The sequence below is a fragment of the Catellatospora sp. NPDC049111 genome (genome assembly GCF_040648615.1).
Classification (GTDB): Bacteria; Actinomycetota; Actinomycetes; order Mycobacteriales; family Micromonosporaceae; genus Catellatospora; species Catellatospora aurea.
In genome coordinates, this window is record NZ_JBEZEB010000004.1 from 56,733 (window position 1) to 112,487 (window position 55,755).

Consider the following 55,755-nt stretch of genomic DNA (forward strand, 5'->3'; position numbering starts at 1 on the left):
GTCGATCGCGGAGAAGTGCGAGCCGTAGTAGCGCACACCGTCGTCGCCGAGCAGCGACACGGACTTGCCGCCGCGCAACGCGCCGTCGTCGGTCTTCGGGTCGTAGAGGTCCACCGGCGAGATCTCCAGCACCACGCCGTCGATGACCGCCACGACGGTCGCCCCGCACGGGGCCATCACGTCCGTGGCCTGGTAGTCGTGGTGGGTACGCCCGTAGGAGCTCTTGCCGAGCACGGGGAACACGTGGCGGACCGGTGCCGTCGAGGGTGAGGCGGCGGGGAAGGGTGTGGGCGAGGTCGCCGGGGCGGTGCTCGGCACGGTCGACGGCGCGGCCGCCGGCACGAAGGCAGGCCCGGACACGGGGCCGGAGCAGGCGGCGAGGGTGAGCGCGGTCGCCAGGCCGGCCGCGACGAGGTGGAGACGCACCCGCCGACCCTACTCCGGCGGGCGGCCAGGCCGTGGACGTAGCCCGGACGCGATGGTGCCTCCGTCGCGGTGCAAGACGTGTCCATATATTCAGCATAAGTCAGCTTTGTCCAAAGAAGACAGTAAGATAAATCCGCATGTGTTAATTTCCGAACCAGGTTGGCCTTCAACACGGGGAGGAAGGGTGCAATCGCACAGTTCCGCACGCCGGTGGAAGCCGGTGTGGCTGCTCGCCGGGGCCCTGGCAAAGGGCTGGGCGGCTGCGACGGTCACCTGGGGCAGCTACGCGCTCACGGGCGCCGGCTGGCTCTGCTTCTCGTACTCGCCCACCACGTCGACGACCATCACCTAGGCCACCACCGGCTGAGGGATGCCGGGCCGACGGCAGGCATCCCTCAGTCGCCCGCCCGCGTCACACTGGAGAGCGGCGACACGTCAGGCAGGAGGCGACTGTGAGAATCGTTCCGTCAGGCGAAGAACCCGATCACGTCGCGCGTCATCAGGAGCGTGTTCTCGTCAAGCTCGCTGACAGCGGACTCCCGCTCCTGGTGCTGGACGATCCGGGACTGCTCACCGAGGGACGGCTCGCGGGGTTCGAACGCTCGGGTGACCGGATCACCTGCGTCCGCGTCGTCTACGGGGATCGGCTGGCGGACGAACCCTGGGTGAGCGTGGAGACCGCCCGCTGGGCGGGCACCCGGGTCGAGGCCGGGCCCCTACGGTCGGTGGTCGAGCACGGCTTGCGGGCGTACGGGGAACGGTTCTCCGCTGTCGACTGGAGCGAGGCGGACACCACCGTTCTCGTCGACGGCCGGCCGCTGCCCGGGCGGATCGTGCGCGCCGGCAGCCGATGGTGGGCGGCGCGCTGCGCGGATGACGATGTCGAGATCACCGTGCTGGCGCTCGACTGGCACCCGGAGGTGCCGCGCGTGCGGACCGTCACCGACATCGCGCTGTTGATGACGCCGTCGCGCACCCGGCCGTCCGCGATGCGGGAGTCAGCGCCGGAGCAGCCCGATGAGGTTCCCGCGAGCCTTAGCGGAGAGCCGCATCGCGCCCTGGTGGAGATCGCGCTGCGGATGGGGCGAGACCGCGCGCGGTGGATGGACGACGGGGGCCCGGGCCCGCAGTTGCCGACCTACTGGCGCGTGCTGTGGCGGAGGGCTGTGCGGCGGCAGATGGCGCTGGCCGACCAGCCCGAGCCGACGGCAGACAGGGCGGTCAGCGCCATCCTGGCCCAGCTGACGAGCCTGCAGGACCGGGCCGGGTGGTTCCGTGACGACGCGGAACTGCGGGAGCGGGCGATCGCCGAATCGCTGCTGTTCGGTACGGGACTCGGCGAGAGCGTGTCCAGTGCCGCCGCCCAGCGTGCTTGGCTGCACCGGGAGGAGACCATCCGTCGGACGGAGCTGCCGGTCGAGGTCCGCGCCTCCGCCGAAGATTCCTGGTTCGCGGCCTGGTCGGCGTGGGCCGCAGGCCACACGCCGGCCCCGCCAGCCGTCTGAGTCGGCGCCCGAAAACCGCAGGCCACAGCCTTGCGATGTTAAGAAGGTGCCCTTCCTCTACGAATAGCGATAAGAAGGTGCCCTTGCTTAGGGGGCGCGGTCGACGTAGAGGACTACGGTGCCGAAGAGGTGGTCGTGCCAGGCTCGGCGTCTGGAGTCGGTGAGGATGCCGACCATGCCGATGAGCCAGAGGACGGGGATCGCGAGGCCGACCAGGGCGCGGAGGAAGGCGCGGCAGAGGCCTACGTGGCGGCCGTCGGTGCGGCGGACGACGGTGCCGAACAGCAGGGAGCCCAGGGTCTGGCCGGTCATCCACCAGCAGGCGGTGAAGTAGACGACCGGCAGTATGGCGGCGACCACCGCCGAAGCCGCCTTCAGCCAGCCGGGGGCCTGGCCGGCCAGCGCCGACCAGACCGCGGGGACGCCGGACACGGCCAGCGACGAGGCGATCGCGAGCATCCCGGCGTCGATGGCCAGCCCGGAGACCCGGGAGACCATGCCTGCGTACGGTGGATGGTGGCCAGCCGCGGTCACCGCTCACCGTTCGCGTGGTGGCGGTGGAAGACCCGCCGGAACGAGGACTCGATCCGGTCGTCGGCGGTCGCGGAGGTCTCGCGCAGCTCGTCGGTGGCGCTGGCGAGCACGCCGCGGCTCTGCTCGGTGATCAGTTCCTGGAGCCGGGGGTCGCGGGTCATGTCGTCGATGACGACGGGGATGACCTTGCGCCTGATCTCGGGGATGGCGCCCTCGACCAGCCGCGGCACCACGCTGTTGATCAGGTATGGCATCAGGTTGTCCACCATGCGCGGCACGATCGACTTCTCGACCCAGGTCAGGCTCTCGTCGACGGTGTCGCGCAGCGCGACGGCCGCGGCGGCGCGGCTGGAGACCAGGGTGTCCCGGCCGCGCAGCCCGGCGGCGGTGACGACGTCGCGGGCGGTGTCGATCGGGGAGTTCGCCGGCAGCGCGGCGCGGGTGGCCCCGGCGAGCTTGCGGGCCTGGCTGCGGGTGGCCTCGCCGACCCGGGCTCCGGTGCGTCTGGCGAGGTCGTAACTCTGCTGGGTGAGGCCGACGGCGATGGCGACCGGTGAGCGGGCGTCGGCGGGCGAGGGCTCGACGCCGCTGGTGAGCAGGTCTTCGATGCGGGCCTGTTCGGCCGGGTCGACCGGGCCGGTGAGCCTGCGGAGTCGTTCGGCGACGAGCATCGCGGCGCCGAGAGCGAGGCCCGGCACGCCATGCCGCGCCCTCGCGGGTTCGGTCATAACATGAATTTACTCCAGACCACCACATAGCGGGGCTAATGCGGAGCTAATACCGACCGGTAACCGCCGTACCGCTCAAGATCGTTCGACTTGCCCGGCACATGGGCGAAACCGCGCTCAAGATACGCACAGGTGCCCGGCAAGTCGAACGATCAGGCGCGACGGCGCGGACGGATGAGAAACGCCCGGACGGGGCGGCCCGTTTCCGGGCGTACGCCGGTTTACAGCGGTGGAGCGGGCCGCGGCGGCCCGCCGGATCGCTGGAGGCGGCCCTTGTCCCGGTTCTTCGACGGCGTCTGGTCGTGGCTGGTCGCCGCGGCCGCCGAGACCTCGTGGCGCGAGCTGATGCCGCTGGGCCTGGCCGGCGCGTTCGTGTGGGGGCTGTGGTTCTACCGGGTGCTGCTGTCCCGGCTGGACCGGCCGATCCTCAACGACTACCGCACGTCGGTGTCGGTGGTGGTGCCGTCCTACCGCGAGGACCCGGACATCCTGCTGGAGTGCCTGCACAGCTGGCTCGCCCAGAACCCCGACGAGGTCGTGCTCGTGCCCGACGTCGGCGACACCGAGGTGCTGCGGCGGCTGGCCGCCGTCGACGACCCGCGGCTACGGGTGCTGCCGTTCACGCACCGGGGCAAACGCTCGGCGCTGGGCGTCGGCATCCGCGCCGCCCGCGGCGAGCTCGTCGTGCTGGTCGACTCCGACACACGCTGGCAGCGCGGGCTGCTGGCGGCCGTGCAGATGCCGTTCGCCGACCCGACCGTCGGCGGCGTCGGCACCCAGCAGAACGTGCACCAGCGCACCACCAGCGTCTGGCGGCGGGTCGCGGACTGGCTGGTGAACCTGCGCTACTACGACTACGTGCCGGCGATGGGCCGGGCCGGGGCGGTGGCCTGCCTGTCGGGGCGCACGGCGGCGTACCGGCGCTCGGTGGTCCTGCCGGTGCTCGACCACTTGGAGAACGAGTTCTTCCTCGGCAGGCGCTGCGTGGCCGGGGACGACGGCCGGCTGACCTGGCTGGTGCTGGCCTCGGGCTACCGCACCGTGCACCAGTCCTCGGCGCGGGCGATGTCGATGTTCCCGTCGACGCTGCGAGCGTTCGTCAAGCAGCGGGTGCGCTGGAGCCGCAACTCCTACCGCTGCTACCTGACCGCGCTGTGGAAGGGCTGGCTGTGGCGGACCCCGCTGGTCACGAAGATCACCGTGCTGCAGATCCTGCTGACGCCGGTCACCATGGGCATGGCTCTGGGCTACCTGCTGCTGTCCCGGCTGGAACTGAGCCCGCGCGGGGCGGTGGTGGTGCTGTTCTGGCTGCTGGCCGGGCGCGGCATCCGCGGCTGGTCGCATCTGCGCCGCCATCCCCGGGAACTGCTGATGCTGCCGCTGATCGCGGCGGTGGTCATCGGGATCTCGCTGCCGATCAAGCTGTACGCGTTCGCGACCATGAACCGGCAGGGCTGGCTGACCCGCGGCGCGGACCGCATCGGCGGCGACGGCCAGGGCGCGAGCACGCTGTCGGCGTCCCCGCCCACCCCCGCCCGGCGTCGGGCCGTGGCCGTCTCGTCGGAGACCGCATGAACCGGCCCTGGGCAGCCGCGCCCTTTCGGCGGGTCGCGTCCGTGCTCGTCCGTGCCGCCACCACCGCCGTCCTGCTCACCGCCGCGGCAGGCGCGTCCGCCACGCCCGCGGCCGCGGCCCGACCCGCGGCCCATCGCGCCTCCGCCGCCGAAGCCGCGCCGGCCGATGCCGAGCGGCAGGCCGCGCTGGTGGCCGCCGAGGACCGCTGGCTCAACCAGGTCCGGGCGGTGACCGCGGTGGCCCCGCTGCGCGATCTGCTCAGCCGGGCCCCGGGCAGCACCACGCAGAAGTGGGACCGGCCCTACCGGCTCGACACCGCCGGCGGCTACACGCTGGTGCTGACCGCGCGCACGGCCGCGTACACGGTCGACGACCTGCTGCGGCTCGCGCCGCAGACGTTCGTCCGCCAGCAGCAGGGCGCGTACCTGCTGACCGAGAACATCTACATCAACTCGGGGGCGCGGCTGAAGCTGGCCCATCCGGGCGGCCTGGAACTGCGCCTGGCCAGCCGCAGCAGCGGGTTCGTGGCGATCGTGTCGTTCGGCGGCGGCCTGACCCTGGAGGGCACCAAGCAGGCGCCGGTACGCGTCACGAGCTGGGATCCGCGTACCGGCAAACCCGACACCGACGTCCGCGACGGCCGGGCCTACCTGCGGGCGATCGGCGGCAACTTCGCGATGAGCCATACCCGCGCCGCCCACCTCGGGTTCTGGAGCGGCCGCACCGGCGGGGTCAGCCTGACCGGCACCGACCGGCCCGACACCGGCGCGGTCGAGGGCCCGTCGGCGGCGACGCCCGGCCGGATCCTGCCCGGCGAGGTGCGGGTGCTGTCCGGGGGACGGGTGGCCAGCCCGGACAGCAGGTTCACCGTGCCGAGCCTGTCCTACGTGTCCGGGACCATCGGCGACAGCGAGTTCGTCGGCAACGCGTACGGGCTGTTCGTGTCCAGCGCCGACGGCATCAAGATCACCGATACTAAGGTGCGCGACAGCATGCAGCACGGCGTCGTGCTGCACCGCTTCGCCACCAACGCGGTCATCGAACGGACCGTGTCCCAGCACAACGGCGGCGACGGCTTCCTGCTCTCGCGAGCCACCCAGCAGGTCCGGATCACCAATACGACCGCCGAACGCAACGGCGGCAACGGGTTCACCCTCAGCGGCCGGCCGCTGGCCGACGGCCCTTCGGCGTCGGGGCAGTCGACCGCCAGCTACGGCGCGAACACCGTCTCGCACAGCACCGCCCGCGGCAACGGCCACTACGGCTTCGAGATCCTGGGCGGCCTGTCCGTCAGCATCCAGGAGAACCAGATCGAGGGAGGCGACATGGGCATCGTGGCCCGGCTCGGCGTACGCGACCTGACGCTGACCGCCAACCGGCTGACGGACCAGCGCCGCCAGGCCATCGCGATCCGCGACGGCGTCGCCGGGGCCCGGATCAACGGCAACCTCATCGAGAGCACCCAGACCGGGGTGTACGTGCGCGACTCCGTCGCCGAGGTGCGCGGCAACACCATCCACGACGCGAACAGCCACGGCGTCACCTTCGTCGGCGCGGTCGGCGGCTCGGTGGCCGCGGGCAACGCGATCACCGGCATCGGTCCCAGCGCCGTGGACACGGGCCGGGCCGAGGGCAAGCTCACGGTGCGCGACAACCAGACCGACGCGTGGCTGGACACCAGCACGCTCTGGGCCCGGGTGCGCCACTACGCCAGCCCGATGACGCTGCTGTGGACCACGATCCTGCTGCTCATCGTCGTGCTGGCGTTCCGCCGCCGACGCGAGGACCACGGCCATCCGTACGCGGCGACGAAACCGCTGTTCCCCGGCGAGCCGCCCCCGGCACGGACCGGCCCCGGCAGGCCCAGCCCGCGCGATACGGCCCGCGGCCGGGCCAGGGTGGTGATGGCCGAATGACCGCACCTGCTCCGCGCCGACCGAGTCCCCGGCCCGCGCCGCGCCGCCCAGCCCCGCCGCCACCCGGCGCGGTCCGCCCCCGGGCACGCCACCACGGCTGGGGCCCGATACTGCCGTTCGCGGCGACGTCCCTGCTGGCGGGGATCGTCGTGCTGGTGCTCATGGCAATGGCCGGATGCCTGGGACCGGACGTCGGTGCGGCATCCGGTGCCGGCCCGACCCCGGACGCCTCCCGTTCCGGCGTCGCCTCGGCCCCGACACCGAGCCGGGCCCCATCGGCCTGCCCGCCCGCCACGGTGACGGTCGCGGACGCGTCGGCCCTGGCCGCCGCCCTGGCGCGGGCCCGGCCCGGGGACAGCATCAAGCTCAAGGACGGGGTGTACGCGGGCCGCTTCGCCGCCACCACCCCCGGCACCGCCTCCAAGCCCGTGCACCTGTGCGGCGGCCGCGGCGCGGTGCTCGACGGCGGCGGCACCGGCCACGGGTACGGGCTACACCTCGACGGCGCGGACCACTGGCGGCTGACCGGGTTCACGGTCCGCAACGCGCAGAAGGGCGTCATGCTCGACCGCACCAGCCACGCCGTGCTCACCGGCCTGACCGTGGAGCACATCGGCGACGAGGCGATCCACCTGCGCGCCTTCAGCTCCGACAACCTGGTGCGCGACAGCGTCGTGCGCGACACCGGCCTGCGCCGGGCGAAGTTCGGCGAGGGCGTCTACGTCGGCAGCGCCGAGAGCAACTGGTGCGACGTCACCGCCTGCGAGCCCGACCGCAGCGACCGCAACGTGATCCGCGGCAACCGGATCAGCGCCACCACCGCCGAACCCGTCGACGTCAAGGAGGGCACCACCGGCGGGACCGTCGAGGCCAACACGTTCGACGGCGCGGCGATGACCGGCTCGTACGCCGACTCGTGGGTCGACGTGAAAGGCAACGGCTGGCTGATCAAAGCCAACAACGGCCGGCACTCACGCGGCGACGGCTTCCAGACCCACCGCGTCGCCGACGGCTGGGGCGATCGCAACGTGTTCACCGCCAACACCGCCGCCGTCGACGGCCCCGGCTGGGGCTTCCACCTCGCGCCGGTCGCCGGCAACGTCGTCGCCTGCGACAACACGGTCACCGGCGCGGCCAAGGGCCTGGCCAACACCGACTGCCGCCGGACATGGTGAAGCCCGGGAGACTGTCCTTCTCCCGGGCCTCGAAGTGCCACCGAATTGCACACACCAGCACGTTTAAGCGAACGGGTCAGTATCAAGACCCCGTGTCTCTACCGTTTGGACTACCGCCCCAGGAAGAGGAGCGGGCCGGGCTCGAACCGGCACCTCGGGGATTTCGCCCGTACGCGGTCGACCTGGTGTTCGGTGGCGAATGCTGAGTCTGGAGCGAGAATCTGAGATTGATCGCGGCTGCCTCTGCCAGTTGGGCTACCCCCGCAGGTGGTGCAGGGGGTGGGACTCGAACCCACACTGTCACCGCGTTGTTCAGCTTCGGCTTCAGCTTCAGCTTGCGCTCATGCGCACCCCCGCCCTCCGGCGGGGGAGTCTGGTGGTCAGGCGAACAGGTAACCGAAGACGCGGTCGCCGACGTGCTTGTCGACCGCCTCGGCGTTGTTGGCCTCCTCGCGGGCGAACTTGACCGCCTGCTGCAGCTTCTCCACCCGCTCCAGCAGCGTCGACACCCGCTTGGCCGGCAGCGCGCCGGAGAACTTCACCGTGGTCCAGTAACCCACCGCGATGTCCTCGTAGTACACCTCGACCTGCGCCGGGTGCTTCTCGGTCGCCTCGGCCTTGACGTGGTTGCGGGGCACCTTCTTGGTGCGGATGGTGCGCACCGGCTCGGTGGACCAGCAGTCGGCGGAGTCGCTGAACACCCACGACTCGGCCGCGTCCAGCACCGGCAGCTTCTTGACGAAGGTGTGCAGGTCGGTGAGCTGCTTCTCCAGGAACAGCAGGTAGGTCACCGGCACGTCGGACAGCAGCACCCGGTCGTCGACGACCACGTCGGCGCGGGCCATGCAGTTGGTCGCGTCCTTGGTCGCGGTCACGTCGAACAGCCGCGACAGGGTGGTGCCGATCTGGCGCAGCACGTCCTCGGCGCGGGTCTGCACCTTCGTGGACTCCGGCGGCAGCTGCTCGCCCTCCTCGTCCTTGGCCTGGTATGTCCGCGAGATGCCCGACAGCAGCGCCGGCTTCTGCACGGCGTGGTGGGCCTCGGTCAGGTCCTGGAACGAGCGGCTCTTGATGCCCTTCTCGACCGCGATGATCTGGTTCAGCTTCGCCATCAGTGTTCCTCCCGGCGAGTGACGCTAGACGATCACCCGGTCGAGCGGCAATCGGGATTCCGACCGTGCGAACTCAGTTGATCAAGTACGGTGAACTCCTGGTGGAGTCGGGGGTGGTCGGCCGTGGTGATCGGCTTTGCGATGCTGGCCACCGGGTTCGTCTTCGTCTGCGGCGCCAACGACGGCGCGGCCCTGCTCGCCCTCGCCCTGCGCCAGCGCGAACTGCCCCTCTACGGCGTGCTGGCCGTGCTGCTCGCCGCGATCATCGCCGGTCCCGCGCTGTTCGGCCTCGCCGTCGCGCACACCTTCACCGACCGCCTCGTGAACGCCAGCGGCGTCCGGGGACCCCTGGTCGTGCTGGCCGGGGTCGGCGTCGCACTCGCCCTCGTCCTGACGCTGGCCTGGCGCGGCGTGCCGACCAGCGTGACCCTGGCGGTGCTCGGCGGCCTCGCCGGAGTCGGCGCGGGGCTGGGCGTGCCGCCCGCCTGGTCCACACTGGCCGTCGTGCTCGCGGTCGCCGCGCTCGCGCCGCTGCTCGGCGGCGGCCTCGGCTACCTGCTCGGACTGGCCGCCCGCCGACTGCCCACGACGTCACGCCTGCCCCGCGCGATGCGGTACGCGCACGTCACCGCCTTCGCCGGGCAGAGCCTCGCCTACGCCGCCAACGACGGGCAGAAGATGTTCGCGGTGGTCGGGGTGGCGCTCGGCGTCGCCCACCGGGCCCCCGGCATGCAAGCCCCGCCGCTGCTGCTGCTGTGCGCGACGGCCCTGGTGTTCGCGGCCGGGGCGGTGCTGAGCCTGCGGCGCATGGCCCGGGGCGCGGCCGGCGGGCTCACCCCGCAGCGCCCGTGGACCCTGGTCACGGCCGGGGTAGCGTCGGCGACCGCCGTGTTCGGCAGCGCGGGCATGGGCGTGCCCGTCAGCATGACCCAGTCCGCCACGGCGGGCCTGGTCGGCGCGGGAGCCAGCACCGGCGTACGCCGCATCCGCTGGCAGTTCGCCACCCCCGTGCTGACCGCCTGGCTGGTCACCGTCCCGGCGAGCCTCACCCTCGGGTACGCCGCGGGCCTGGCGCTGCGGAGCACGCTGTGATCAGGCTGCGACGGGTGCTCGACGACCTCGCGGGGCGGGCCCCGAAACGGGTGCTGGCGATCGTGCTGGCGCAGATCGACGCCGCCCTGGAAGGGGTGGAGCTGGCGGTGATGGTGACCATCGGCGAGATCGAGCCGCCGCTGGCCCGGCTGCGCATCGCCGAGATCGAGCACGACGGCGACGCCCACCGCGGTCGGCTGGTCGCCGAACTGGCCGCGACACTGGCCACCCCGATCGACCGGGAGGACCTGTTCCGGCTGTCCCGCTCCGTCGACGACGTGCTCGACCACCTACGCGACTACGTCCGCGAGACGGACCTCTACGGCGTACGCCTGGACCATCATGCGGTCGCGATGCTGGAGCAGGTCGCCATCGGCCTGCGCGACCTGCGCCGGGCACTCGACCGGCTGGTGGACCGCCCGGCCGAGGCCGCCGAGGCGGCGCTGGCCGCGCACAAGCGCTCCGGCCGGGTGCGCCACCTCTACGCCCAGGAACTGGCCGAGCTGCTCAGCGGTGAGGTCACCGGCCCCGTGCTCAAGCAGCGCGAGCTGCTGCGCCGCCTGGACGTGGTCGGGCTGCGCCTGGCCGAGTGCGCCGACGCGCTCGCCGACGCGATGCTCAAACGCAGCCTGTGACTCACGTGGACGATGCTTCACCCGTGGCTGAACTCGGGTGAAGCATCGTCCACCTCGATCAGGTGTGTCCCGCGGCCCGGGTCACTTGTCGTTCGCGCCCGGCCCGACCCAGCGGCCCAGCGGCCGGTCGGTGGCGTCCTGGTCGTCGTCCTTCTTGGACCGGTCGAGTCCCGCCAGCAGGCCGGCCAGGCCGCCGCTGCCGATACCGCTCTTGGAGAGGCGCTGGTCCAGCTCGGTCGGGCCACCCGAGCCGGCGTCGGTCAACGCCAGCATCTGAGCAGCCTCCTCTGGGCTCAGGCGGTATTCGGCGCTGACCTCCTCTGGGTTGTTACGGGCGTGCGCGGCGAACTCGTGATCGATCGCCATCCGCTCGACGACCTCAGGGAACCGGGACATGATCTAGGTCCTTTCGCTGGGTGGTGCATCAGATCGAGGGTAGGGGTGCATGGCATTAGCCAGGAGCGAAGCTTCGGGTCGCCACCGTGGACGTCTTAGACTTGAGTATATGTGAAGCTGTCATATACTTGTCCGATGACGACACGACGGGTCCGGAAGGTCGCGGGCGGGGTCTATGACCTTGGTCTGCATGTCGTGTGGTGCTCGAAATACCGCCGCCCTGTCCTCACCGGTGATGTTGCATCTAGATGCGATGAGCTGGTCCGTGGCGTCTGCGGCGAGCGTGGGTGGGATGTCGTTGCGCTGGAGATCATGTCCGACTTCGTCCACCTCGTGGTGAAGCCCGATCCGAAATCCGCACCATCCCTGGTGGCAAGCCAAGTCAAGGGCCATACGTCGCGAGTCCTGCGACACGAGTTTTCGCAGTTGCGTTCGAAGCTGCCGACCCTATGGTCGTCGTCGTACTTCGTGGGTTCGATCGGCGTCGTCTCTGGGGAAACTGTTCAGCGCTACATCCAGACGCAATACGAGCGCCCTTGGCGCAAGAATGGCGAGCGCTTGCCGTCCGGGCCGGCAGATGTGGCGATCGGATGAGACGTTCCTTCAAATTCCGCCTCAATCCGACAAGCGGGCAGTCCGCACGCCTGCAGGCATGTCTCACCGATCATCGTCTGCTCTACAACGCTGCGCTACAGGAGCGACGCGATGCGTGGAGCAAATGTCGTATATCGATCAGTTATGGGAGCCAGTCTGGTCAGTTGAAGGAGATCCGGGCGACCGATCTGGACGGGCAGGGGAGGTGGTCGTTCTCTTCTCAGCAGGCGACGCTCCGTCGGCTCAACAAAGTGTTCAATGCGTTCTTCAGCCGTGTGGCTAAGGGCCATCGAGGTGGGTATCCGCGGTTCAAAGGGGTGGGCTGGTTTCACATCGTTGAATGGCCCAAGAACGGCGACGGCTGCAAGTGGGATAGTCAGCCAGGCGGCAGCCATCTGCGCGTCTACTTGCAGGGTGTGGGACACATCAAGGTCCGTGCGCACCGAAAGCTGCAAGGGCGGGTAAAGACCATCAGTGTCAAGCGCGAGGGTGTCGGTCAGCACCCAAAGTGGTATGTGATCGTGTCGTGTGACGACGTACCTGTCCGGGCGCTCCCCGCAGTTGGGGTGGTCATCGGAGTGGACATGGGTGTGGCGTCCTTCCTTACCACCTCCGATGGTGCCCAAGTCCCAAATCCGAGGTTCCTTGCGGGCGCCGCCGTTAACCTCGCGGCTGCACAGCAGGTGCTGGCGCGAAAGAAACACGGATCGAACAACCGTCGTCGTGCGCGCGCCCGAGTTGTTGCGATCCACAGCAAAGTGCGACGTCAGCGAAACGACTTCCACCACAAAACGGCGCTGGCTCTCGTGCGGGATCACGACTCGATCGTCGTGGAACACCTTCAAGTCGGGAGTATGACCCGCAGCGCATCCGGCACGAGCGAGGAGCCAGGCACCAACGTGTCTCAAAAATCCGGGCTCAACCGGAGCATCCTCGACGCGGGTTGGTCATCGTTCATTGCGATCTTGTTCGCCAAGGCTGAGAGCGCCGGACGTACGGCGATCGCGGTGAACCCAACCAACACGTCTCGTATCTGCCCGAACTGCGGTCACACAGCTGCGGCCAACCGCCAGTCGCAGGCGGAATTCTGCTGCCAAGAGTGCAAACACACTTGTCATGCCGATATTGTGGCTGCGATCAACATCCTGAGACGCGGGCTGGCGTCTCTGCCCAAGTCTTGATCGACTTGCGCGAAGCCCTTCGCCTTCAACGGGGGGAGCAGTCACTGTGCGGTGTTGTGGGAGAGATCGACAACACATACCGAGGCATTCAGGTGGCACCGGCGAAAGGCCGAATGATGAAGCTGACGGTAGTGGGGTGTGCCGGGTCGGTGCCCGGTCCGGACAGTGCCGGGTCCTGCTACCTGGTGGAACAGGGCGGACAGCGGGTGCTGCTGGACGTGGGCACGGGCGCGGTCGGCCCGCTGCAGCGACACGGCGATCCGGCGGACCTGGACGCGGTGCTGATCACGCACGCGCACCCGGACCACTGCTCGGACCTGGGTTCGATCGCCTACCTGCGCGACCGCGTCAAGGCCGGGCCGCTGGACGTGTACGGTCCGGCGAATCTGCGCGCCGAGCTGAACTGGCGGCATCCGGCGCCGCAGTTCGTGTTCCACGATCTGCCGTCCGAGCTGCCGAGCCTCGGTTCGCTGGAGGTCACGTTCGCGGCGGTCGAGCACGGCATGGAGTCGTACGCGTACCGCGTCGGCGACGCCCTGTGCTACACCGGCGACACCGCCCCCTGCGAGTCGCTGGACAAACTGGCCCAGGGCTGCGAGGTGCTGCTGGCCGAGGGCGCCGGCTTCGACGACGCCGGTGTGCCGCGCCACCTCACCGCGGGCGACGCGGGCCGGCTAGCGGCCCGCGCCGGAGCCAAGCTGCTGGTGCTGACCCACCTGCGTTCCTGGCTCGACCACGGCCGCCTGCTCGACGAGGCCGCCCGCCACGCGAACTGCCCCGTCATCCTGGCGCACCCCCACCTCCGCCTGCAGCTGTAGAAAGGAAGGGCACCTTCACAACGCTCCGCGTTGTAGAAGGTGCCCTTCCCAACTTCGCACTGCTGAAGGGGGCCGGGTCACCGGCGGCGGTCCAGGCCGGCGAGCTGCCAGGCCAGGCGGCGGCGGAAGGCGGCGCTGCGGCCGAGCAGTCCGAGCACCAGGTTGCGGGCGGGCCGCGCGAATGCGGGCATGGTCGCCAGCGTGGTGAGCCGCCCGGCGAAGGTGACGACCTTCTGCGCGTGCGCGCGGTGCGTGGCGGCGTACTCGTCGAGGATCTCGGGCGAGGCTCCCTGGAGCACGCGGGACAGCGCGCCACCGAGCGCGGCCGCGTCGTCGATGCCGAGGTTCATGCCCTGCCCGCCGGCCGGGGAGTGGACGTGGGCGGCGTCGCCGGCCAGCAGCACCCGGCGGTCGCGGAACGTGTCGGCGACGCGGTGGTGCACCCGGAACCGGGAGCCCCAGACCACCTCGCGGACGGCGACCGGCGCGGCCTTCGGCCCGCGGGTGTCGAGCAGGTGCTGCACGAACGCGACGTCGGGCGCCTCCGGGGCGCTGTCCACGGTGGCGACGATGCGAAACGTCCCGTCGGGCAGCGGTGCGACGACGACCATCCCTGCGGGGGAGAAGTACAGGACGACCTCGGCGTCGGAGATCGCGCCGTCGAGCCGGACGTCGGCCAGCGTGAACGACTCGGCGTACGTGCTGCCGGTGAAGCCGATCCCGGCGTTCTGGCGGACCGTGCTGTGCATGCCGTCGGCCCCGATGAGGTACGTCGCCCGGATCTGGCGTCCGCCGTCGAGGGTGGCGGTGACGCCGGTGTCGTCCTGCCGGACGGCGGTCACCGTGGCGGGGCGCAGCACCGTGCCGCCGAGTTCCTTGAGCCGGGCCAGCAGCACGGCCTCGGTCTCCGCCTGGGAGATCATCAGCGTGTACGGGAACGGCGTCGGCAGCCCGCCGAACGGCACCGGGACGAGCAGCCGGTCGCGGTCGCGGATGGTGAACCGCCCTGCGTGGATGCCGCGGGCCGTCAGCTCCTCGGTGACGCCGTAGGGCTCGAGCACCTCCAGGGTCCGGGCGTGCACGACCGCGGCGCGGGACGTGTTCGCGCCCTCGGCCTGCGTGTCGACGACGGTGACGGTGTGCCCGCGCTGGGTCAGCACGACGGCGGCGGTGAGCCCGGCGGGGCCGGCTCCGACGATCAGGACGTCGACGGTCGGGGTGGACATCTTTTCCTCCAGGTCAACGATCGTTGGCCAACACTTGTTGACTTCGACGGTAGACCCGTGCCGAGTTGATTGTCAACAAGTGTTGGCCTACAGTTGTTGACATGCGGCGTACCTCGGAGGAAACGAAGTCGATCATCCTGGCGGCGGCTCGTGAGCGCTTCGCCGCGGACGGTTACGAGCGCGCCACCATCCGGTCCATCGCCGCCGACGCGAAGATCGACCCGGCGATGGTGATGCGCTACTTCGGCAGCAAGGAGAAGCTGTTCGCCGCGGCGGCCGAGTTCGACCTGAGGTTCGACGCCCTGGCCGACGTGCCGCGCGAGCAGCTCGGCGCGGCGTTCGTGCGGCACTTCCTGCGCCAATGGGAGGCCGGTGAGTCCCTGCAGGTGCTGCTGCGGACCGGCATCACGAATGACGGCGCGGCCGAACGCATGCGCGAGATCTTCGCCGGGCAGCTCGCCCCGAAGATCGCCCAGCTCACCGGCGACCCGGCCAGCGCCCCCGTACGCGCCGCGATGGTCAGCGCCCAGATGCTCGGCATCGGCCTGGCCCGCTACATCCTGCAGTTCCCGCCGGTGGTGGCCATGTCCGAGGAGGACCTGGTGACCTGGCTCGGCCCGACGGTCCAGCGCTACCTCGCCGAGCAGCCCGCCTGACACCGCAGGCGCGGGATCATTTCATCCGCTCCAGCCACGGCCGGCTGGCCTCGCCGAAGGGCTCGGTGTGGGCGCGTACCGCCGCGAGCAGCTCTTCGGCGTTGCGCCGGGCTCCGGCGACGACGTCGTCGGGGTAGGCGAACAGGACCCGGTGCTCGTCGAACTCGTCCTCGTCGAGCAGTTCCACCGTGCCCGTGTCGCGGCGGCGCACCACGTCGAGGTCCAGGTCGATGGAGACGACCTCGTCGGGGCCGTGCCACACGGGCCGGTCGGACACGTCGATGTAGAGCTCGGTGCGGTGCGGCGCGGCGTTGAACGCGGCCACCCAGTCGCCCTCGTGCGGGATCAGCACCACGTGCGCGACCGGGAAGAACACGGCCGGTTCCGCGCCGCGCCGCCACGGCGTGTGCGTCGTCGCGCCCAGCCACACCCCGTGCTCGTCCTCGCCGAGCCGGGGCATGGTGGCGTGCCAGTGCAGGCGGCCGTCGTACTTGCGGGCCACCACGCGCACGTCGCCTGGCCGCGGCGCGAGGTCCTTCTCCAGCCAGTGCCGGGCGTACGGGTTGCCGTTGTAGTCGCCGATCTCGTGGTAGCCACCGGTCCGGTACAGCTGGAGGGCTTCGGGCTGGCGGTCGCCGGTGTCGAGGCGGATGCGCCGGTAGCCGCGCCGCCGGGCGACGTCTTCCAGCTCGGCCATCATGGTGCGGGCCAGGTTGCGTCCGCGCGCGGCGGGGCGCAGGAACACCCGCCGCACCTCGGCGCTGTGGTCGTCGCACCGGCGCAGGCCGCCGCAGCCGATCGGGTCGTCGCCGTCGTACATCACCAGCCAGGTGCCGTCGGGTGCGCGCAGTTCCGAGAGGTCCAGGGCCGGTGCCGAGGTCGTGCCGGACCGTTCGTAACGTTCGCCGATGTCGGCGAGGAACTCGGCAGTCAGCTCCCGCGACACGTCGTCGTCGGGGTCCTGCACCGCGATGCGCACCTTCGGCACGTCGATCCTCCCTCGTCCGGTTCCGCATCGAGAATGCCGTATCGACGCCGGTCAGGTCGCGTCGCCCCGATCATCCGGTGTGGACGGCACAGATTCGTCCCCGGATCGCGGCAACATCCGGCGGTGGTGCACCCGTCCTCAAGAGGAGTGGGCGGCGCGGCGCGTCGCCCGTCGAGAGGAGCGACTTGTGTCCCAGCGCCGCCGCCGTGCATCCGCCAAAGCCGCCCCGCGTCCTGCCCGCCGCCGCGCGCCGCTGTGGAGCAAGCTCGCCGTGACCTTCGGGGCGCTGCTGATGATGATCTCCGGTGGCAGCCTGATCGCGGTCAAGTCCTTCGCCGACACGCTGCTCGACAGCGTCGAGGTCGCGGCGCCGGAGGTGCTCGCGGGGCCCTCGGGGTCGGCCGCCCCCGACGCGTCGGCGCTCAAGGGTGCGTTCGACATCCTGCTGCTGGGCATCGACACCCGGTCGGGGCAGAAGGCCGACAACGCGCGCTCGGACACCATCATGATCGTGCACGTGTCGGCGTCGCACCGGGAGGCGTACATGCTGTCGGTGCCGCGCGATCTGCGGGTCAACGTGCCGGGCCACGGCTATCGCAAGATCAATGGCGCGTTCCAGGCCGGGCTCGGGCCCAAGGGCGACTGGGCGGGCGGCCTGAAGGTCGCCGCGCAGACGATCGGCAAGCTGACCGGGATCACGTTCGAGGCCGCGGTGGTCATCGACTTCAGCGGCTTCAACAAGGTCATCAAGGCGCTGGGCAGCGTGCGCATGTGCGTGGAGGCCGACACGAGGTCGATCCACCATTTCATGGTCAAGGGCAAGCCGAAGTACGTCGGCGGCATGGAGAACGACACCGAGGCCAACGCGTACGCCAACCGCACCGGCAACCAGCGCTACGTGCACAGGAAGGGCTGTCGGGACATGCAGGACTGGGAGGCGCTGGACTTCGCCCGGCAGCGCTACCTGCCGGACAACTCCCTCGATTACGGCCGCCAGCGCCACCAGCAGCAGCTCATGCAGGCGATGGTGGCGAAGGCGACCTCCGCGGGGGTGCTCACCGACATCGGCAAGGTCAACAACCTGATCCGGGCGGCCGGTGAGTCGATGCTGGTCAGCCTGCCCCGGGGCATGGACGTCATCGACTTCTTCTTCGCCATGCAGGACATCGCCGCCGCCGACCTGCTGTCGCTGAAGACCAACGGGGGCTGGTACAACGGCTACGTGATCAACAAGGAGTCGTTCGAGGACCTCAACGAGACGTCGAAGCTGATGTTCAAAGCCGCCTCGGTCGACAAGCTCGGCGAGTTCGTCCTGGTCCACCCGGAGATCGTGAACAAGAAGCCCTAGCGGTATCCGGTGACGTCGGCCGGCTTGCCGGGGTCCTGGACCTCCACCAGGTAGCGCCAGCAGTCCGGCCGGCTGCCGTCGAGGTCGGTGAACCCGTACTCCCGCGCGAGCTGCCCGCTGGACACCGACTGGCCGTTCCACCGGGCGATCTGCGGGTCGGCGGCCAGGGCCGCGACGGCACGGCCGGTGTACGCCGGGGACTCCGAGATCGCGAAGTGGGGCTGCGCGGCGACGGCGTCGCGCCAGGTGGCCTCGGTCACGCCGTAGTGCTCCAACATGATCTCCGAGCGCATCCAGCCGGGGGTCAGCGCGACCGCGGTGGCGCCGTACGGCGCGAGTTCCTTGCCCTGGGCGAACGCCATCCGCAGCACGGACATCTTGGCCAGGTCGTAGTAGAAGCCGACCCGGTAGTTGGCGCGGTTGTAATCCTCGGTGCCGTCGGTCATGCCCACCACCAGGCCGCCGGGCTGCTTGATCAGCAGCGGCAGCGCGTAGTGGCTGGTGATGATGTGGGTGTCGACGGCCAGCCGCAGGATGCGCAGGCCGGTCTCCAGGTCGTCCTCCCACAGCTTCTTGTCCCAGCTGAACAGCTTCTCGGCACCCCAGATGGCGTTGACCAGGACGTCGAGGCGACCCTGCTCGGCGTCGATCCGCTGGACGAGCCGCTCGACCTGCTCCGGCACCAGGTGGTCGACCTGCACTGGGATCGCGGTGCCACCCGCGGCGCGGACCAGTTCGGCCGTCTCCTCGATCGTCTCCGGACGGTCCATCTCCGAGCGCTGCGTACTGGTGCTGCGGCCCGTGAGGTAAACCGTGGCACCCTGCGCGCCCAACTGCACGGCGACCTGCCGCCCCGCGCTCCGCGTAGCACCCGCGACCAGCGCGATCTTTCCTGCCAACGTGTCGTTCATGGGTCGATCCTGACAGCGAACCCTGACAGGTCCTGTCATGTTTGACAGGATCTGTCAGTTCAGGTTGAGCACGTCGTAGTCGTCGAGATCGCCCTGGACAGCGCCTGGGTCGAAGGTTGCCAGCGATGCTCCGTGCCGACGGGTCTGGGTGACAGCATGGGCCAGCGGCAAAGGCAGCCGCAGGCTGAGTTCGGCGACCTCGCGGAGGTCGTCGGCGAGCATGGGCAGGATCAGGGTGTACACGTCGTCGGTGAGCAGGCGGGTCAAGCGCTTGCGTTCGTCACTGTCGACGACGCGGTATGCGTCGGCGAACACGGGTGCGGGAACGCCGACCGTGCCACCGTTCTCGGAGACGACGGTGATGAGCTCGCCGACGGCCACCGAGTCCAGGCGGGCGTACGCCGCCAGCGCGCTGCTGTCCAGTACGACGTGGATGTTCACGCGGCCTGCCCCTGGTCGCGGCGGGCGGCACGGCGGGCCTCGTGCTCTGCGAGACGCGTGCGCATCCGATCGATGCCCTCAGCGGTGAGCTGGTAGCCGGCGTCTGCGAGCATGCGCTGAGTGGCGGAGAGCCGTTCCTCGTGACGCATCCGGTCACGGATTGCGGTCGTGACGTACTGGGAGACGTTCGGTTCCCGCTCGAGGCGCTCGGCGACCTCGTCGGGCACGTTGACCGTGACACGTCGGCTCATAACATCATGCTACATCCTCATAACCGTGTTGTGGACGCGACAGACAGGCCAACCATCGCAGGTGGGCCGTGCCGAAGGGCTCACGGGCGGTTCCGGATCTCTCCCGGCATGGTCCCTCGCCTCCTCAGGCGCGAAACGCGCCGCACCGTCCGTGTCGCAGCTGCGGCATGAACGGTACGGCTCGTTTCGGCTAGCGGTCACTCGGTGGCGCGCACCGCGGCGGTGACGTGGGCGATCGCGCCGGCCAGCGGGATGCGCTCGGTGTGGCCGGTGGCCCGGTCGGTGAACTCGACGGTGCCTTCGGCCAGGCCGCGGGCGGCGACCGTGATCCGGTACGGCACGCCGATCAGCTCGATGTCGCTGAACTTCACCCCGGGCCGCTCCGCCCGGTCGTCGAGCAGCACGTCCATGCGCTGCCCGCGCAGCCCGGCGTACAGCGACTCGGCTGCCGCGACGACGTCGTCGGCGTTGCCGAGCACCGCGATCGCGACCTCGAACGGCGCGACCGTCACCGGCCACACGATGCCCTTGTCGTCGTGGTGCGTCTCGACGATCGCGGCCAGTGCGCGCTCGACGCCGATGCCGTAGCAGCCCATGACCGGGTTGACCCGCTCGCCGTCGGTGCCGAGCACGGTGACGCCGAGGGTCTCGGTGTAGCGGGCGCCGAGTTTGAAGATGTGCCCGATCTCGACGGTGCGCAGCACGTCCAGGGGCTGCTCGCAGTGGGCGCAGGGTTCGCCGGCGACGACCTCGCGCAGGTCGGCCCAGCGGCCCACGGCGATGTCGCGTTCGACGTCGACGCCGCGCAGGTGCACGCCGTCGCGGTTGGCGCCCGTGGTCATGTCGCGGCGGCCGCGCAGGGCGAGGTCGGCCAGGATCGGCAGACCGGTGACGCCGACGCCGCCGAGGCTGCCCGGCAGCGCGCCGAGCGCCTCGCGGATCTCCTCGGGGTGCGCGGGGCGCACGTTCACCGCGGCCAGGGTGTCGATCAGTTTCTGCTCGACCAGGGCGTGGTCGCCGCGCATCAGCACGAGGGTGAGCTGGTCGTCCACGACGTACACCAGGGTCTTGACCTGGCGGTCGGCGGTGACGCCGAAGCCGGTGACCAGGTCCTCGATGGTGCGCGCGGCCGGGGTGTCGAACGCCTCGGGCGCGCTCAGGCCGTCGCCGTCGGCGACCTGGGGCAGGTGCGAGGTGGCCTTCTCGACGTTCGCGGCGTACCCGCAGGCGCAGTGCACGACGATGTCCTCGCCGGCGGCGGTCGGGCACATGAACTCGATCGAGTCGCTGCCGCCCATGATGCCGCTGGACGCCTCGACCGGGATCGCGGGGATGCCGAGCCGGGCGAAGAGCCGCGTGTACGCCTCGTGGTGCAGCTCGAAGGAGCGGTCGAGCCCGGCGTCGTCGACGTCGAAGCTGTAGGAGTCCTTCATGGTGAACTCGCGGACCCGGATCAGGCCGCTCTTGGGCCGGGGCTCGTCGCGGAACTTCGTCTGGAACTGGTACCAGCGCTGGGGCAGGTCGCGGTAGGAGCGCAGCTCCTGGGCGACGGTGGTGAAGATCTCCTCGTGGGTCATGCCCATCGCGAGGTCGGCGCCCTTGCGGTCGGTCAGCCGGAACATCTCCGCGCCGATCTTGTCCCAGCGGCCGCTCTTCTGCCAGACCTCGGCCGGCTGCATGGTGGGCAGCAGGAACTCCTGCGCACCGATGCGCGACATCTCCTCGCGGATCACCTCGATGATCTTCGCGCGGACCCGGACGGCCAGCGGGAGCAGCGAGTAGTGGCCCGCCATCAGCTGCCGGATGTAGCCCGCGCGCAGGAGCAGCCGGTGGCTGACGGCGTCCGCCCCCGCCGGGTCCTGGCGGAGGGTCGGGACGTAGAGCTCTGACCAGCGCATGACACGTACACCTGCACTCTCTGCCTGTCGGACCGGCGGCGTGCCCGCCGGGCGATCCGCCGATCCTATGAGCAGGGCGTACGCCGCACGAGCCGTTTACGGCGTGGCGCGGTCCTGCATCTCCCAGGCGTGGTCGAGCACGTGCCACGCGATCCGGCGCGCCGCGTAGGCGTGCGGCCACCCGCCGCGCGGCGGGGCAGTGCCGTCGGTAGGGCTGCCCAGCACCTCCAGGACCTCGGCGCGCAGCGCCGCGGTGTCGCCGGGCGCGAGGTGCCGGACCCCGATCCGGCGGGCGTACGACACCTCCGCGGCGAGCACGTGCTCGACCATCCGGTCCCGGTCCCGCCCCCCGCCGCGCGGACCTTTGCGCAGTTCGGCGGGGGTCACGGCGACGACGTCGGCGAAGACGTCCCAGGCGGCCCGCACGAGGGCGGCCTGCCGCTGCGCGGTGTCGTGGTCGCGTGGGGCGAAGTCGGCGCCCGCGGGCCGTTCCGGTGCGCCGAAGTCGGTGGTCGAGCCGCCGCGCACGCGTTCCACGACGCGTACGTCACCGGGTTCGAACGGGATCTTCGCTCGCTCGGCGACCACCGCGTAGCGCTCGGCGTAGGAGGTCAGCGCCGCGAGGGCGCGTTCCGCGTCGCGCCCGGAGCGGCACCAGCCGGGCCACTCCAGGGCGCACGCGAAGATCCGTTTTGAGCCGAGTTCCAGGTATATGGAGGCCACATGGACATACTGACATGCCTGAACGGCTAGGCCAGGATGTCGTACCGTACGGTAGTCACTCCGCTGCTCAGGTTGGCGATCTCGGCGAAGGCGGCCCGGGACAGGTCCAGGCAGCGCCCGGTGATGTAGGGGCCGCGGTCGTTGATGCGCACCACGACGGATTTGCCGTTGGCGGTGTTGGTGACCCGGACCCGGGTGTTGAACTTCAGCGACTTGTGCGCCGCGGTCAACGCGTCCGGGTCGAAGGTCTCGCCGTTGGCGGTGCCCTGCGGTTCGTCGTAGTAGGACGCCTTGCAGGTGCCGGAGTCGAGCACCGTGGCGGTCTCGGTCGGCGAGGCGGGGGCGTTGCGGTTGCCGCGGGACGGGCGCTGCGGGGCTTCGCGGCGGGCGTCGGTGACCTTCGGTGACGGCGACGGTGTCGCGGCGGTCTCTCCGGCGGCGGCGGTGGGATCGTTCTGCTGGGGTTCGGCGGCCACTTCGGCGGCGATCAGACCGCCTCCGACCAGGACGGCCGTGGCGACGGTGGCGGTGGCGAACGGGGCGAGCCTGCGGCGGGGCTTAGGGGGCAGTGAATGTCGGCCGGGCAAGGTGATGACCTTCCGTAGGCAACAGGACGGGCGCCGGTCGCCACGTTCACGCGAACCGGGGCCGAAGCCGACCGTATCGAGGCGTACGCATGGCATGTCAAAAGGATCGAGCATATTGGGCGCTTTTGCCCCACAAGGTTCGCCCGATCGAACGACACCGCCCCCGCGACCCGAAGGCTGCGGGGGCGGTGTCGCCGCGCGACGGTCACGACCGGATCGGCCGCTCCGTCCACTTGCTCTCATCCCCGTGCGCGCCGTCGACGATCCGCACCGCCCTGGCGTACGCCAGCAGCGTGTCCCGGCCCACCGGCGCGCTGACCTCCAGCATGAATCCATTCAGGCCGTGCAGCACCACCGTGCCGTCGCCGACCACCGCGGGATGCCCATCCACCTGCTCGTTCACCGAACCGGGCTTGTCCGCGGGAGTCTCCGCCGAGTCCGCGATCACCGTCGTCTCCACATCCGGCGGGAACAGCAGCGGGTCGGTGTTGTCCGCCCGGCCGAACACCAGACCGGGCTGGACGAACGAGGTGCCGTCGCCGCGGGTGCCCCGGTAGACGGTGGTCCCGGTCAGCCGCGAGCACTCCGGGATGCCCGGGACCGTGAACGGCATGGTCACCGCCGTCCCGCGGCCGATCACGAGCTGCTCGGCGGCCTGCGCGGCCATCACCCGCAGCGCAGCCATGGCCTCGGCCGACGGCTGCCGGCCGGACTCCTGAGCACCGTCGGCGGCGGCGACGAAAGCCCAGCCGCCCTCGGCCCACTGCCAGCCCAGCCGCGCCGCGTCCCGGCCGTACATGCCCTGCCGTCCGGGCAGCCACGACGCGGGTCTGCCGCCCACCTGGCCGGCGCTCTCCGCCCCGGTCAGGTCGACCGGTTCGAACTCGGTGGCGTCGTGGTTGCCGAACACGGGCTTGCCGCCCGCGGCGTACACAGTCACCTCGACGGTGAACCGCTCGGCCGCGTCGTACATGAGGACGGACTGCCAGTACCGAGCCGTCCGGAAAAGCTGCGGGGACAGGCCGGACACGCCGCTGACGTCCACCCAGTGCCGCAGGACGTCGAACTCGGCCGGTGCCGTCCCGGCCGGGCGCGGCGAGGTCGACACCGACGGCGACGGCTCGGGGCTCGGGCACGGCGGCGGGGGAGGCCCCAGCGTGACTCCCGGGCTCGCCCCCAGGTTCGCCGGGCCGTTCGCGGCGGAAAACCAGAACGGCACCGCCGCTCCGCCGGCCAGCAGCAGCGCCAGCGCGCCGGCCAGGCCAGCGCTGCGCATCCGGCGCTGCCGCCGGCCCGTGCGTACGGCCCGCGCCACGTCCACGCCCGAGGGCGGCAGCGGGTCCTCCCGGAACGCGCCCAGCACTTCCTCGTCCATCATCGGTCTGCTCCCTTCGCTGTGGTCGCCGTGGCGGGATGCTCGCCGAGCAGCCGCCGCAGGGTCGCCAGGCCGTCAGAGGTCTGGCTCTTCACCGTCCCCGGCGAGACCTGGAGGATCTCCGCGACCTCCTCGACCGAGCGGTCGGCGAGGAAGCGGAGCACCACCGCGGCACGCTGCCGCGGCGGCATCTGGCCGAGTGCCACCTGCAGCACCATTCGGGTGTCCACGTCCGCGGCGGCGGCGACCTGCTCGCTGCCCGCGTCGGAGGACAGGCTGACCCGGCTCCAGGCGAGCCTGCGGTCGTCGAGGAAGGTCCGCACCAGGATCGTGTGCAGGTACGCGTCGAGGTTGCGGGCCTGGCTCGCCTGCCGCCATTTCACGTAGAGCCTGGTGATGGCCTGCTGCACCAGGTCGTCGCCCCGATGCGGGTCGCCTGCCAGCTGCGCGGCGATCCGCCGCAGCGCGGGCAGCCGGGCGGTCACGTACGCGACGTACTCCCGCTCCTGTTCCCCGTTCATCACACCTCCGGTTGTCGCACTCACCCGGTCGACGGGCACGGCGACGGCTCCGGTTGGGCGGACCGTGAGACTAACGAAGGCGGGGATCTAGCGATGCAACCTCAAGAGGATGTCGTCGGGCGGCACCTCGACGACCTGCCCCACTTGCGGGCCTTCCGTGAGCTCCACGCGGGGCAAGCCGTGCTCATGGCCGGAGACGCCGACGATGCGCCCCACCGAGTCGGGGTGGCGGGCCAGCGCCACATGATCTCCGACGGCCACCTGCTCGCCACTGGAGATCACCCAGCGTGCCGGATCGGTCGTCGCCGCCAGGCGGTCGCGGATGGCCCGCACCACCGTGGTCGAGGCGTTCCAGTGGTGGGCTCTGCTGGCCGCGTACGCGCGCTGAATCTCCTGCTGGATCTCACGGTCCCCGTCCGGCTCCTGTCGCCCGTACACGCCCGTCCTCCCCGTGCGGAAGGCACCGAGGTGGACGGAGATGCGGTCACGCCCACCCCGGTGCCGATGGTGACCAGCCGTCTGGGGACTGGTCACGAGGACGGTATGGGCGTCGATGGAAGGGCAGGGGTAGGGACGGTACCCCCGGCCGGGTTACCGCAGCAGTCCGATGACGAGAGCGAGTTCGCGGGCGTCGTCACGGACGGGGCCGCCGTTGTCCACCAGGTCGAGGACGGCCTGCCGGACGAACAGGTCCCGTTCGGTCACGTCGACGTTCTCCCGAAGCGCTTTGCTGATCATGTGCACCACGCCGACGGGGTCGCCCGTCAGGTGGTAGGCGCGGGCGATGTCGATGTATGTGGCCGCCCGGCGGTGCGCGGGCAGCGCGCCGAGTTCGAGTCGGGCGGCGCGGCGAATGGCGCGGCCCGGGTGGAACAGGTCGGCTTCCATGCCGATCGCGGTCACGGCCACCTCGGCGGCACCGAACATGAGCCACGGATGCAGGTAACCCGTGGGCAGGGCGTTAGCCGCCTGCTCCGCCTTGTCCCAGCACCTCCATGCCAGTCCTTCATTGCCGGCCTTGCTGTGGGTACGGGCGGCCGCCAGTTGCAGCTTGCCCCAGCGGGCCAGCTGCTCGGTCTGGCCGGAGTGGGGATCGAGGTCGGCGGCGGCCTGCTCGACCACCTCGTAAGCCTTGGTGAGCTGGCCGGACGCGCGATACAGGTGCGAGTAGTACCAGGCCGCGGCGGCGATGGCGCTCGGATCGTCGGCGTCTTGCGCCGCGGACATCGCGCGGTCGGCCGACAGCCACACCATCTCCGTGTACGGGCTGAATGCGAACAACTGTTGAGCGAGGTGGTAGGCCCTTGCGACACCGGCGCTGGCACGTCTGCGGGTCTGTCCGTCGAGGTGAGCGACCGCGCCTCGACCCTCAATGAGCAGGTCGGGCAGCACTGAGGCAATGGCGGCCTTACCTGCCGGGGCGCTATGCCACAACTGCCACGCGTGATCGACGCGGCCGAGGAAGCGCTCAGCGTTCGGCTCAGCGGTGGGTGTGGGGCGCGCGTGGCTGGTCATCACCGCGATGACTGCATCACCGGGGGTGCTCGCAGCCTTGGTCACCGCGGCGACCGGTACAGAGTGGTTTCCGGTGAGGTCGGCCAGATCGGTGATACCCAGGACTTCGGCCAGACGCAGCAGCATCGGTAGGCGAGGCTGAAGGATGCGGCCGTTCTCCACGGCCTTGACCCATTCTTCCGACCGGCCGACAAGTCCCCCCAAGACGGCCCGCGTCTTGCCCGCGCGCTCGCGATGGCTTCGCAACCTGATACCGAACGAGTTCGAACTGTTCACGGCAGGTGCCTCCCGCACGAGGGCCACTGCCTCAGACGGTACGGGCTGGCCGCCGGTGGAGCTAGCCCGCGCCGCGGCGCTCGCGGGCGCGGGCTGCGATCTGCTTGGACAGCACGGACAGGCCGGTGGCGATGACGACGGTGTTGAACAGCATCTGCACGGTCACCAGGCCGCGGGCGACCTGGCCCTGCGCGTGCACGTCACCGAACCCGACCGTGGCCAGCGTGGACACCGCGAAGTACAGCGCGTCGAGGCGGGTCGCCAGGTCCACGAACTGGCCTGGCGCGTGGACCGCGACGAGGTAGTCGGCGAGCGCGAAGAACAGCACCCCGCCGACCAGGGCGGTGAGCAGGCCGGTCAGCGGGGCCTCGGCGACGTCGAGCTGGCGGCGGACCTGGTGCAGGATGAGCAGCACGGCGAGGATCAGCCCGGCGAACGTCAGCAGGACCCGGATGGCCAGTTTCGCGGCACTGTCACCCATGTCGGTCGGCACGACGAAGTACAGGACCAGCAGCAGCACACTGTTGATCAGCGCCCGGAGAATCGGGCGTCGCCGTATAACCGACATGCCGGTATTGTCGCCGATGGTGTGCGGTCCGGGCAGGACCACGCGGGCGCGCCATCACATTGGCGAGTGGTGGGACCGGCAGGTTGGCGGCTTCGGCCAACTAACTCTGGGTCAGGCCAAGCTGTTGGTGAATCTCGGCCGGCTTGGTGCCACTGCCGGGGGCGAGCATCTCCTCGCGCATGCGGGCTCGTCGGGCAGTGCGTTCGTCGGTGTCCCAGGCGGGGTCAATTGTGCGGGCCTTGGCCTTCACATCCCGCCAGTTCGGTGAATCGGTCATGGCCGTTCCTTCAGGATCGTCAGGTGGCCGCACCCGACGAATATAAGCGCGGCATATTATCCACAGCGATTCGACCATTCTCATTCGGTTCCCCGGCATGGTCAGCTCGCGGCGACCCGGAAGCCGATGTTGCCCGCCGAGCTGTCGGGCGTGTTGGAGGAGCGGGCCGCGATGCGGTAGCGGTTGCAGTACGACTCGTGGCACATGTGCGAGCCGCCGCGCATCACCCGCGCCGCGCCGTCGGCTGGTCCGGTCGGATCGACCCGTGGGCCGGTGACGTGGAAGTCGACGCTGAACCAGTCCGCGCACCACTCCCACACGTTGCCCGCGACGTTGTACAGGCCGTACCCGTTGGGCCGGTACGACTTCACCGGCGCGGTGCCCAAATACCCGTCGGCGGCGGTGTTCCGGGTCGGGAACTCGCCCTGCCAGATGTTGCACAGGTGCCGCCCTCCCGGGGTCAGCTCATCGCCCCACGGGTAGCGGGCCTGCTCCAGGCCGCCCCGGGCGGCGTACTCCCATTCGGCCTCGGTCGGCAGCCGGGTGCCGGACCAGTCGCAGTAGGCCTGGGCGTCGTGCCAGGACACGTGCACCACGGGATGGTGCTGCAGCGCTCCGACGTCGGAGCCGGGCCCGTACGGCCGCCGCCAGTCGGCTCCGGGCACCACCGCCCACCACGGCGCGGCCTGCACCCGCTGCGCCTGCCGGGCGGACTGCGGAGGCAGGAACCCCTCGAACACGAACGAGAACCCGAACCGCTCGGCGTCGGTGACGTGCCCGGTGGCCTTCACGAACGTGGCGAACTGGGCGTTGGTGACCGTCGTCGGGTCGATGCGGAACGGGCGCAGCTCGATCTCGCGGACCGGTCCCTCGCCGTCGGCGGGGAAGCCCTCGGCGTCGTCGGTGCCCATCAGGAACGTGCCGCCGGGTATGGCGACGGTGCGCCCGGCGGCCCGCGACGGTGCGCGGGTGTCCGCGGTGCTCGGCGAGTGGGTGCGGGCCACGGCGTGCGGACCATGCGTATCCGGCTGCGCGGTCGTCGTCGCGGAGCTGCCGGTCGGTCTCGCGGTGAGTGCGAGCAGGGCGGGCCCGGTGCTGTCCGCCGAGGGTGTGCAGCAGGCGGGTGGGTGTGCGGTCATCCTGGTCCCATCGTCGGCCCGGCGGCGGGGCGTCCCCGCCGCCGGGTGGAGCCGGTCGGGTCAGGGTGCGGTGCTGCCGGAGCTGACGCGGTCGGCGGCCAGTTGGGCCGCCAGCGCGGGGATGCCCAGCGCCTGCTCCTGGGCGGGAGTGGCGTTGTGGAGCTTGTTCACCAGCTGATGCGGGTCGTTGGCCAGGTCGTAGTACTCGCGGAACAGGACCGCGCCGGAGCCGGTCGGCAGGCCGTTGTTGTCGGTGTGCAGCTGGTAGTACTCGGTGTACTGCTTGTTCGCGCCGATGTACGACGCCCAGGTGAGCGGGCCGCCGGTGCCGGTGCCGTGCTTGAAGAACTCGGTCAGCACACGGGTCCGCCGGTGGGAGCCGAGCAGGGAGTGCCCGTCCTGCGGATACAACGCGTCGGGGGTGATCCCGGCCGCGTCGAGGATGGTCGGCGCGATGTCGATGTTGGCCGCGAGCCGGTTGTCGTTGGCGCCGGTGTCCAGGCCGCCGGCCGGCCAGGACACGAAGAACGGCACCTCGACGACGGGGGTGTAGGGCACCGACTTCTTGGTCCAGCCGTGGTCGCCCCAGGCGAAGCCGTTGTCGGCGATGAAGAACACCAGCGTGTTGTCCAGCTGGCCGAGGGCTTCGAGCTTGTCGTGCACGGCCTGCACGGCGTCGTCGACCGACAGCAGGGTGCGCAGCTGGTTGGTGCGGATGTTGCGGCCGTCGGCCAGGGTGCCGGTGGCGTCCTGGATGAAGCCGGGCTTGTCGCTGCGGTCGGCTTCGGGCACCGACGGGCGGCCGTCCCAGGCGGGCACGGCCGTGTCGGCGTATTTGCCCTCGGGGGTGTTCGGGCCGTGGGAGGCGTAGGGGGCGAGGTAGAGGAACCAGGGGCGGGTGTCGGCGACGCTGCGGTCGAGGAAGCTCAGTGCCCGGTTCTTCACCACGGTGGTGGTGTAGTTGTTGATCGTCTGGACGGTGCCGTCGACGTTCCAGGTGCCGTTGTTGAAGGTCGGCGGGGCGAGCACCGCGAACTCGTCGAAGTGGGGCGGGTTGTCGTCGACGTCCCAGCCGTTGAGGTACTTGCCGTACAGGCCGGTGCGGTAGCCGGCCTGCTGCAGGTAGCGCTGCACGGTGGAGTGGTGGTTGAGGTTCGCGGCGTGCTGGTTGCCGCGTACGCCGTGGTTGTGCGCGTACTGGCCGGTGAAGATCGAGGAGCGGCCCGGCGCGCACAGCGGCGTGGTCGCGTGCCCCCGGGTGAACTCGACGCCGTTGCCGGTCAGCCAGGCTCGCGTCTTCGGGATCGCCCAGGCCGTCTGCTTCGGATGGTCGTCGGTGACGATCACGAGGACGTTCGGCCTGGTGTCGGCGGCCTGCGCGGCGGCCGCGGGCCAGCCGGCGGCCGCGGTCGCGCCCGCCGCGGCGGTGGCCGCGAGCAGGGTGCGCCGCTTCAGCGAGGGGGTGCTGTCGGACATGGGCTTCCTTTCGTACGCGCACGGCGGCGTCACGCCGCGCAGCAGGAGGTGCCCGGCGTACGGCCGGGTGAAGGGGGAGCGAGCCGGCGGTGGCGGTGCCACGCGGCCGCGGTCAGCCGCCTGAGGGCGGGCCGGTCGCGCAGGTCAGCGCAGACAGAGGGAACTCGCCTGCCGTCGCAGATCGACGTGCCGGCGGGCCGTCAGCAAGGGCCTGCGCTCCATGTGTCCGAGCCTAGGAAGCGCCGCCGAGGATCTCAAGAAACTCAATATTTCGTGATTGTGGAACTTGTGAACGGCCCGTCACGCGCCGGTTGCGGTCAGCGCCGCCGGGCGGAGGCGTCGATCTCCGCGTTGGCCTGCGCGACCTTGTCCGCGATCACCGCGCCGATGACGCCGAGCACGACGAGGTAGACGCCGTGCAGCAGCGGGCTGGGCAGGGACAGCGCCGACAGGACGCTCCCGCCGGTATCGAACGGCTGGCGGTCGAGGTGGAGCACGCCCTCGTCGTCGGTCATCGCGCTGGTCACGTACCAGCGCAGCGCGAGGTTCATGGCGATGTTGACGACCAGGCCGAGCACGGGGACCAGCACTGGCTGGCGCAGTTTCAGCAGCCAGGCCGCGACTCCTGCGGCGACCAGCGCGACGACGGGCACCACCAGGTCGTGCGCGGCGTCGAAGCCGGCCACGTCGTCGCCGAGCAGGATGCTCACCAGACCGGCGGCCAGGAAGGCGGCCAGACCGACGAGCGCACCGCGGCCAAGGACCCGAAGCATGGCGTACGCACCTTCCCGGTGATCAACGACGGGGGCCATCATCCGCCCGGCCGGCCGGTTCGGCAAGGGGCGGTGCGGCTCACTCGGACTGGGTGGCCATTCGGGCCCGGAGGAACACGAGTTCGGCCTCGGTGCCGATGGCTTTGCGGTCCTGCGGGTGGTCGACGTACCAGCGGATGGTGTCGGCGACGAACCAAGGGTCGGCGTCCCAGCCGAGCGGGATCAGCGGGTTCTTGGCGAACACCGGTGGCACGAGGTCGGGCTGGTCGACGGGCAGGGCGAGGTTCTGTTCGTTGCGGCGGGGCCGCAGCGGGGTGCCGCGCCGCAGCGCGGCCCAGGGCGTCACCGCCGAGCGCAGCCGGCGCACCCGTACACCGTCGGGCCACAGTTCCAGGCGGGGCAGGTCGCACCAGGACAGCAGCGCGCCGCCGACCGCGACCAGCGCGATCGGGATGTCCACAAGGATGTCGAACAGGCTCAGCTCGGCCCAGGTCTCGCCGGGGCCCGGACCCACCAGGACCCCGGCGATCATGACCCAGGCGAGGTGGATGCCGAGCCACTGCCGCGACGAGGCGGTGAACGCGCCCGCCCGGACGTCGAACGTGGTCCGCTCCCCGCTCGGCCGCAGCACCAGGAGCAGTAGCAACGCGATCGCCGCCGCGAACTCGGCCCCTTGCATCAGGATGCCGATCGACACCAGCCGGTCCGGGACGTGGTGGGCGGCCGCCTGCCAGCCGGCCGTGAGCACGACGGTCAGCGCGATCAGGCCACGGGTGCGGGCGAGCCGGGAGGCGAACATGGCTCGGCATCGTACGTGCCGGACGCACCACCCGGAGGACCGTGTGCTCCGGGCTCACACCCGGGCGTTCGTGTGCCCGGCCGCACGGGCCAGGGTGAGCACCTCCTCGACGCTCCACTGGTCGTCGGCGTGCTCGCCGTACTTGGCGGCCAGCACGGTGCCGTCCGGGCCGATGAGGAAGTCCGCGGGCAGGCCGAGGCGGCCGCCGGCCGGGCTGGTCGCGGGTAGGTGGGCTTTGCGCTGCGGCAGGAGCCAGAGGGCGACCGCGATGCCGCGCACGATTCCCGGCCAGGCGCGCGGGTTGAGCAGCGAGCGTGCCCCGGCTTCGACGCCGAAGGCCCGGTACCAGTGCTTCTCTCCGTCGGCGATGCAGGGGAAGGGCAGGTCGGTGACGTGTTCGAGCAGTTCGTCGGCCCCGGAGTGGAAGAACACGATCTCGCGCACGCCCGCTTCGGCGAGCCGGTCCGTGGCGCGGACGAACGAGCGCAGGTGCAGGTGGCAGATCGGGCAGCCGGCGAAGCGCCGGAACTGCAGGTGGACGAGGCGGCCCGGGTGCGGGAAGCGGACCGGTTCGCCGGTGACGGCGGTGAGCTCGGCGGAGGGTGCCCGGTCGCCGGGTGCGAGCTTGGCCATGAGTACGCCTTTCGTAGGAGTACAACGTACGCCTACGAAGCTATAAGCGTATCTTGTACGCTGTCAAGCCGTGCCCCGCAAGCGATCGCTGACCACCGACCAGCTCGCCGCCGCCGCCCTGGCCGTGGTCGACCGCGACGGCCTCGCCGTGCTGACGATGCGCACGGTGGCGCAGGAACTGAACATGGGCACGATGTCGCTCTACCGGTACGTCACCGACCGGGAGCAGCTCGAACGGCTGGTCGTGGAGCTGGTGCTCGGCGGCGTCGACTTCACCGTGCCCGAGCTGCCCACCTGGCAGGAGCGCATCGCCGAGCTGTGCGAGCGCATCCGGCTGGCGGTGCAGGCGCACCCGGCCATGGTGCCGCTGCTGCTGGTGCACCGGCACGCCTCGCCGGGCGTACGCCGCAGCGGGGAGGCCATGCTGAGCGTCCTGGCCGGGGCGGGCTTCGCCGGCGAGCGGCGCGTCATCGCGTTCCGTGCGCTGGTGAGCTACCTGATCGGCGCGTTGCAGGCCGAAGGGCTGGGGCCGCTGTCCGGGGCCGGCACCGACGTGCTGGCCACACTCGGCGAGCAGTACCCGTACCTGGCGGAGACGGCTGTGTCGGCGCGCGGCGTGACGCCGCAGCGCGAGTTCGGCGAAGGGCTGGCGCTGCTGCTGCGCGGCCTCACGCCCTGATCCCGCGGTCGCGACGAGCGTCTTCCCGGTGGCGCGCTGGACCTGTCAGGCGGCTGCGCCGCCGTCGGTGAACAGGCCGTCCAGCAGCAGATGCAGTCCGCCGTCGAGGGCGTCCTTGCCCTGGCGGACCGGGTCGTAGTCGGCCGTGGACGATGATCCGGCCAGGGCCGTCGAGCGGGGGAAGCGCTGCGCGAAGTCGGGTGCCAGGCGGCTGAGCAGGGCGGAGCGTTCGGTCCACCAATCCTGGTCGGAGGTTCCGGTGGCAGCCGCGGCGGCCCGTGCCTCGGTGGCCGTCTGCGCGGCGCCCCGCACGAGGTGGAACAGCGCGCTGACGGCGGGGCGCAGCCTGTCCGGGGGCAGGTCGGCGGCGTGCAGGACGTCCAGCAGCGATTCGAGGACCGCCTGCTCGTACGGGCCGAGCACCGGCCGGGCGTAGGACACCTGCAGCAGCCACGGGTGGCGCAGGTAGCGGTCCCACAGGTCGTCGGCCCAGGCCTGCACCGCGGTCCGCGGGCCCTCGTTGAGCGGGTACCGCTGCGGCCAGTCGGCGTGGGCGTGGTCGTACATGAGGTCGACGAGTTCGCGCTTGCTCGGCACGTAGGTGTAGAGCGCCATCGCCGAGGTGCCCAGCCGCTCGCCGACGGCGCGCATGGACAGCCGGTCCATGCCGTCGGCGTCGGCGATCGCGATGGCGGCGTCGAGGATCGCGTCGACGGTGAGGCCCTGCTTCGGGCCGGGGGCGGCGCGGCGTGCGCGGGGCACGTCGGAGGTGGGGGAGTGCGCCCGCCACAGCAGCGCCATGGTCCGCGCAGGATCGCCCTGGCCGCCGTACAACGTCATGTGGCATCTCCGTACACCGTAAGCTAATGTCTTCGCCAAAGAACACCTTACGGCATAAGGAGATGGTGATGGCGAGCGTACGACTGCACGACGGCAGCATGATCGGGTTCGAGGCGTACGGCGACGGGCCCGTCCTGCTGCTGCCCGTCGACCCGGTCCCGGTGGAGGGCCCGAAGGCCGAGGCCATGCGCGCCTGGGGCGCCGACCCCGCGCTCGGCCAGTCGCTGATCAACGGACTGCGCGACCGCTTCCGGGTCGTCGCCTTCGACTACGAGGGCCACGTCATGGCACGCCCGAAACCCGAGACGCTCACCCCGGCCAACGCCGCCCGCGACCTGCTGGCCGTCGCCGACGCGGCCGGCGCCGACCGGTTCGCCTTCTACGGCTACTCCTGGCTCGGGCTGCTCGGCCAGCAACTGGCACTGCACACCGACCGGCTGTCGGCCCTGGTCATGGGCGGCTACCCGCCGGTCGGCGGCCCGTACGCGGCGATGCTGGCGGTGACCAAAGCCGCGCACGCCGCGTCCCTGGCGGCCGTGCAGCACCCGCCGACGCCGACCGAGACCGTGCCCGGCGACTGGTCGACCGTCTCGGTCGTCACGACCGTCGAGCAGACCCGCCAGTTCGTGACGCTGTACGAGTCGCTGCGCGACTTCGACGACCGCGCCGCCCAGCCGTCGCTGACCTGCCCGCGGCTGTGCGTCGTCGGCTCCGCCGACACCATGGAGTACGGCGAGCAGTGGGGCGGCGTCACCGTCGACATCGCCGGACCCGTGCAACGCGAGCGGGCCGCACTCGAAGCGCTCGGCTGGGACGTCGCCGTCCTCGACGGACTGGACCACATGCAGGCCATGCAGGCCGCGGCCGTGCTGCCGGTGCTGCACCCCTGGCTGGAGTTCCGCCTGTGACCCGGATCAGCTCGCCTTCGCCCGCCGCGGCCGCCCCGCCAGCAGGCACAGGACCGCGGTCGCCAGATACAGCACGGTGACCGCGAGCCAGCTCTGCCGGTGCTCGGTCAGCTCGCTGGGCAGCATCGGATGCGCCAGCCCGTCCGGCTCCTCGACCACGGTCACCGACTCGCCGATGCGGTAGGCCGCCTCGTCGACGGTGAGCTCGCCGCCGAGGGCCCGACCGGAGTGGGCGGCCATCGCATAGTGGTAGCGGCCGATCGGCCCGCTGCTCTCCCGTAACGACACGACCTGCGCGTCCACCAGTCCGCCGCGCAGCTGGAGCAGGCTCGGTCCGGTCTCGCGCAACATGATCACGACGAACAGGAAACCGATCACCGCGGCCACCGCCGTCCATACGGGACGGAAGCCGGTCACCGTGAACCAGCCCGCGGCCAGACCCGCGGCCAGGATCAGCCCGACGGCCAGCCCTCGGTGCTCGGCGGGCAGCAGCGCGGTGCCCGCCAGGCCTGCCACCAGCGCGGCCACGGTGATGACGAGGAACAGCCGCAGGCCGCGGAGCTGCCGAGGGTGCAGCGCGCGGAAGGGGTTTCGCATGGCGTAGAGAGTAAGGCCTTCGCGTTCACCGCTGTCCCGGCCGGACGTGCGGTCTTCGACCTGCCGATACGCGGGGACGAGTGCTCCCCGTGATGCCGGGAGCCCTCGTCGCGCCGGCTCAGGCGATGTGCTCGCGGTGGCGACGCGACGTCACCAGCAGGACCGCGCCCAGGCCGACCAGCGCGACCCCGGCCAGCGAGATGCCGGACAGCGGTGCACCGGTGCGCGGCAGGGTGCCGGGTCTCGGCGACGGGGCCGACGAGACCGCGGGCGTGTCCCGGACGGCGCTGTACGGAGGGTCGCCGGCGAGCGCCGGCAGGGCGGCGAAACCGATGGTGCCGGTGGCGAGCACCGCGCCCGCGGCGATCGCGAGCAGGACGCGCTTGTACATCTGTGCCCCTGTTCTGGTCACCAGCGTGCACCGTGATCCTGCCTGGTCGGGGACCCCGTCAGATCCAGTTCGCGGTCCGTCCTGGCAGCCCGTCACGGTGCCTTGTCCGGCTGGTCGGCCAGCTCAGGCGACGTTCGGATCGACCACTGGTTGACCCGGGCTCGTACTATCCGCGCATGCGGCGGGAGGAGATCGACACCGTACGGGTGCTCTGGCAGGAAATGCCCGGCGACTTCACGGCCACCCTGGCGTTCGCGGTCGGCGCCCGCGACGAGGACGTCGACCAGCTGGGCATCACCCACCTGGTCACCCGGCACCTGCTGGTGAGCCTGCTCGCGGAGCCCGATGAGACGGCGGGACTGCTGGAGACGTCGTTCACCCTGTCCGGTGAGCCGACCCGGGTCGCCGAAGACCTCACCGACCTCGCCTCGCTCGTCGCGAACCCGGATCTCGGCGGCCTCGTGCTGACCGCGCAGCAGCTCGACGCCGCCGACCGGGCGATCGAGCTCGACCTCGACGTCGACGACGCGGTGCGCGACCCGTGGGTGTCGCTGCTGGCGCGCCGGCTCGGCCCGACCGGCCCCGGCCTGCTGCGCTGGCCCGCCGTCGACGCGCACCGGTTCACCGCCGACGAGGTCCGCGCCCACCTGGCCCGCTGGTTCACCGCGGGCAACGCCGTGCTCACCTGCACCGGACCGCCCCCGGCCGGGCTGCGCCTGCCGCTGCCCGCCGGGCCGCGCGCCGCCCATACGACGAGTCCGGAGGGCAGCCCGTCCGGACCGGCCTGGTATGCCGACGAGGTCGTCGCGCCCGGCGTCGCCGTGACCGCCACCGCGGGCCCGCAGGCGTTCCTGCTGCTGCGGGTGCTCGGCACCCGGGTCGACGCGCTGCTGGAACGGGCCGGGGTGAAGGCCTGGTCCACCGAGTGGTCGACCCCGGTCGGCGGCGACCGGCTGGAACTGGGCCTGAGCCTGCACCTGCGCGGCAGGAACCGGCAGCGTGACAGCGCTGTGGCCGCCCGCGTCCTGTGGCAGGAGCTGCTGCGGCTGGCCGCCGAAGAACCCGCGCCCGCCGAGCTGGCAGCGGTCGTCACCCGCTACACCCGGCCCCCGGCCGAGGACCCGCGACTGCGTGCCGGGCTGGAACGCCTCGGCGTGCTCGCCGCGGCCGAGCAGGCGCACGCCCAGGCTCCGCTGGCCGACGCCGGGCACCGGGAGCTGTTCGCCGTGTACGACGAGTTCGGCGAGGCCGAGGCGGCCGCCGCAGCCCGGCTCGGTCCGGCGGACGTCCGGGCGGCCGCGGCGTCGTGGCTGTCCTCGGCGCTGCTGGTCGTCCCCGTGGGGGTCGACATCGCGCTCGACGGGATGACCCGGACCGGCTGCCCTGCCGGCTCGTTCACCCCGCAGGGCGAGCTGCTCCGGCCTTCGCTGGCGCGGCGGCTGCGCGGGGCCAAGGACGGGCTCGTGCTGGGCGACGACGCCTGCCACCTCGTCGCCGCCGACGGCACGGTGCACAGCTTCCCGATGCGCGACGTCATGCTCGTGCAGCGGCGCGGCGAGACCCTGCTCGGCAACATCCGGCACGGCTGCCTGGTCGACGTCAGCGGATTCACCGGCGTCGACAAGCTGGTCACCCGGGTTCCGGCACGCCGCCACCGGATCGCGCACGACTGACCGAAACCGCAGGTCAGGGGCGTGCATGATTTGACACCGCTCGTACGATCATGCCCGTGACCTCGACAAACATCACCTGGCTGCACCGTGCCTCGGTGGCGGTGGCCGCCGTGTGCGCCGCGCTGGCGGTCTGGAGCTGGCTGCCCGCGAACACGGGCGACGACACGTTGGCCCACGTGTCGTTCCTGCTCGTCTTCCCGGTCGTCCTGCCGGGCATGATCGTGTCGATGCGCCGCATGCCGAACCGGAACAGCCCGCTCGCCATGTGGCACTACTTTCGGTGGTTCCTGAGCGGGGCGCCGCGCTGGGCGGTGGCGCTGTGGGTGCTGGCGCTGGCCGGTGCGATTCTCGCCCCGCTGACAGTTGTCGGCCCGAGCATCCATCCGGCCGCTTTCGCTCGCGCCTTCACCATGATGGCCCTCTACTTCGCCGTCACCGCGGTGCTCATCTACCGCGCGCTCGCCCGGGAACAGCGCGCCTGACGTTGCCCCGGCCGCGCCGGTGCCGCGGCGTGGTCAGGGACAGCGCGGCGGCCCGCCGCATGGCAGCCTGGCGCGATGACGCCGGACGGGGTGACGCCGCGCCGCAGCATGCGGGCCGCGGCGGGTGGTGTGATGTGGCTTCTCGCCGTGCTCGCTGTGGGCGCGGCCTTGGCGATCACCCGTGATCCGGGGCTGTGGGTCGTCCTGCTCGATCACGGCAGCACGATCTCCTTCGTGCTCATCTGCCTTTCGGGGCTGCTGCTGGCAGTGGCCGGGCCGGTGTTCGGCGTCCGCTCGGTCCGGGCGCGTGGGCTCGGCTACGTGGCGGCCGCCGTCGTGACCCTGTGCGCCACCGGCACCTGGGTCGTCAGCGGGGAACTCGACACCTTGAGCTTGCGCGGCGTGCCCGCGCGGACCGTAGCGATCTCCGCCGACGGCAGGTTCGAGGTGGTCAGCCGAGATGCCTTCTCCGGCCGCCCCTATCTGTGGCTGCGGTCGCGAGCGGGCCTGTTCAGCCGGGAGGCGCAGGACGACATCGACTGCTTCGTCGAGTCCGACGGCAGTTCCTACGACTTCGTTGATCTGGTCGAGTTCACCGGCCCGCATCAGTTGAGGCTCCGGTGGCGGGACGGCCAGACCGGCACCGTCGACTTCGACGGCCCGACACTCATCGTCACCGGCAGGCAGGGCGGCTGCGCGGGACCGGAGCCGGCTCCAGGGCGGTGACGGTGCCGCGACCTGCGCGGGCTCACCGTGGGTCCACAGTGTTCATCCGTGAGTCATCGAGGCGGGTTTACCTCTTCGTGACCGGCCAGTAGGGTCATCCTCCTAACCCCGGGAGGATATCGATGCGTCGCACTATGCGCGCCGCTGTTGTGCTTGCCGTGCTGGCCGGATTCACCGCGGCGTCACCCGCCGCCCTGGCCGCGCCGAGCGACCTGCTCATCTCCGAGTACGTCGAGGGCAGCTCCAACAACAAGGCATTGGAGTTCTACAACGGCACCGGCTCGGCCGTGGACCTGGCCGCCGGGCAGTACGTCGTGCAGTTCTACTTCAACGGCGCCACCACCGCCGGCGGGACCATCGCGCTGACCGGCACGGTCGCCGACGGTGACGTGTTCGTGCTGGCCCACGCCAGCGCCAACGCCGCGATCCTGGCGCAGGCCGACCAGACCAGCTCCGCCAGCTTCTACAACGGCGACGACGCGATCGTGCTGCGCAAGGGCGGCGCGGCCGGGCCGGTCGTGGACTCGCTCGGCCAGGTCGGCACCGACCCCGGCACCGAGTGGGGCACCGGCCTTGCCAGCACCGCCGACAACACGATCCGCCGCGACGCGGCCGTATCGCTCGGCGACACCGAGCCCGGCGACGCGTTCGACCCGGCGACCGGCTGGGTCGGCTACGCGACCGACACCGTCGACGGCCTCGGCGCGCACACCACCGGCGGCGGACCCGTCGACGCCCCCGCGACCCTGACCTGCGGCGGCGCGCTTACCGTGGCCCAGGGACAGGCGGGCACCCGCACGGTCACCGCGACCGACGCCGACGACACGATCGTCGACCTCGCCGTCACGAACATCGTCCCCGCCCCGGCGGCCGGCACGATCACGCGTACCGCGTTCACCCCGGCCGACGCCGTCGGCGGCACCGCGAGCGCGACCGTCACCGCCGACGCGGACCTGCCGTCCGGGTCGTACGCCGTGACGATGACCGCGACCGACGCCGACGGCACCACCTCGACGTGCGGGTTCACCGTCACCGTCAACCGGGTGCTGACCGTCGGCGAGGTGCAGGGCCCGACGACCGACGCCGAGAACGGCGTGCAGGACCGCTCGCCGCTGGCCCCGGCCACCGGCACGGGCACCAGCAGCGCGCTGTACGACGTGCGCGGCGTGATCACCCAGCGCACCCTGGCCCGCACCTCGGCCGGAGCCGCGCAGTACGGCTTCTACCTGCAGTCGCGCACCGGCGCGACCGACGGCGACCCGACCAGCTCCGACGGCATCTTCGTGTTCATGGGCGGCTTCACGTCGCTGATCGGCGGCTACGTGCCGACCGTCGGCGACGAGGTCGTGGTGCGCGCGCGGGTGTCGGAGTACTTCTTCATGACCCAGCTGTCCTCGGCGTCGCTGGTCCGCGTGATCGAGTCCGGGGTCACCGACACCGCCGTCACCAACGCCACCCCGCCGCAGGACCTCGCCGCGGCGAACCGGTTCTGGGAGCGCCACGAGGGCGAGCAGCTGCGGGTGCGCGCGGGCAGTGTCGCGGCCAGCGGCCGGGACGTGTTCGCCTCGACCGCCGACTCCGAGGTGTACGTCCTCGACGTCGACGACCCGCTGCTGGACCGCACCGACCCGCTGACCCGGCGGGTGTACCGCGACGCGCACCCGATGGACAACGACACCGCGCACGTCTTCGACGACGGCAACGGCACCCGGATCATGCTGGGCACCACCGGTGTGAAGTGGACCGCGCAGGACATGGCCGCGCTGCTGCCGCCCGCGCACACGTTCGACGTGCTGGCCTCCGACGCGGTCGGCGGTCTGAACTTCTCCTTCGACAAGTACGGCATCCAGGTCGCCTCCGCCGACTTCGGCGCGGGCGCGGACCCGTCGGCCAACAACGCTCCCGCCCCGATCAACCGGGACCGTGAGCTGGCCGTGGCGACGTACAACGTGGAGAACCTGTACGACTTCCGCGACGACCCGTTCGACGGCTGCGACTACCTGGGCAACACCGGCTGCCCGGGGGTCTCGCCGCCGTTCGACTACGTGCCGCTCAACGAGGCCGACTACCAGGCGCACCTGGGCGCGCTGGCGTCGCAGATCGCGAACGACCTGCACGGCCCCGACCTGCTGCTCGTGCAGGAGGCCGAGGACCAGGACATCTGCACCGTCACCGCTGGCGCGCTGGTCTGCGGCGACGTGAACAACGCCGACGGCAAGCCGGACACGCTGCAGGAGCTGGCCCTCGCCGTCGCGGCGGCGGGCGGCCCGGCCTACGACGCGGCGTACGACCGTGACGGCGCGGACGCCCGCGGCATCGTCGCCGGGTTCCTGTACCGCACGGACCGGCTCACCCTGGCGGCCCCGTCGGCGGTGCTGACGGCGACGCCGGGCGTGCAGTTCCGTTCGGCGGCGCTGGGCTACAACGCCGACGTGCAGAACCCGAAGTCGCTCAACGCGGTGCTGCCGTCGGACGTGGACACGTCCACCGGTGTGGACGGGTCGAACGTGTTCACCCGTGCCCCGCAGGTGGCCCGGTTCACCGTCTCGGCGCAGCCGGGCAGCTCTGACGTCTACGAGCTGTGGGCGGTGTCGAACCACTACTCCTCGACCCCGCAGGCGCGGGTCGGGCAGCGCACCGAGCAGGCCCGTTACGGCGCGGCGATCGTCGCCGCGATCGAGGCGGCGTCGCCGCACGCCCGGGTGGTGTACGGCGGCGACCTGAACGTGTTCCCGCGCCCGGACGACCCGATCGCCATGTCCGACAGCGACACCCCGTCCGACCAGCTCAAGCCGCTGTACGACCTGGGTCTGCACAACCTGTGGGCCGACCTGGCCGCACAGGCGCCCGGCAGCGCCTACTCGTACGTGTTCCAGGGCCAGGCGCAGACGCTGGACCACCTGTTCGTCAACGACGAGCTCTACGGTGACCTGGTGAAGATCCGGGCGGCGCACATCAACGCCGACTGGGCCGCCGACCACGACGGCGACGGCGCACGCGGGGCCAGCGACCACGACCCGCAGGTGGCCGTGTTCCGCACCCGTGCTTCGCTGCGGGTCTCGGACGCCACGGCGGTCGAGGGGCAGCCGCTGGCGTTCACGGTGACGCTGTCCCGGCCGCTGTCCCAGGATCTGAGCGTGTGCGGTGCGACGGTGCCCGACACTGCCAAACTCCTGCTGGACTTCACGCCGTACCTGGGCTGCCGGACCATCCCGGCCGGCCAGGTGTCGGTGACGTTCCCGGTCGAGACCAGGACGGACAAGCTGACCGAACCCGCTGAGAAGCTGTGGCTGGGCGTCGTGGCCGATCCGCGGGTCGTCGACCTGGCCGACATCACCGGCCAGGGCACGATCACAGGCTAGCGGTGGGGCACGTGGGGCCGGGTGCGCGAGAGCGCCCCGGCCCCACGTCGTATCCGGGCCTCGAAGCGGCGGGTCCGCGCCGGGCACGGGTCGGACAGAATCGACGGCGCACCCTACGATCGCGCCCATGCGCAAGCTGATCGCGGGTTCGCTCCCGGTTCCGGGCTGTTCCTGCTCATGGTGGTGGACACGCTGCTCCCGGGCGGGCCGCGCATCCCGATGGGCGTGGTGGTCGTGCCGTTCGCCCTGACCTTCGTCTGCTTCGTCGGGGTGATGAAGGCGGTCAACGGCAGCTACTTCGGGCAGCTGCCGATGGCGAAGTTCTGGCCGCTGCTGCGGGCGCTGCCGGCGGCGGTCAAGGCCGGCGTGGCGCTGCTGCTGGTCCTGACGGCGGCCAACTACTTCCTGTCGACCACGGGCGTGACCGACGAGGCGGACTTCCAACGCGGATTCGCCGGCAACGGCGTGTGGATCAGCGCGGGCGCGGCGATGCTGGCGTATGGCGCGATGCGGCTCGATCGGATTCCCGCCGACGCGAGGCCGGCGCCGTCCGCGTGGTCGGTGCGGTGGTGGACGATCGGCACGATGGGCGTCGGCGCGGCGCTGGCCGCGGCCGTGCTGCTGCTGCCGCAGGTGCACGACACGCGCGAGGTCCACGAGGAACTGCGCACGCGCTTCGAGGCCCGCGGCTGGGTGTCGCACCTGGTGGCCGCGGACACCTCGCACAACTCCTTCCGCGTCTACCTGGACAGCGCGGACCCTGCGCTGCAGGCCGAGGCCTGCACGTCGCTGCGGGCGTACGCGACGGAGCTCGGCCGATCTGCCGAGCTGTACCTGTTCGACGGCGTGCACAAGGCGAGCCGGCTGCGCTCGTGCTGACGACGGGCGACGCCCGGCCGCGATCCGGGCCGGGCGTCGGAAGCCGTTTCCGTCAGCGGAGTCCGGCGAGCGCGGCCTCGGCGTTCTCCCTGGTGACACCGCATCGGGTGAGCAGGTCGACGGTGTCGCCTTCGGCGAGGTCGAGGATGCCGAGCAGCAGGTGCTCGGTGCCGATGTGCTCGTCGCCGAGGCGCAGGGCCTCGCGGTGGGTGAGTTCGAGGGCCTTCTTGCCCTGGGGCGCGAACGGCACGGGCCCGGTGCCGGGTGTGCCGGTGGCGGGGAAGCGTTCGGCCAGTGCGGCGCTGACCGCGGCCACGGTGCCGGTGGCTTCGACGGCCCGGGTGCCGGGGCTGGCGGGGTTGCCGAGCATGGCCGACAGCAGGTGCTGCGGCCCGATGCGGTCGTGCCCGGCGGCGATCGCCGCCTGCTGGGCGAGCACCAGGGTCTGCCGGGCGTCGTCGTCGTAGCGGGCGAAGGTCTTCAGATCCGACTCGGTGGCCTCGGACTCCTTGGGCACGAAGCGTTTCTGGGCGGCCTGCTTGGTGACGCCCATGCTCTGGCCGATGTCGGTCCAGGACGCGCCGGAGTGCCGGGCGCGGTCGACGAAGTGGCCGATGAGGTGGTCGGCGAGTTCGCCGAGGTGCTGGCCCAGCACGACAGCGTCGCTGAGCTGCTGCAGCGTGTCGCCGTCGGGGTGGCGCTTCTTGATGACGTCGATGAGATCGTCCAGTCGAGGTGTCTCAGCCATGCCGTCAACCTTAGGTTGACGGCAGGCGGATCGTCAACCCGTGGTTGACGTAAGCCGTTCGGCCGATCTTGTGGTGGGTGGACAACCGTCATACGGTTTGGCGTCCGCGCCCGCTCCGCATGGGAGATCCGATGACCGAGCCCGCCCGCCGGCCGATGCGTCCCGCCGTGCTGTACACCCTCATCGGTGTCGCGGCGCTGCTGGTGCTGCTCACGGGTGCGGGCGGCGGCTACGTGGTTTGGGCCTTGACCAAAGCCGGAAGCCCCGCCGCCGATCCGGTGCCTGTCGCCGCGGCCGAGGTGTCGCCGAGCCCGACCGGCGGCCCCTCGCCGAGTCCGACCCCGAGCGTCGTGCCGAGCCCGACCGCCAAGCCCACGCCGAGCCCGACCAAGACGCCGACGACGAAGCCGAGCCCGAAGACCAGCCCCAAGCCCACCGCGAAAATCAAAGCCCTGTCGCTGGAGGCCCACATCAGCGGCTCGAAGTTCACCGCCACGATCACCGCGACCGTGACCGGCACGGGGCCGGTCCGCATCCGGGTCGACTTCGTCTATCCCAAAGGCGGTGTAGCCAGTGGCGACATCGCCCGCTACGTCACCGTCACCGGTACCGGCGCCCAGTCGGTGAAGACCGTCTCGACCAGCGTCGACCTCGCGACCGTCTGCGCGCACCCGGACACCCCGCTCGGCCGGGGCATCACCGCCACCGCTCAGGTCCCGCCGCACGGCGACTTCTACCGCGTCGCGCTGGCCGACTGTCCGTGACCTGCCCCGTTCGCCACTGACGCCGCGGGAGCGGACACGCCGGTCATAACGGCATCCGGTGGCCGGTGTGCGCGATGCTTGGCGCAGCCTTGTTCCGGGTAAGGCAGGGCCGACGACCGAAGGATGTGGGCAATGCCGGAGATGCACGTGTCGCTCGACAGCGACGACCTCAACGCGGTGGAGCGCAAGCTCCAGGTGCCCCTGGAGGCGCAGCTGACGTCTGCGCTGGAACAGGCCGCCAACCGCGTCGCCGACCAGTACGACGGCCAGAGCGAGGACGAGGTCGCCGCCTGGATCCTCCGCGAGACCAGGGAAGGCCTGCACCCCGACATCGCCGAGGGCTTCCAGCCCGACGACGACAAGCTGCGCGAGGTGGCACGGGCCGTGATGCGAGGCGAGCGCTTCTCCTGAGCCGATCCCGAGGCTCGCTGACCGCCACCTCTCGCTCACCCGCGCCGAGCCGGGGACGGAACGCACCACGATCGTTCGACTTGCCAGGCATATGGGCGAATGCCGGACCAAGATACGCACAGGTGCCTGGCAAGTCGAACGATCTAGGGCGGAACGGCCGAGGCCACGTCGTACGTCAGCGGACTGAACCGAACGCTGCTGCCGCTCAGCGCCGCCAGCGCAGCGGGCCCGGGTGCAGGGTCCACAGCAGCCGCCGCCACCAGGAGCGGCGTGCCTTCAGCTCGTCGATGTACGCCACCGCCCGGCTCCGCGCGGCTTCCGCTTCGGTGTCACCGGCCGTGCCCGGCCCGAACACGGTCTGGTTGACCGCTGCGGCCAGCTCGTCCAGCGTCGGCGCGGCCAGGCGCACGTCGTGCTTGCCGCGTACCGGTGCGGCGGCTTCGGCAGCGTGCGCGGCGACCTCAGCGGCGCTCAGGTGTTCCGGGGCGCGCCGCCCGGCCAGCCGCAGCGCGTCGCCGACCTCCAGCCACGCGCCCTCGATGCGGGAGTCGGGGCTGCCCTCGTCGAGCCTGCGCCGCCGCAGCGCACCCCGGGCGACGAGCACGAACACCACGAACCCGGCCAGCAGCAGCACCAGGAGCCCACCGCCGCCCGCGCCGGCGACCAGGGCCACGTTCGCGCCGCCCGCCGCCGAGCCGCTGGCCGAAGGGGCGGTGCTGGGCGCGTCGGCGGTCGGTTCCAGCGTCGGGATGGGCTCGTCCGACGGCGGCGGCTGCGAGGTCTCCGGCTGCGGCTTGAACTCGTCTTCCAGTGGTTTGGTCTCGGTGTTCGGCTCGGGCAGCGGGTGGAACGGCACCCAGCCCAGGTCCGTGAAGTAGATCTCCGGCCAGGCGAGCGCGTCCCCGGCGGTGACGGCGTGGTTGCCGGCGCGGGCGGTGAAGCCGACCACGACCCGGCTGGGCAGATTCAGCAGGCGGGCCAGCACCGCGAACGACGCCGCGAACTGTTCCGAGGTGCCCTTGCCCGCGCCGGTGCCGGGCGGTCCGAACAGGAAGAAGTTCAGGTTCGGGTACGCGTGCCCGCTGGGCGCCTGCGGGTCTAGCTTGTAGTGCTCGGACAGGAACTGCTCGATCGCCAGCGCCCGCTGGTACGGGGCGCCGTTGTCCGCGCCGAGCTGCTGCGCGAGCCGGCTGATGTTGTCGGGCACGTTCGGGCCCAGGGTGATGTAGCGGGTCATGCCCGCGGGCACGTCGGCGACGGGCAGCAGGTTCACGTCGGGTTCGCTGTGCAGGGACGTGACGGTGTACGTCATGCCCGTGCTGAGCCCTTCGGGGCGCAGCATGGTGCCGGTGGACTGGTCGTAGGCCGTGCGTACGCCGTCGACGTGGCTGGGGGTGGCGGCGGCGGGCAGCAGTTTGCCGGTGAGCCCGGCGATGGTGAAACGCTGCTGCACGGGCTTGCCGGCGACCTCGCCGGGCGGGCGGGGCAGGCTGCGCCCGGCCGGGCGGTAGGTCGCCCCGACCTTCCAGGTCACGCCGTCGTAGTCGGACAGCACCGCCAGCCGGATCCGGGTGTCGGCGGCGACGTCGGCGTCGAGCAGTTTCTCCTGCGGCTGCAGCGCCCAGCCGGACAGCCTGATCAGCGGGTTCTCGTCGAGGGCGTCGAGGTCCGGCGGGTCGATGAGGCTGCGCGGGTCGAACGGCTTGGCGGTGACCTGCGACGCGACCGGCGGTGCCGCGCCCGCGACCAGGGCCAGGATCAGCGCGAACCCGGTGCCGCCGGCGAGCGCGGCCCGCAGCCGCAGCGCCTTGCGGGTGGCCGGGTCGAGGCCGGTCTCGGGGGTGCGGACCCGGCCGGTGAACGCCAGCGCCGCGATCGCCAGGGCCGCGAAGGCCAAGGCCGACCAGGGGGTACGCGGCGCGGCCGGCCCGACCAGCCACAGCGCCCCGGCGAACAGCAGCACCGGCGGGGTCAGCCCGACCAGGGTGCGCCGAGCGCGGACGGTCAGTTCCATCGCCATGAGCCCGGCCAGCCAGGTCGCGATGACCGGCACGGCGACGGTGTCGGGCTGCGGCTCGACGGGCACGAGCACGGCCAGCAGCCGGGGGATGCCGTCGCGCAGCGCCTCGGTGGCGATCGTCGGCAGGTCCCCGGTGATGCCCGCGCGCTGCGCGGACAGGTTCAGCGCGAACGCCAGGTAGCCGGCCAGGCCCAGCACCGACAGCGGCGCGACCGACCAGGCCCGCAGCCGGGTCAGGGCGAGGCTGATCGCCACCGATCCGGCGGCCGCGCCCGCGATGAGCACGGTGAACAGGGTGCCGTTGTAGATGCGGTCGGCGACCAGGCCGGACAGCACCAGCATCGCCGTGATCAGCGCCGGTGGCAGGAGGATGCGCAGGCCGCGGGCTACCATCGGGTGACTCCGTCCCATACCGCGGCGAAGTCCTCGCCGTCCTCGGCCCGCAGCAGCAGCACCCCGGCGGGCTGCGGTTCGGCGGCCAGGCGCGGGCCGAGCACGCCGACGGCGACCGACGGGAACGGGCCCTTGAGCCCGGAGACCAGTGCGAGGTCGGCCAGCCCGGCGGTGCCGGTGAGGTAGATCAGGGTGTCGCCGGGCCGGTGCTGGCGCAGCCGGTTGGTCGCGGTGACCAGCAGTTCCTCGTCGCCGGGTGCGGGTTCGGCCTCGGCGAGCAGGTCCAGCAGTCCCCGGGCCGCGCCGCGGATCCGGGTGCCTCCCGCGGCGGGACCGCTGACCAGGTGCAGGGTCACGGGCAGGTCCTCGCGGGTCGCGGCGGCGACGATGGACGCGGCGGCCTCGCAGGCGCTCTCGAACGACGCCGACCCGGCCGCGTCGCGGTCGGCCCACGAGGCGGCCCGGTCGTCGAGCAGCACCACGAGCTGCGGCAGGCTGGTGTCGAGGTGTTCGCGGACCATCAGCTCGCCGACCTTGGCGCTGGTGCGCCAGTGCACGTGGCGCAGCTCGTCGCCGATGACGTACTCGCGCAGGGTGTCGAAGGTGATCGCGCCGTGCGGGACCCGGTCGAGGCGGCCGTCGAGGCTGCGGGAGATGCCCGCGGGCACGGCCTGGATCAGGTGGCTCTTCGGGTACACCCAGATCCGGGCGGTGTCGCCGTGGCTGCGCGACACCGACACCAGGCCGAGCGGGTCACGGCGGGTGACCTGCAGCGGGCCGACGTCGACGACGCCGCGGCGGTCGGTGGGCACCGGGTAGGACACGTCGGTGTCGTGGCCGGGGCGCAGGCGCAGCAGCGGCACCGGCACGGTCGCGCCGACCTGCCCGGCCCGGCCACAGCGGTCGTGGGCCACGAGCGTCGCGGCGCCGAAGCGGCCTGTGTTGCGTACGGTCAGCGTGACGGTGCTGCCCTCGCCGCGTGCTACCCGGTCGGGGTCCACGGTCCGGGTCACCGACAGCCGCGGCCGCAGTGCCGCGTGCGCCAACGCGTGCAGTTGCGCGATGACGGCGGTCGCGCCGAGCACCGCCAGTTCCGGGTATCCGTAGGTGAAACCGGTGGCCAGCAGCGCCACGCCGCCGACGGTCAGGCCCGCCCCCCGCAGCGTGACGATCATCCGGCGTGCCGCGCCGCGGGAGCCGGGCCCGGCTCGCCGGTCGGGGACTCCTGGCCGGGCAGCGGCACCGGGACCGCCTCGACCGCGTCGCGCAGCACCTCGGTCGCGGTGACCCCGCGCAGCTGCGCGTCGGGGGTCAGCAGCACCCGGTGCGCGAACACCGGCTCGATCAGCACCTTCAGGTCCTCGGGCAGCACGTAGCCGCGGCCCTCGGTCAGGGCGTACGCGCTGGCGGCGCGGGTCAACGCGATCACGCCGCGGGGGCTGACGCCGACGCGCACGTGCTTGTGCTCGCGGGTCGCCGCGGCCAGCCGCACCGCGTACGCGTACAGCGGGTCGGCGATGTGCACCCGGTGCGCCAGCGCGACGGCCTCGCCGATCGTCTTGGTGTCGGTGACCGGGGTGATCCCGTCGGGGGAGCGCAGGGTGTGCCCGCGCAGCACCTCGATCTCGACGGCCTCGTCGGGGTAGCCGACCGACAGTTTCATCAGGAACCGGTCCAGCTGCGCCTCGGGCAGCCGGTAGGTGCCGTCCATCTCGACCGGGTTCTGCGTCGCGACGACCATGAACGGCCGCGGCACCGCGTGGCGTACGCCGTCGACGGTGACGTAGCGCTCCTCCATGACCTCCAGCAGCGCCGACTGCGTCTTCGGCGAGGCCCGGTTGATCTCGTCGGCGATGACGATGTTGGCGAAGATCGGCCCCGGGTGGAACTCGAACCCGCGGCTGGCCTGGTTGAAGATGGTCACGCCGCTGACGTCGGAGGGCAGCAGGTCCGGCGTGAACTGGATGCGCCGCCACGCGCCCTGCACCGACGCCGCGATGGCCCGCGCCAGGGTCGTCTTGCCGGTGCCCGGCACGTCCTCCAGCAGCACGTGGCCCTGGGCGAACATGGCGACCAGCCCGAGCCGGACCACCTCCGGCTTGCCGAGCACCACGGTCGAGATCGCGCCGGCCAGTTTCTCGGTCAGGTCGGCGAACGCGCGGACCTGACCGGCGGACAGCGGTGGAAGGGGCTGGTTCATGACGGGTGAGTGTCCTTTGTGCTCGAAAGAGGGGCCAAGACGGAGAAACCCCGGCACGGGCCGTGACGGCTCGTGCCGGGGAAGCTCAGCGGATCAGCATTGCGGCACGTCGTTGTAGTCGTCGCCGTCGTCGAGGTTGAGCCAGATGAACGGGACGTAGCGCTGGTTGCCGCGGTAGGTGATCTGGATCCACTTGTCGCTGCGCTTGTTGCTGTTCTCCCCGGCCGCGAACAGCTCGGCGTCGCCGCTCTGGTTGCCCGCGGTGCCCTGCTTCCAGCAGAACGCCTTGAACGTGTCACCGTTCTGGGCGTCGCCGACCGCCTCGTTGGACTGCTGGCGGGAGTTGCTGTAGATGCCGATGCCGTTGGAGCAGCCCACACACCGGATCGTGCCGTTGAGCCGCCGGGTGCGCACCGTCACCGGGTTCGACGTCGCGGTCGCGCCGGTCGCGTTCTTCACCGACACCGTGATCGTGAACGCGCTGTCGGTCGCGACCTCGTTGACCGCGTACCCGCTCGCGCCGGTGTTGCAGCCGACCGCCCGCGCCGCGCCGTTGATGGTCACCGTGCACGTCGCGGTGCCGCCGCCGTCGTCGTAGGCGAAGTTCACCGTGAAGCCCTTGTACGTCGCGCTGCCCGCCGACACGTTCGACACCTTCGCGTCGGTGATGGTCTTCGCGCTGGTGGTGTCCTTCGCCCCGGTGCCGGCCTCGTTGACCGCCGCCACGTCGACCGACACGATCTCGCCGTCGCCGAACCCGTCCAGGGTCGCGTTGGTGCCGTTGACCGTCTGCGTGTTGCCGCCCGCCGTCACCTTGTAGCCGGTGATCGGGCGGCCGTTGTCGGCCGGGACCGCCCAGCTCACGCGGATGGTGCCCTTGGCGGTGCCGACGGTTGCCGCGGACAGGTTGCGCACCTGCGCGGGCTTGTTGAACGGCACCACCGAACCCGACGGCTGCGACACCTCCGAACCCGCGCCCTTGTCGTTGACCGCGACGACGGTGAACGCGTACTGCGTGCCGTAATCCAGCTCGCCGTCCTTGACGACCAGCTTCACCGCGCCGGACGTGGTGCCGATCAGGGCGCCGCTGCCTGCGTTGATCGCGGTGACCTCGTACCGCGTGATCTTGCGACCCTGGCCGTTGGCGGCGGTCCAGGTCACCTCGACGGTGCCGTCGGGCTTCTCGACCGCCTTCACGCCCGTCGGGGCGTCGGGCACGTCACCGGTCGGCATCACCGGGTTGCTCTTGCGGGTCGGGCCGGCGCCCTTGCCGTTGACCGCGTGCACGGTGAACGTGTACGTCTTGCCGTTGGTCAGCTTGTCGATGACCAGCGAGCGGTTGCGCGCCCCGACCGTCCAGGTCCGCCCGTCGCCCTCCACCACGTATTTGGTGATCTTCGAACCGTTCTCGGCGGCCTTGCCCCAGCTCAGGCGCACCTGCGAGTCGCCCGACGCGGCGGTGACGTTGCGCGGCGCGCCCGGCTTGCCGATCTGCGGCTTCGGCGGGGGCGGCGGCGTCACCGGCGGCGGGTCACCGCCCACGACGTCGTCGTTGAACTTGTCGACGACCCGGACCTGGTGCTTGTCGTTGACCACCCGCGCCGTCGCGGAGTCGGGCGCGTTGATGAACAGCTGGTTCTCGCGCACCTCCAGCTCCAGCCGGAAGCCGGGCTTGCCCGCCTCGATCGTGTTGACCAGCTTGCCCTCACGGTCGATCGCGTACACCTTGCCCGCGGCGTCGTCGGCCACGTAGAACCAGCCCGACCACGCCACCGCGGGCCGCACCGCCCCGCCCGCGCCCGGCACCGTGAACTCGTGCACCTGGTCACCGGAGATGACATACACCTTGCGGCCGTCGACGACCGTCACCGCGATGTCCTTGCCGCTGGAGCGTTCCGGCAGCTCACCGCCGGCCGCACCGGCGATCTCGACCTTCTTCAGGGTGTCGCCGCGCAGCAGCGTCAGCGAGCCGTTGGTCTGGTCCAGCACCGCCACACCGTCGTCGAGCGCCGACAGGGCCAGGTCGTGGAACGCCTCGGCGACCGGCTCGGTGCGCACCAGCGACGGCCCGCTGCCGCCCGTGCCGCCCGACGGCGGCGTCAGCGGCGCGGGCGTGATCGCCGAAACGGTGCCCTGGCTGGGCACGGCCAGCCAGAGCCGCCCGGTGCCGTCGAAGTGGCCGCCGGTGATGCCCGGCGGGTAGCGCAGCGGTTCGCCGATCGGCTGCAGCGTCGCGGGGTCCAGCTGGCGCACCACGCCCTGCACCGGGTCGATGACGAACGCCGCGTTGTTGTGCAGCGCCACCGACACGCCCAGGCCCGCCTGCGACTCCTGCGACGCGGTGATCTGCAGCGTCGCCGGGTCCAGGGCGCTGATGCGCCCGGTGTGCTGGTCGCGCACGATCAGGTACCGGTCGGACTGGCTGACCTGCACGTAGTGGCCCTGCGAGGCGACCAGCGCCTGCGAGCGGGTGTCCACCTTGCCGGTCAGGCCGTTGACGCGGGCGATCTCGCCGCGGGTGAGGCTCCACAGCCATGAGCTGCTGTCGAAGCCGGCCGACACCTGGTCGTTGGCGCTGAGCCCGAACCAGGTCAGGCCCATGGCGGCGAGCATCGCCAGCACCGTGACGATGGTGACGACGCCACCTTTGGTCCGTGCTCTACGTGTGATCGCGCCCGGTGACAGATCCGCCACGGATCGCCCCTCCCCATGACGCGGGGTGTGCCGAGCCCACCCCGCTCGCCGACTGGCGTCCTCCCCAGAAGCCGACGTCATCCTAGGCGTTGCAGGTCACCGGTGAAAGTCGAGTGAGGACGCTCATGGTGTCAGGCTGGGCGACGGCGTCGTCGCCCCTGCGGTGCCGGTGCAGGCGGGCTTGGATCGCAGCAGCTCATCGCCGCTGTAGATGCTCATGATGACGAAGCAGTAGTCCCAGTTCGGGTTCAGGCCGGTGACGGTGTATCGCGTCTCACCGTTGCCGGGCTTGCCCATGGTCGCCACTTCCTCGCCTTCGGGGGCGCCGAGCAGCACCTGCGCGGCGTAGCCGTCGGACGGGTCGAACCAGGTGATGGTGACGTCGCCGTTGGCGGCGCGGGTGACGAAGACGTCGCCAGCGGCCTCGGCTTTGACGGTCGGGCCGGGCTGCGGCTGCTCGCCGTCCTTGTTCGTCAGCATCACCACCAGGGTGGCCACGGCGGCGAGCACGGCGACGATCGCGGCGGCGACCGCGGCGATGACCGGGCCGCGGCTGCGTCGCTGCGGGGCGGCGGGCGGCGCGGGTGGCGCGAACACCGTCGGCGTCGGCACGTGCTGCGGTTGCTGCGGCAGGTGACGCGGGGGCGTCTGCGGCGGCGGCGCGACCGGGATCGCGGGTGTCCGGCCGTCGGCGGCGCGGGCCTGCTCCGGCGGCAGGTCACGGCGCGGCTGGTCCTGGTGCGGCGTCGCGGCGTGCGGCGGCTGCCCCTGGTACGGCGGCCGCTGTTGGTGCTGCTGAGGGTGTCCGGTGTCCTGCCGCGGTGCCTGGTGCTGTTGCGATTGCGCGATGTCGTGCCGGGGCGGTTCACGGTGCGGCGGCAGTGCCTCGGGCTGCGCGGGTCGGCTGGGGTCGGGCGGCAGCGGGACGCTCGGCGGGGTCGGCACGATGGGCATGGCGCGGGTCGCGGACTGGTCGCGGCGCGGCGGCATGGTCAGGCCGTAGGGCGCGGTCCGGTCGTCCTCGTGCGCGGGCTCGGTGTCCGCGGCGCGGGTGACGGGACGCGCGGGTGGGGTCCGGTCTCCGGTCTCCGGTGTCACCGGACCCATCGGCCGCGACGGCGGGCCGAGCAGGGAGGTGCGGTCGTCGGCGGGACTCGGGGTGACCGGGTTCGGCGGTGGCGGCGTCAGCAGGGAGGTCCGGTCGTCGACCGGGGTCGGTGCGACGGGGTTCGGCGGCGTGACCGCCGGAGTCGGAACGGGCTGCTCCACGCTCGGGGTGCGTGGCGGCATGACCACTGCGGTGCGGTCGTCGGGCGCGGATGCCGGATTCGTCTGCGGCGTCGACGCGGGTAGCGGCCAGGCCGGGGGCGCGGTCTGCGAAGCTTGGTCCACTGGCGCGACCTGCGGCGGCGTCGCCGGGACGGACTGAGACACGTACGTGGTCGGCCGCGACGGCGGCGGCAGCAGCGCGGTGCTGTCCTCGGGCGGCTGCGGTGCCGGCGGTGCGGGGGTCGACGGTGGCGGTGCGACAACTGCGGGAGCGTCCGGGCCGAGCCAGGCGCGGGCGACCTGGACCTGCTGGTCGAAGCCGGGCGTGAGCGGGCCGTGCGTGGCCACCTTGGTGTACTGGCGGCGTGCCTCGTGGCGGTTGCCCAGCTCGTCGGCGATCTGCGCGAGGTCGAACGACATCGACAGCAGCAGCGGGTGCTCCTCGCCGAAGCGGTAGCCGCCGTTGTACAGCGCGTTCTCCAGCACGCGGCGGGCCGCGCTCAGGTCGCCGGACTGCCGGTGCATGGTGGCGAGCAGGTGCCCGGTGGTCAGGACCTCGGGGTGGTCCTCGCCGGCGGCCATGATCGCCGCTTCGAGGGACTGCTCCAGCAGTGTGCGGGCGCTGTTGAGGTCCCCGCGGTCACGGCGGGCGAGCGCCTCGGTTCGGATGTCGCTCAGCGAGGTCGGTGACGGCACGGGTCACATCCTGCCCATACCCCCCGACTCCCCGCCACCCGCAGGGGTGAAGATCGCGACGATCTTGCGCGAACTGTTGCCGGTATGCCCGGAACGAGTGTGTCGTCCCCACCCGCCACGCAAGATCGCGCGTCAGCGGCGGCCGCGGGGGGCGGTGTGCTTGAAGTGCACGAAGAGGCGGCCGAAGTTTTTGGAGTCCTTCTCCACGCGGTGGTAGAGGGCTTTGACCTCTTTTTGTTCGAGGAAGCGCAGGACGGTCTTCTTCAGGGCACCGGAGCCTTTGCCGGGGATGATCTCGATCATCGGGGCCTTCTTGGCGATCGCCTCGGCCATGATGTCGTTGAGGGCCCGCTCGATGTCGCGGCCCTTGTTGTATATGTCGTGCAGGTCCAGTACTAGCTTCATCAGCGCTGAGCCTACCCGATGTGAGCTGGGCTCCGGGTGGCTCGGCGGTGCCGGGGTCAGGTGCGGTCGCGGATCAGGGACAGCAGGTGGGCGTGGGTCTCGGGGTCGGCGGCCGCCAGCAGGCCGCGGCCCGTGGGGCCGAGCGGGGCGCCGTCGATGCCGGTGACCACACAGCCGGCGGCCTGGCACAGGGCGATGCCGGCGGCGAAGTGCAGGTTGATGGACAGGTCGCCGCCGTCGGTGACGTAGGCGGCGCGTCTGCCTGCCGCGACCCAGGCCAGGGCGAGGGTGGTGGACACGACCCGGGGGCGGAAGTGCTCGACGAAGCCGGGGTGGGCCAGCAGGTCCACGGCGCGCAAGCCGGGTGCGTTCGGGAAGGGCGGGTCCAGGTTCACGTCCACCAGGCGGGTGGCCGCGGTGGGGGTCAGCGGGGTGTCGGCGCCGCCGCGGCGTAGCCGGGCGGTGCGGCCGTCGGTGATGAAGACTTCGCCGGTGAACGGGTCGGCGACGGCGGCGGGGCCGCCGCGCAGGGCCACGTTGACGGCGACGAGCATGTTGCCGACGGCGTAGTTGAGAGTGCCGCACAGAGGGTCCACCAGCCACCGGCGGGTGGCGTCGGGGGTGCCCGTCTGCCCGCCTTCCTCGCCGAGCACGGCGTCGTGGGGGCGGGCGGTGCGGATGACGTCGAGGATCGCCTGCTCGGCTGCCACGTCGGCGGCGGTGGCGAAGTCGCCGCCGCCCTTGTCGATCCGGGCCAGGTGCCCGCCGTACAGGTCACGCACCACGTCCGCGCCGGCCTGTGCCGCAGCGGCGGCGACCTCGGCGTCGGCGCGGGGCGCGTACGAATCGATCATGCGGCTCAGGGTAGCGGGGCGCGCGGGCGGAGCCTGCCCCAGGCGCGAGCCGTAACATCGTGTGATAGCCAGATTGACATATTGCAATGACCTTGAATCTGGTGTTCTGCTGTGAGCCTCCTTTACCCCCGCTTGGAGGCAGACATGCGGCGACGGTTAACCGTCTTCGTATCCACCTTGGCGCTGGCCGGCACCATGGTCCTGACCGGACCGGCCGACGGCGCACCGGTCGGACCCGAGGTCAGCACCTCGGGCCACTACACCGTCCAGGGCATCAAGACCCTCGCCCAGCGCAACGCGATCGCCGCCACGGGTGCGGCCATCGACGGCTTCGACCACGGCATCCTCGACATCACCGCCACCCCTGGTGAGGCTGCCAAGATCAAGGCTCTCGGCTTCACGGTCACCCGGGTCCTCGCCCCGGTCCAGGACGACCACGCACAGCCGCTGGCGTTCCCGCCGGCCGACTCGAACTACCACGACTACAGCGAGATGATGGCCGTCATCAACTCGCTGGCCTCGTCGTACCCGTCGATCTTCCGGGTGACGACGATCGGCAACTCCTACGAGGGCCGCAACATGCCCCTGATCAAGATCTCGGACAACGTCGCCACCGACGAGAACGAGGTCGAGGTCCTGTTCAACCACCACCAGCACGCCCGTGAGCACCTCACGGTCGAGATGGCCATCTACCTG

General features: G+C 71.5%; 58 protein-coding genes (2 of these 58 running past the window's edge). 22 read left to right on the plus strand and 36 right to left on the minus strand.

Annotated features, from left to right (window positions below):
* Positions 1-426, minus strand: the 5' portion of a protein-coding gene (locus tag AB0B66_RS07365; protein WP_360524327.1) for a peptidoglycan DD-metalloendopeptidase family protein. 267 nt of this gene lie to the left of the window's left edge; the window shows 426 of its 693 coding nt (coding positions 1-426); it begins with the start codon at positions 424-426; its stop codon lies off the left edge, out of view.
* A gap of 184 nt (positions 427-610) precedes the next feature.
* Between AB0B66_RS07365 and AB0B66_RS07370 the strand changes: the two genes are divergently transcribed.
* Together AB0B66_RS07370 and AB0B66_RS07375 are read left to right on the plus strand one after the other, a co-directional pair.
* Complete coding sequence (locus tag AB0B66_RS07370) at positions 611-778, plus strand: hypothetical protein (RefSeq protein ID WP_360524330.1); 168 nt, start codon at positions 611-613, stop codon at positions 776-778.
* Positions 779-878: 100 nt separating this feature from the next.
* Positions 879-1,931, plus strand: coding sequence for a hypothetical protein (locus AB0B66_RS07375; protein WP_360524333.1), 1,053 nt, complete (start codon positions 879-881; stop codon positions 1,929-1,931).
* Positions 1,932-2,018: 87 nt separating this feature from the next.
* Here AB0B66_RS07375 and AB0B66_RS07380 read toward each other — a convergent pair whose 3' ends face one another.
* Entirely contained in the window at positions 2,019-2,429 is a 411-nt protein-coding gene (locus tag AB0B66_RS07380; protein ID WP_360524336.1) for an RDD family protein, read from the minus strand.
* A 32-nt stretch (positions 2,430-2,461) separates the two neighbouring features.
* A complete protein-coding gene (locus AB0B66_RS07385; RefSeq protein WP_360524339.1) occupies positions 2,462-3,193 on the minus strand; it encodes a hypothetical protein in 732 nt (243 codons plus the stop codon).
* Positions 3,194-3,466: 273 nt separating this feature from the next.
* On the opposite strand from AB0B66_RS07385, the gene AB0B66_RS07390 reads away from it, so the two are divergent.
* Genes AB0B66_RS07390 through AB0B66_RS07400 form a run of 3 tightly spaced genes read left to right on the plus strand, consistent with a single transcriptional unit; the run spans position 3,467 to position 7,859 of the window.
* Positions 3,467-4,768, plus strand: coding sequence for a glycosyltransferase (locus tag AB0B66_RS07390; RefSeq protein ID WP_360524342.1), 1,302 nt, complete (start codon positions 3,467-3,469; stop codon positions 4,766-4,768).
* The gene (locus tag AB0B66_RS07395) at positions 4,765-6,684 is read left to right on the plus strand and encodes a right-handed parallel beta-helix repeat-containing protein (RefSeq protein ID WP_360524345.1); all 1,920 of its coding nucleotides are present in this window, start codon (positions 4,765-4,767) and stop codon (positions 6,682-6,684) included. The genes AB0B66_RS07390 and AB0B66_RS07395 overlap by 4 nt, the downstream gene beginning before the upstream one ends.
* Positions 6,681-7,859 (plus strand): right-handed parallel beta-helix repeat-containing protein, encoded by a 1,179-nt coding sequence (locus AB0B66_RS07400; protein ID WP_360524348.1) that lies wholly within the window; start codon positions 6,681-6,683, stop codon positions 7,857-7,859. Before AB0B66_RS07395 ends, AB0B66_RS07400 begins: the two co-directional genes overlap by 4 nt.
* Before the next feature lie 380 nt (positions 7,860-8,239).
* On the opposite strand, the gene AB0B66_RS07405 is transcribed toward AB0B66_RS07400, so the two are convergent.
* Entirely contained in the window at positions 8,240-8,971 is a 732-nt protein-coding gene (locus AB0B66_RS07405; RefSeq protein ID WP_360524351.1) for a hypothetical protein, read from the minus strand.
* 123 nt (positions 8,972-9,094) lie between these two features.
* Between AB0B66_RS07405 and AB0B66_RS07410 the strand changes: the two genes are divergently transcribed.
* Both AB0B66_RS07410 and AB0B66_RS07415 read left to right on the plus strand, forming a co-directional pair.
* Positions 9,095-10,063, plus strand: coding sequence for an inorganic phosphate transporter (locus AB0B66_RS07410; RefSeq protein WP_360524354.1), 969 nt, complete (start codon positions 9,095-9,097; stop codon positions 10,061-10,063).
* Positions 10,060-10,698 (plus strand): DUF47 family protein, encoded by a 639-nt coding sequence (locus tag AB0B66_RS07415; RefSeq protein WP_360524357.1) that lies wholly within the window; start codon positions 10,060-10,062, stop codon positions 10,696-10,698. The genes AB0B66_RS07410 and AB0B66_RS07415 overlap by 4 nt, the downstream gene beginning before the upstream one ends.
* An 81-nt stretch (positions 10,699-10,779) precedes the next feature.
* Here the strand turns inward: AB0B66_RS07415 and AB0B66_RS07420 are convergent, their stop codons facing one another.
* On the minus strand, positions 10,780-11,094 hold the full coding sequence (locus AB0B66_RS07420) for a hypothetical protein (RefSeq protein ID WP_360524360.1): 315 nt from the start codon (positions 11,092-11,094) through the stop codon (positions 10,780-10,782).
* Positions 11,095-11,229: 135 nt separating this feature from the next.
* Here AB0B66_RS07420 and tnpA point away from each other — a divergent pair, with 135 nt between their 5' ends.
* The 3 genes from tnpA to AB0B66_RS07435 all read left to right on the plus strand — a co-directional run bounded on the left by tnpA (position 11,230) and on the right by AB0B66_RS07435 (position 13,687).
* On the plus strand, positions 11,230-11,688 hold the full coding sequence (gene tnpA, locus AB0B66_RS07425; RefSeq protein WP_360524363.1) for an IS200/IS605 family transposase: 459 nt from the start codon (positions 11,230-11,232) through the stop codon (positions 11,686-11,688).
* Entirely contained in the window at positions 11,685-12,869 is a 1,185-nt protein-coding gene (locus AB0B66_RS07430; RefSeq protein WP_360524366.1) for a transposase, read from the plus strand. The genes tnpA and AB0B66_RS07430 overlap by 4 nt, the downstream gene beginning before the upstream one ends.
* 116 nt (positions 12,870-12,985) lie before the next feature.
* On the plus strand, positions 12,986-13,687 hold the full coding sequence (locus AB0B66_RS07435) for an MBL fold metallo-hydrolase (protein ID WP_360524369.1): 702 nt from the start codon (positions 12,986-12,988) through the stop codon (positions 13,685-13,687).
* Positions 13,688-13,764: 77 nt separating this feature from the next.
* Here AB0B66_RS07435 and AB0B66_RS07440 read toward each other — a convergent pair whose 3' ends face one another.
* On the minus strand, positions 13,765-14,913 hold the full coding sequence (locus AB0B66_RS07440; RefSeq protein WP_360524372.1) for an FAD-dependent oxidoreductase: 1,149 nt from the start codon (positions 14,911-14,913) through the stop codon (positions 13,765-13,767).
* A gap of 101 nt (positions 14,914-15,014) precedes the next feature.
* Between AB0B66_RS07440 and AB0B66_RS07445 the strand changes: the two genes are divergently transcribed.
* Complete coding sequence (locus AB0B66_RS07445) at positions 15,015-15,569, plus strand: TetR family transcriptional regulator (RefSeq protein WP_360524375.1); 555 nt, start codon at positions 15,015-15,017, stop codon at positions 15,567-15,569.
* 16 nt (positions 15,570-15,585) lie between these two features.
* Here AB0B66_RS07445 and AB0B66_RS07450 read toward each other — a convergent pair whose 3' ends face one another.
* Complete coding sequence (locus tag AB0B66_RS07450) at positions 15,586-16,557, minus strand: GNAT family N-acetyltransferase (RefSeq protein ID WP_360524378.1); 972 nt, start codon at positions 16,555-16,557, stop codon at positions 15,586-15,588.
* 187 nt (positions 16,558-16,744) lie between these two features.
* Here AB0B66_RS07450 and AB0B66_RS07455 point away from each other — a divergent pair, with 187 nt between their 5' ends.
* A complete protein-coding gene (locus tag AB0B66_RS07455) occupies positions 16,745-17,905 on the plus strand; it encodes an LCP family protein (RefSeq protein WP_360524381.1) in 1,161 nt (386 codons plus the stop codon).
* Here the strand turns inward: AB0B66_RS07455 and AB0B66_RS07460 are convergent.
* From AB0B66_RS07460 to AB0B66_RS07545, 18 genes are all read right to left on the minus strand, one after another.
* Positions 17,902-18,816, minus strand: coding sequence for an SDR family oxidoreductase (locus tag AB0B66_RS07460; RefSeq protein ID WP_360524384.1), 915 nt, complete (start codon positions 18,814-18,816; stop codon positions 17,902-17,904). The genes AB0B66_RS07455 and AB0B66_RS07460 overlap by 4 nt on opposite strands.
* 54 nt (positions 18,817-18,870) lie before the next feature.
* On the minus strand, positions 18,871-19,257 hold the full coding sequence (locus tag AB0B66_RS07465; RefSeq protein WP_360524387.1) for a PIN domain-containing protein: 387 nt from the start codon (positions 19,255-19,257) through the stop codon (positions 18,871-18,873).
* On the minus strand, positions 19,254-19,508 hold the full coding sequence (locus AB0B66_RS07470) for a hypothetical protein (protein WP_360524390.1): 255 nt from the start codon (positions 19,506-19,508) through the stop codon (positions 19,254-19,256). Before AB0B66_RS07470 ends, AB0B66_RS07465 begins: the two co-directional genes overlap by 4 nt.
* Positions 19,509-19,705: 197 nt before the next feature.
* Positions 19,706-21,406: a proline--tRNA ligase gene (locus AB0B66_RS07475; RefSeq protein WP_360524393.1), complete on the minus strand. Its 1,701-nt coding sequence runs from the start codon at positions 21,404-21,406 to the stop codon at positions 19,706-19,708.
* 96 nt (positions 21,407-21,502) lie between these two features.
* The gene (locus tag AB0B66_RS07480) at positions 21,503-22,129 is read right to left on the minus strand and encodes a hypothetical protein (protein WP_360524396.1); all 627 of its coding nucleotides are present in this window, start codon (positions 22,127-22,129) and stop codon (positions 21,503-21,505) included.
* A gap of 26 nt (positions 22,130-22,155) precedes the next feature.
* Entirely contained in the window at positions 22,156-22,716 is a 561-nt protein-coding gene (locus tag AB0B66_RS07485; protein ID WP_360524399.1) for a septal ring lytic transglycosylase RlpA family protein, read from the minus strand.
* Between the two features lie 205 nt (positions 22,717-22,921).
* Positions 22,922-24,094 (minus strand): hypothetical protein, encoded by a 1,173-nt coding sequence (locus AB0B66_RS07490; protein ID WP_360524402.1) that lies wholly within the window; start codon positions 24,092-24,094, stop codon positions 22,922-22,924.
* Positions 24,091-24,612 (minus strand): SigE family RNA polymerase sigma factor, encoded by a 522-nt coding sequence (locus AB0B66_RS07495; RefSeq protein WP_360524405.1) that lies wholly within the window; start codon positions 24,610-24,612, stop codon positions 24,091-24,093. Before AB0B66_RS07495 ends, AB0B66_RS07490 begins: the two co-directional genes overlap by 4 nt.
* 87 nt (positions 24,613-24,699) lie before the next feature.
* Positions 24,700-25,050, minus strand: coding sequence for a hypothetical protein (locus AB0B66_RS07500; protein WP_360524408.1), 351 nt, complete (start codon positions 25,048-25,050; stop codon positions 24,700-24,702).
* 153 nt (positions 25,051-25,203) lie between these two features.
* Entirely contained in the window at positions 25,204-26,403 is a 1,200-nt protein-coding gene (locus AB0B66_RS07505; protein WP_360524411.1) for a helix-turn-helix transcriptional regulator, read from the minus strand.
* A 61-nt stretch (positions 26,404-26,464) separates the two neighbouring features.
* Positions 26,465-26,971, minus strand: coding sequence for an ion channel (locus AB0B66_RS07510; protein WP_360524414.1), 507 nt, complete (start codon positions 26,969-26,971; stop codon positions 26,465-26,467).
* Positions 26,972-27,071: 100 nt separating this feature from the next.
* Complete coding sequence (locus AB0B66_RS07515) at positions 27,072-27,248, minus strand: hypothetical protein (RefSeq protein ID WP_360524417.1); 177 nt, start codon at positions 27,246-27,248, stop codon at positions 27,072-27,074.
* Positions 27,249-27,349: 101 nt separating this feature from the next.
* Positions 27,350-28,387 (minus strand): formylglycine-generating enzyme family protein, encoded by a 1,038-nt coding sequence (locus AB0B66_RS07520; RefSeq protein WP_360524420.1) that lies wholly within the window; start codon positions 28,385-28,387, stop codon positions 27,350-27,352.
* Positions 28,388-28,447: 60 nt separating this feature from the next.
* Entirely contained in the window at positions 28,448-29,863 is a 1,416-nt protein-coding gene (locus AB0B66_RS07525; RefSeq protein WP_360524423.1) for a sulfatase, read from the minus strand.
* Between the two features lie 144 nt (positions 29,864-30,007).
* Positions 30,008-30,085, minus strand: coding sequence for a putative leader peptide (locus tag AB0B66_RS07530; protein WP_360525240.1), 78 nt, complete (start codon positions 30,083-30,085; stop codon positions 30,008-30,010).
* A 95-nt stretch (positions 30,086-30,180) separates the two neighbouring features.
* Positions 30,181-30,636, minus strand: coding sequence for a hypothetical protein (locus tag AB0B66_RS07535; protein ID WP_360524426.1), 456 nt, complete (start codon positions 30,634-30,636; stop codon positions 30,181-30,183).
* Between the two features lie 79 nt (positions 30,637-30,715).
* The gene (locus tag AB0B66_RS07540) at positions 30,716-31,435 is read right to left on the minus strand and encodes a hypothetical protein (protein WP_360524429.1); all 720 of its coding nucleotides are present in this window, start codon (positions 31,433-31,435) and stop codon (positions 30,716-30,718) included.
* A 54-nt stretch (positions 31,436-31,489) separates the two neighbouring features.
* A complete protein-coding gene (locus AB0B66_RS07545; protein WP_360524432.1) occupies positions 31,490-32,068 on the minus strand; it encodes a peroxiredoxin-like family protein in 579 nt (192 codons plus the stop codon).
* A gap of 70 nt (positions 32,069-32,138) precedes the next feature.
* Between AB0B66_RS07545 and AB0B66_RS07550 the strand changes: the two genes are divergently transcribed.
* Positions 32,139-32,747 (plus strand): TetR/AcrR family transcriptional regulator C-terminal domain-containing protein, encoded by a 609-nt coding sequence (locus AB0B66_RS07550; RefSeq protein ID WP_360524435.1) that lies wholly within the window; start codon positions 32,139-32,141, stop codon positions 32,745-32,747.
* 45 nt (positions 32,748-32,792) lie between these two features.
* Here AB0B66_RS07550 and AB0B66_RS07555 read toward each other — a convergent pair whose 3' ends face one another.
* A complete protein-coding gene (locus AB0B66_RS07555) occupies positions 32,793-33,587 on the minus strand; it encodes a helix-turn-helix domain-containing protein (protein ID WP_360524438.1) in 795 nt (264 codons plus the stop codon).
* 68 nt (positions 33,588-33,655) lie between these two features.
* On the opposite strand from AB0B66_RS07555, the gene AB0B66_RS07560 reads away from it, so the two are divergent.
* Entirely contained in the window at positions 33,656-34,495 is an 840-nt protein-coding gene (locus AB0B66_RS07560; protein WP_360524441.1) for an alpha/beta hydrolase, read from the plus strand.
* Between the two features lie 6 nt (positions 34,496-34,501).
* Here AB0B66_RS07560 and AB0B66_RS07565 read toward each other — a convergent pair whose 3' ends face one another.
* Together AB0B66_RS07565 and AB0B66_RS07570 are read right to left on the minus strand one after the other, a co-directional pair.
* Entirely contained in the window at positions 34,502-35,092 is a 591-nt protein-coding gene (locus AB0B66_RS07565) for a hypothetical protein (RefSeq protein ID WP_360524444.1), read from the minus strand.
* 118 nt (positions 35,093-35,210) lie between these two features.
* A complete protein-coding gene (locus AB0B66_RS07570) occupies positions 35,211-35,483 on the minus strand; it encodes an LPXTG cell wall anchor domain-containing protein (protein WP_360524447.1) in 273 nt (90 codons plus the stop codon).
* Between the two features lie 176 nt (positions 35,484-35,659).
* Here AB0B66_RS07570 and AB0B66_RS07575 point away from each other — a divergent pair, with 176 nt between their 5' ends.
* From AB0B66_RS07575 to AB0B66_RS07595, 5 genes are all read left to right on the plus strand, one after another.
* Positions 35,660-37,156, plus strand: coding sequence for a hypothetical protein (locus AB0B66_RS07575; protein WP_360524450.1), 1,497 nt, complete (start codon positions 35,660-35,662; stop codon positions 37,154-37,156).
* 56 nt (positions 37,157-37,212) lie between these two features.
* On the plus strand, positions 37,213-37,638 hold the full coding sequence (locus tag AB0B66_RS07580) for a hypothetical protein (RefSeq protein WP_360524453.1): 426 nt from the start codon (positions 37,213-37,215) through the stop codon (positions 37,636-37,638).
* A gap of 75 nt (positions 37,639-37,713) precedes the next feature.
* Positions 37,714-38,364, plus strand: coding sequence for a hypothetical protein (locus AB0B66_RS07585; RefSeq protein WP_360524456.1), 651 nt, complete (start codon positions 37,714-37,716; stop codon positions 38,362-38,364).
* Positions 38,365-38,498: 134 nt separating this feature from the next.
* Positions 38,499-41,726, plus strand: a complete 3,228-nt coding sequence (locus AB0B66_RS07590; RefSeq protein WP_360525243.1) for a lamin tail domain-containing protein — start codon at positions 38,499-38,501, stop codon at positions 41,724-41,726.
* 183 nt (positions 41,727-41,909) lie between these two features.
* On the plus strand, positions 41,910-42,605 hold the full coding sequence (locus AB0B66_RS07595) for a hypothetical protein (RefSeq protein ID WP_360524459.1): 696 nt from the start codon (positions 41,910-41,912) through the stop codon (positions 42,603-42,605).
* Between the two features lie 52 nt (positions 42,606-42,657).
* Here the strand turns inward: AB0B66_RS07595 and AB0B66_RS07600 are convergent, their stop codons facing one another.
* Positions 42,658-43,353, minus strand: a complete 696-nt coding sequence (locus tag AB0B66_RS07600) for a Clp protease N-terminal domain-containing protein (RefSeq protein WP_360524462.1) — start codon at positions 43,351-43,353, stop codon at positions 42,658-42,660.
* 131 nt (positions 43,354-43,484) lie between these two features.
* Here AB0B66_RS07600 and AB0B66_RS07605 point away from each other — a divergent pair, with 131 nt between their 5' ends.
* Both AB0B66_RS07605 and AB0B66_RS07610 read left to right on the plus strand, forming a co-directional pair.
* Positions 43,485-44,117: a hypothetical protein gene (locus AB0B66_RS07605; protein ID WP_360524465.1), complete on the plus strand. Its 633-nt coding sequence runs from the start codon at positions 43,485-43,487 to the stop codon at positions 44,115-44,117.
* Positions 44,118-44,249: 132 nt separating this feature from the next.
* Positions 44,250-44,528: a hypothetical protein gene (locus AB0B66_RS07610; RefSeq protein ID WP_360524468.1), complete on the plus strand. Its 279-nt coding sequence runs from the start codon at positions 44,250-44,252 to the stop codon at positions 44,526-44,528.
* 205 nt (positions 44,529-44,733) lie between these two features.
* Here the strand turns inward: AB0B66_RS07610 and AB0B66_RS07615 are convergent, their stop codons facing one another.
* The 7 genes from AB0B66_RS07615 to AB0B66_RS07645 all read right to left on the minus strand — a co-directional run bounded on the left by AB0B66_RS07615 (position 44,734) and on the right by AB0B66_RS07645 (position 55,059).
* A complete protein-coding gene (locus AB0B66_RS07615) occupies positions 44,734-46,941 on the minus strand; it encodes a transglutaminaseTgpA domain-containing protein (RefSeq protein ID WP_360524471.1) in 2,208 nt (735 codons plus the stop codon).
* On the minus strand, positions 46,935-48,116 hold the full coding sequence (locus tag AB0B66_RS07620) for a DUF58 domain-containing protein (RefSeq protein WP_360524474.1): 1,182 nt from the start codon (positions 48,114-48,116) through the stop codon (positions 46,935-46,937). The genes AB0B66_RS07615 and AB0B66_RS07620 overlap by 7 nt, the downstream gene beginning before the upstream one ends.
* A complete protein-coding gene (locus tag AB0B66_RS07625; protein ID WP_360524477.1) occupies positions 48,113-49,141 on the minus strand; it encodes a MoxR family ATPase in 1,029 nt (342 codons plus the stop codon). The genes AB0B66_RS07620 and AB0B66_RS07625 overlap by 4 nt, the downstream gene beginning before the upstream one ends.
* A gap of 93 nt (positions 49,142-49,234) precedes the next feature.
* Positions 49,235-51,835 (minus strand): fibronectin type III domain-containing protein, encoded by a 2,601-nt coding sequence (locus AB0B66_RS07630; RefSeq protein ID WP_360524480.1) that lies wholly within the window; start codon positions 51,833-51,835, stop codon positions 49,235-49,237.
* A gap of 123 nt (positions 51,836-51,958) precedes the next feature.
* Complete coding sequence (locus tag AB0B66_RS07635; RefSeq protein WP_360524483.1) at positions 51,959-53,800, minus strand: tetratricopeptide repeat protein; 1,842 nt, start codon at positions 53,798-53,800, stop codon at positions 51,959-51,961.
* A 132-nt stretch (positions 53,801-53,932) separates the two neighbouring features.
* The gene (locus AB0B66_RS07640; protein ID WP_360524486.1) at positions 53,933-54,205 is read right to left on the minus strand and encodes a Smr/MutS family protein; all 273 of its coding nucleotides are present in this window, start codon (positions 54,203-54,205) and stop codon (positions 53,933-53,935) included.
* Positions 54,206-54,261: 56 nt separating this feature from the next.
* Complete coding sequence (locus AB0B66_RS07645) at positions 54,262-55,059, minus strand: inositol monophosphatase family protein (RefSeq protein ID WP_360524489.1); 798 nt, start codon at positions 55,057-55,059, stop codon at positions 54,262-54,264.
* A 144-nt stretch (positions 55,060-55,203) separates the two neighbouring features.
* Here AB0B66_RS07645 and AB0B66_RS07650 point away from each other — a divergent pair, with 144 nt between their 5' ends.
* Positions 55,204-55,755, plus strand: partial view of a M14 family zinc carboxypeptidase gene (locus AB0B66_RS07650; RefSeq protein WP_360524492.1) — the beginning only. Its footprint extends 1,290 nt past the window's final position; the window shows 552 of its 1,842 coding nt (coding positions 1-552); the start codon lies at positions 55,204-55,206; its stop codon lies beyond the right edge, outside the window.

Coding starts and splice junctions, on each gene's coding strand:
- AB0B66_RS07380 (WP_360524336.1), bottom strand. CDS start 2,429: ATGGTCTCCCGGGTCTCCGGGCTGGCCATCGACGCCGGGATGCTCGCG.
- AB0B66_RS07385 (WP_360524339.1), bottom strand. CDS start 3,193: ATGACCGAACCCGCGAGGGCGCGGCATGGCGTGCCGGGCCTCGCTCTC.
- AB0B66_RS07395 (WP_360524345.1), top strand. CDS start 4,765: ATGAACCGGCCCTGGGCAGCCGCGCCCTTTCGGCGGGTCGCGTCCGTG.
- AB0B66_RS07400 (WP_360524348.1), top strand. CDS start 6,681: ATGACCGCACCTGCTCCGCGCCGACCGAGTCCCCGGCCCGCGCCGCGC.
- AB0B66_RS07405 (WP_360524351.1), bottom strand. CDS start 8,971: ATGGCGAAGCTGAACCAGATCATCGCGGTCGAGAAGGGCATCAAGAGC.
- AB0B66_RS07420 (WP_360524360.1), bottom strand. CDS start 11,094: ATGTCCCGGTTCCCTGAGGTCGTCGAGCGGATGGCGATCGATCACGAG.
- tnpA (WP_360524363.1), top strand. CDS start 11,230: ATGACGACACGACGGGTCCGGAAGGTCGCGGGCGGGGTCTATGACCTT.
- AB0B66_RS07430 (WP_360524366.1), top strand. CDS start 11,685: ATGAGACGTTCCTTCAAATTCCGCCTCAATCCGACAAGCGGGCAGTCC.
- AB0B66_RS07435 (WP_360524369.1), top strand. CDS start 12,986: ATGAAGCTGACGGTAGTGGGGTGTGCCGGGTCGGTGCCCGGTCCGGAC.
- AB0B66_RS07440 (WP_360524372.1), bottom strand. CDS start 14,913: ATGTCCACCCCGACCGTCGACGTCCTGATCGTCGGAGCCGGCCCCGCC.
- AB0B66_RS07445 (WP_360524375.1), top strand. CDS start 15,015: ATGCGGCGTACCTCGGAGGAAACGAAGTCGATCATCCTGGCGGCGGCT.
- AB0B66_RS07460 (WP_360524384.1), bottom strand. CDS start 18,816: ATGAACGACACGTTGGCAGGAAAGATCGCGCTGGTCGCGGGTGCTACG.
- AB0B66_RS07470 (WP_360524390.1), bottom strand. CDS start 19,508: ATGAGCCGACGTGTCACGGTCAACGTGCCCGACGAGGTCGCCGAGCGC.
- AB0B66_RS07475 (WP_360524393.1), bottom strand. CDS start 21,406: ATGCGCTGGTCAGAGCTCTACGTCCCGACCCTCCGCCAGGACCCGGCG.
- AB0B66_RS07490 (WP_360524402.1), bottom strand. CDS start 24,094: ATGATGGACGAGGAAGTGCTGGGCGCGTTCCGGGAGGACCCGCTGCCG.
- AB0B66_RS07495 (WP_360524405.1), bottom strand. CDS start 24,612: ATGAACGGGGAACAGGAGCGGGAGTACGTCGCGTACGTGACCGCCCGG.
- AB0B66_RS07510 (WP_360524414.1), bottom strand. CDS start 26,971: ATGTCGGTTATACGGCGACGCCCGATTCTCCGGGCGCTGATCAACAGT.
- AB0B66_RS07515 (WP_360524417.1), bottom strand. CDS start 27,248: ATGACCGATTCACCGAACTGGCGGGATGTGAAGGCCAAGGCCCGCACA.
- AB0B66_RS07520 (WP_360524420.1), bottom strand. CDS start 28,387: ATGACCGCACACCCACCCGCCTGCTGCACACCCTCGGCGGACAGCACC.
- AB0B66_RS07525 (WP_360524423.1), bottom strand. CDS start 29,863: ATGTCCGACAGCACCCCCTCGCTGAAGCGGCGCACCCTGCTCGCGGCC.
- AB0B66_RS07530 (WP_360525240.1), bottom strand. CDS start 30,085: ATGGAGCGCAGGCCCTTGCTGACGGCCCGCCGGCACGTCGATCTGCGA.
- AB0B66_RS07535 (WP_360524426.1), bottom strand. CDS start 30,636: ATGCTTCGGGTCCTTGGCCGCGGTGCGCTCGTCGGTCTGGCCGCCTTC.
- AB0B66_RS07540 (WP_360524429.1), bottom strand. CDS start 31,435: ATGTTCGCCTCCCGGCTCGCCCGCACCCGTGGCCTGATCGCGCTGACC.
- AB0B66_RS07545 (WP_360524432.1), bottom strand. CDS start 32,068: ATGGCCAAGCTCGCACCCGGCGACCGGGCACCCTCCGCCGAGCTCACC.
- AB0B66_RS07555 (WP_360524438.1), bottom strand. CDS start 33,587: ATGACGTTGTACGGCGGCCAGGGCGATCCTGCGCGGACCATGGCGCTG.
- AB0B66_RS07560 (WP_360524441.1), top strand. CDS start 33,656: ATGGCGAGCGTACGACTGCACGACGGCAGCATGATCGGGTTCGAGGCG.
- AB0B66_RS07565 (WP_360524444.1), bottom strand. CDS start 35,092: ATGCGAAACCCCTTCCGCGCGCTGCACCCTCGGCAGCTCCGCGGCCTG.
- AB0B66_RS07570 (WP_360524447.1), bottom strand. CDS start 35,483: ATGTACAAGCGCGTCCTGCTCGCGATCGCCGCGGGCGCGGTGCTCGCC.
- AB0B66_RS07575 (WP_360524450.1), top strand. CDS start 35,660: ATGCGGCGGGAGGAGATCGACACCGTACGGGTGCTCTGGCAGGAAATG.
- AB0B66_RS07585 (WP_360524456.1), top strand. CDS start 37,714: ATGACGCCGGACGGGGTGACGCCGCGCCGCAGCATGCGGGCCGCGGCG.
- AB0B66_RS07590 (WP_360525243.1), top strand. CDS start 38,499: ATGCGCGCCGCTGTTGTGCTTGCCGTGCTGGCCGGATTCACCGCGGCG.
- AB0B66_RS07600 (WP_360524462.1), bottom strand. CDS start 43,353: ATGGCTGAGACACCTCGACTGGACGATCTCATCGACGTCATCAAGAAG.
- AB0B66_RS07605 (WP_360524465.1), top strand. CDS start 43,485: ATGACCGAGCCCGCCCGCCGGCCGATGCGTCCCGCCGTGCTGTACACC.
- AB0B66_RS07610 (WP_360524468.1), top strand. CDS start 44,250: ATGCCGGAGATGCACGTGTCGCTCGACAGCGACGACCTCAACGCGGTG.
- AB0B66_RS07615 (WP_360524471.1), bottom strand. CDS start 46,941: ATGGTAGCCCGCGGCCTGCGCATCCTCCTGCCACCGGCGCTGATCACG.
- AB0B66_RS07620 (WP_360524474.1), bottom strand. CDS start 48,116: ATGATCGTCACGCTGCGGGGGGCGGGCCTGACCGTCGGCGGCGTGGCG.
- AB0B66_RS07625 (WP_360524477.1), bottom strand. CDS start 49,141: ATGAACCAGCCCCTTCCACCGCTGTCCGCCGGTCAGGTCCGCGCGTTC.
- AB0B66_RS07640 (WP_360524486.1), bottom strand. CDS start 54,205: ATGAAGCTAGTACTGGACCTGCACGACATATACAACAAGGGCCGCGAC.
- AB0B66_RS07645 (WP_360524489.1), bottom strand. CDS start 55,059: ATGATCGATTCGTACGCGCCCCGCGCCGACGCCGAGGTCGCCGCCGCT.